Origin of the sequence: Streptomyces sp. MBT53 (assembly GCF_016654115.1) — a bacterium.
In the GTDB taxonomy this organism is placed as follows: Bacteria; Actinomycetota; Actinomycetes; order Streptomycetales; family Streptomycetaceae; genus Streptomyces.
Map to the genome: position 1 here is coordinate 1 of NZ_JAEQAZ010000159.1, position 40,831 is coordinate 40,831.

At 69.1% G+C, this 40,831-nt stretch carries 33 protein-coding genes and 1 pseudogene; 12 read left to right on the forward strand and 22 right to left on the reverse strand.

The features are described 5' to 3' along the window. Positions 1-77: 77 nt before the first annotated feature. The 9 genes from JHN45_RS38685 to JHN45_RS38725 all read right to left on the reverse strand — a co-directional run bounded on the left by JHN45_RS38685 (position 78) and on the right by JHN45_RS38725 (position 6,608). Positions 78-611, reverse strand: a complete 534-nt coding sequence (locus JHN45_RS38685; protein WP_201054238.1) for a hypothetical protein — start codon at positions 609-611, stop codon at positions 78-80. An 80-nt stretch (positions 612-691) separates the two neighbouring features. Beyond that, positions 692-1,219, reverse strand: coding sequence for a hypothetical protein (locus tag JHN45_RS38690; RefSeq protein ID WP_201054239.1), 528 nt, complete (start codon positions 1,217-1,219; stop codon positions 692-694). Positions 1,220-1,264: 45 nt separating this feature from the next. Further along, on the reverse strand, positions 1,265-1,669 hold the full coding sequence (locus tag JHN45_RS38695) for a hypothetical protein (protein ID WP_201054240.1): 405 nt from the start codon (positions 1,667-1,669) through the stop codon (positions 1,265-1,267). A 183-nt stretch (positions 1,670-1,852) separates the two neighbouring features. Next, the gene (locus tag JHN45_RS38700; RefSeq protein WP_201054241.1) at positions 1,853-2,080 is read right to left on the reverse strand and encodes a hypothetical protein; all 228 of its coding nucleotides are present in this window, start codon (positions 2,078-2,080) and stop codon (positions 1,853-1,855) included. Positions 2,081-2,197: 117 nt separating this feature from the next. Further along, complete coding sequence (locus JHN45_RS38705; RefSeq protein WP_201054242.1) at positions 2,198-3,217, reverse strand: TolB-like translocation protein; 1,020 nt, start codon at positions 3,215-3,217, stop codon at positions 2,198-2,200. Beyond that, a complete protein-coding gene (locus JHN45_RS38710) occupies positions 3,214-4,554 on the reverse strand; it encodes an MFS transporter (protein ID WP_201054243.1) in 1,341 nt (446 codons plus the stop codon). Before JHN45_RS38710 ends, JHN45_RS38705 begins: the two co-directional genes overlap by 4 nt. A 1-nt stretch (position 4,555) precedes the next feature. Continuing rightward, positions 4,556-5,431 carry an alkaline phosphatase family protein gene (locus JHN45_RS38715; protein ID WP_201054244.1) on the reverse strand — a complete coding sequence of 292 codons (876 nt, stop codon included), beginning with the start codon at positions 5,429-5,431 and terminating at the stop codon, positions 4,556-4,558. A 173-nt stretch (positions 5,432-5,604) separates the two neighbouring features. Continuing rightward, the gene (locus tag JHN45_RS38720) at positions 5,605-6,045 is read right to left on the reverse strand and encodes a VOC family protein (RefSeq protein WP_200711617.1); all 441 of its coding nucleotides are present in this window, start codon (positions 6,043-6,045) and stop codon (positions 5,605-5,607) included. 50 nt (positions 6,046-6,095) lie between these two features. Continuing rightward, positions 6,096-6,608, reverse strand: a complete 513-nt coding sequence (locus JHN45_RS38725) for a pyridoxamine 5'-phosphate oxidase family protein (RefSeq protein ID WP_201054245.1) — start codon at positions 6,606-6,608, stop codon at positions 6,096-6,098. Between the two features lie 190 nt (positions 6,609-6,798). Between JHN45_RS38725 and JHN45_RS38730 the strand changes: the two genes are divergently transcribed. After that, a complete protein-coding gene (locus JHN45_RS38730) occupies positions 6,799-9,798 on the forward strand; it encodes a bifunctional [glutamine synthetase] adenylyltransferase/[glutamine synthetase]-adenylyl-L-tyrosine phosphorylase (protein ID WP_201054246.1) in 3,000 nt (999 codons plus the stop codon). On the opposite strand, the gene JHN45_RS38735 is transcribed toward JHN45_RS38730, so the two are convergent. Then, a complete protein-coding gene (locus tag JHN45_RS38735; protein WP_201054247.1) occupies positions 9,786-10,727 on the reverse strand; it encodes a DMT family transporter in 942 nt (313 codons plus the stop codon). The genes JHN45_RS38730 and JHN45_RS38735 overlap by 13 nt on opposite strands. 72 nt (positions 10,728-10,799) lie before the next feature. Between JHN45_RS38735 and JHN45_RS38740 the strand changes: the two genes are divergently transcribed. Continuing rightward, positions 10,800-11,768, forward strand: coding sequence for a LysR family transcriptional regulator (locus JHN45_RS38740; RefSeq protein WP_236584590.1), 969 nt, complete (start codon positions 10,800-10,802; stop codon positions 11,766-11,768). Here JHN45_RS38740 and JHN45_RS38745 read toward each other — a convergent pair. After that, a complete protein-coding gene (locus JHN45_RS38745; protein ID WP_201054248.1) occupies positions 11,765-12,625 on the reverse strand; it encodes a phosphatase PAP2 family protein in 861 nt (286 codons plus the stop codon). The genes JHN45_RS38740 and JHN45_RS38745 overlap by 4 nt on opposite strands. A gap of 131 nt (positions 12,626-12,756) precedes the next feature. Next, positions 12,757-13,791, reverse strand: coding sequence for a LacI family DNA-binding transcriptional regulator (locus tag JHN45_RS38750; RefSeq protein WP_307783319.1), 1,035 nt, complete (start codon positions 13,789-13,791; stop codon positions 12,757-12,759). 350 nt (positions 13,792-14,141) lie between these two features. On the opposite strand from JHN45_RS38750, the gene JHN45_RS38755 reads away from it, so the two are divergent. The 6 genes from JHN45_RS38755 to JHN45_RS38780 all read left to right on the forward strand — a co-directional run bounded on the left by JHN45_RS38755 (position 14,142) and on the right by JHN45_RS38780 (position 21,819). After that, positions 14,142-15,416 carry an extracellular solute-binding protein gene (locus JHN45_RS38755; RefSeq protein ID WP_201054249.1) on the forward strand — a complete coding sequence of 425 codons (1,275 nt, stop codon included), beginning with the start codon at positions 14,142-14,144 and terminating at the stop codon, positions 15,414-15,416. A 118-nt stretch (positions 15,417-15,534) separates the two neighbouring features. Continuing rightward, a complete protein-coding gene (locus tag JHN45_RS38760; RefSeq protein ID WP_200711624.1) occupies positions 15,535-16,539 on the forward strand; it encodes a carbohydrate ABC transporter permease in 1,005 nt (334 codons plus the stop codon). 13 nt (positions 16,540-16,552) lie between these two features. Beyond that, a complete protein-coding gene (locus tag JHN45_RS38765) occupies positions 16,553-17,425 on the forward strand; it encodes a sugar ABC transporter permease (protein WP_234468265.1) in 873 nt (290 codons plus the stop codon). Between the two features lie 176 nt (positions 17,426-17,601). Next, the gene (locus JHN45_RS38770; protein ID WP_201054250.1) at positions 17,602-19,266 is read left to right on the forward strand and encodes a glycoside hydrolase family 13 protein; all 1,665 of its coding nucleotides are present in this window, start codon (positions 17,602-17,604) and stop codon (positions 19,264-19,266) included. 149 nt (positions 19,267-19,415) lie between these two features. Continuing rightward, positions 19,416-20,792, forward strand: coding sequence for an alpha-amylase family protein (locus tag JHN45_RS38775; RefSeq protein ID WP_200711627.1), 1,377 nt, complete (start codon positions 19,416-19,418; stop codon positions 20,790-20,792). Between the two features lie 70 nt (positions 20,793-20,862). Further along, complete coding sequence (locus JHN45_RS38780; RefSeq protein ID WP_201054251.1) at positions 20,863-21,819, forward strand: LD-carboxypeptidase; 957 nt, start codon at positions 20,863-20,865, stop codon at positions 21,817-21,819. A gap of 16 nt (positions 21,820-21,835) precedes the next feature. On the opposite strand, the gene JHN45_RS38785 is transcribed toward JHN45_RS38780, so the two are convergent. Both JHN45_RS38785 and JHN45_RS38790 read right to left on the reverse strand, forming a co-directional pair. Beyond that, positions 21,836-22,438, reverse strand: a complete 603-nt coding sequence (locus tag JHN45_RS38785) for a DUF4232 domain-containing protein (RefSeq protein WP_201054252.1) — start codon at positions 22,436-22,438, stop codon at positions 21,836-21,838. 137 nt (positions 22,439-22,575) lie between these two features. Further along, positions 22,576-24,648, reverse strand: a complete 2,073-nt coding sequence (locus JHN45_RS38790; RefSeq protein WP_201054253.1) for a carbohydrate-binding module family 20 domain-containing protein — start codon at positions 24,646-24,648, stop codon at positions 22,576-22,578. A 192-nt stretch (positions 24,649-24,840) separates the two neighbouring features. On the opposite strand from JHN45_RS38790, the gene pulA reads away from it, so the two are divergent. The 3 genes from pulA (at position 24,841) to JHN45_RS38805 (ending at position 32,350) form a co-directional block, all read left to right on the forward strand. Then, complete coding sequence (pulA, locus tag JHN45_RS38795) at positions 24,841-30,246, forward strand: pullulanase-type alpha-1,6-glucosidase (RefSeq protein WP_201054254.1); 5,406 nt, start codon at positions 24,841-24,843, stop codon at positions 30,244-30,246. A 76-nt stretch (positions 30,247-30,322) separates the two neighbouring features. Continuing rightward, on the forward strand, positions 30,323-31,954 hold the full coding sequence (locus JHN45_RS38800; protein WP_200711632.1) for a fused response regulator/phosphatase: 1,632 nt from the start codon (positions 30,323-30,325) through the stop codon (positions 31,952-31,954). A 39-nt stretch (positions 31,955-31,993) separates the two neighbouring features. After that, entirely contained in the window at positions 31,994-32,350 is a 357-nt protein-coding gene (locus tag JHN45_RS38805) for a 5-carboxymethyl-2-hydroxymuconate Delta-isomerase (RefSeq protein WP_019067327.1), read from the forward strand. Positions 32,351-32,371: 21 nt separating this feature from the next. On the opposite strand, the gene JHN45_RS38810 is transcribed toward JHN45_RS38805, so the two are convergent. From JHN45_RS38810 to JHN45_RS38830, 5 genes are all read right to left on the reverse strand, one after another. Further along, positions 32,372-33,061, reverse strand: coding sequence for a TetR/AcrR family transcriptional regulator (locus JHN45_RS38810; RefSeq protein WP_200711634.1), 690 nt, complete (start codon positions 33,059-33,061; stop codon positions 32,372-32,374). A gap of 69 nt (positions 33,062-33,130) precedes the next feature. Continuing rightward, positions 33,131-34,156 (reverse strand): PDR/VanB family oxidoreductase, encoded by a 1,026-nt coding sequence (locus JHN45_RS38815; RefSeq protein WP_201054255.1) that lies wholly within the window; start codon positions 34,154-34,156, stop codon positions 33,131-33,133. Then, on the reverse strand, positions 34,156-35,025 hold the full coding sequence (locus JHN45_RS38820) for a metal-dependent hydrolase (protein WP_201054256.1): 870 nt from the start codon (positions 35,023-35,025) through the stop codon (positions 34,156-34,158). Before JHN45_RS38820 ends, JHN45_RS38815 begins: the two co-directional genes overlap by 1 nt. Positions 35,026-35,104: 79 nt before the next feature. Beyond that, complete coding sequence (locus JHN45_RS38825; RefSeq protein WP_201054257.1) at positions 35,105-37,060, reverse strand: hypothetical protein; 1,956 nt, start codon at positions 37,058-37,060, stop codon at positions 35,105-35,107. Positions 37,061-37,109: 49 nt separating this feature from the next. Further along, positions 37,110-37,610, reverse strand: coding sequence for a tetratricopeptide repeat protein (locus JHN45_RS38830; RefSeq protein ID WP_200711638.1), 501 nt, complete (start codon positions 37,608-37,610; stop codon positions 37,110-37,112). 139 nt (positions 37,611-37,749) lie between these two features. On the opposite strand from JHN45_RS38830, the gene JHN45_RS38835 reads away from it, so the two are divergent. Then, complete coding sequence (locus JHN45_RS38835; protein ID WP_200711639.1) at positions 37,750-38,151, forward strand: hypothetical protein; 402 nt, start codon at positions 37,750-37,752, stop codon at positions 38,149-38,151. A gap of 132 nt (positions 38,152-38,283) precedes the next feature. Here the strand turns inward: JHN45_RS38835 and JHN45_RS38840 are convergent, their stop codons facing one another. The 3 genes and pseudogenes from JHN45_RS38840 to JHN45_RS53490 all read right to left on the reverse strand — a co-directional run. Further along, on the reverse strand, positions 38,284-39,849 hold the full coding sequence (locus JHN45_RS38840; protein ID WP_201054258.1) for a DUF1996 domain-containing protein: 1,566 nt from the start codon (positions 39,847-39,849) through the stop codon (positions 38,284-38,286). Positions 39,850-40,032: 183 nt separating this feature from the next. Next, positions 40,033-40,686 (reverse strand): response regulator transcription factor, encoded by a 654-nt coding sequence (locus JHN45_RS38845; RefSeq protein WP_200711641.1) that lies wholly within the window; start codon positions 40,684-40,686, stop codon positions 40,033-40,035. Next, positions 40,671-40,831, reverse strand: a pseudogene (locus tag JHN45_RS53490) (sensor histidine kinase); the annotation flags it as partial. The gene JHN45_RS38845 and the pseudogene JHN45_RS53490, both read right to left, overlap by 16 nt.

Here is a 40,831-nt window from a genome sequence, read left to right on the forward strand (position 1 = left end):
CGATGGGGTCCGACGGTCGCCGACCGTCGGACCCCATCGCGTTCTCCTGGATCCGGTCCGTCCTCGGATGTGGGCTGTCAGGCCACCGAGAACCTGTAGATCACGGCGGCGCCGTCCTGATAGCCGGTGTCCAGCAGGACCGTCTTGCCGTCACAGGCTTTCCAGGACCGTGAGTAGGTGCCGATCAGGATGGTGGCCGTGAGGCACTTGTTGTCCGTTGCCACCGTGTCCTGGATTTTTCCGTTGACCGCCCGCTGAGCGGACGTGGAGCACACGTTGGCCACGAGCCGACCGCCGGTGGGACTTTGTATCACCGAAGCGCAGGTGGCTTCGGGCTCATCCCATTCGAGAAGTTCGGTACCCTCCTCGTCGTCGTCCGCCGGGTCAGGGTCGGAGGAGATGACGTCGGGCGGGTTCTCCACCGAGGTGGAAAGCGGTTCGCTCGGTACCTGCGGGCCCGAGACCCCGTTGTCGTTCGGCCGGCCGTCGGAGAGAATCTCAGGCGCTTCCTGGGGTATGCCCGATGGGTCGATGCTGCCGTCCGACAGGACCCACGACGGCGGCGCGTCCGGCGGCGTCTCGTCCTCGTCCGCCGCGGTGGCGATGGTCATCACCGTTCCCGCGACGAGAGTGAGGGCGGCCAGTCCGCCGACGAAAAACGCTTTCGCTCTCTGCATGGATCATTCCCCCGTCACGAAATGGGCAGGTAGTGGTAGCCGGACCAGATCGCCCCGCCGTGCCAGCCGCCGTTGTACACATAGCCCTCGGCGACAGTCCCGTAGTAGCCCTTGCCGCAGCCCGGGCCGTTACCGTGGCCCTTGTACGTGACTCGAAGATCGATCTTGTGCTTGTTTCTCGTGTTGGAGTACCAGGGGGACGAGTAGCAGTGCGTCCACTTCTTCTTGGCGCTGTTCCACTTGTAGAGGTGCACCCTGGTCTTTATGTATCCGCCAGGACGGTAGCTGGGGAATGTGCACTGCGCGATGAGGCTCTTCTCCCAGGCCGCTACGTCTGACCGGCTGTATCCGTCGCCATAGCGGCCATGGCTTATCTCCGAGCGGTTCGCGGTGCAGTCGTAGTCGGTTCGGTACGTCCAACCGCCGTCGTACACGTAGTGAGCGGAAGCCGGTGCCGCCGACATCATCAGCGCGATAAGGGCGGCGCCGATCATGATGAGCCATCTGGATCTGGGCCGGGTGGGTCTTAAACGGTCTTTCACAACTCTCCTTTTTGCCCATGGTGCAGCTCGCATTGAGTGCAGTACTCAAATGCGCTGCGGCTGTAGTCGTGCTGGAGGCTGTGCTTGGTGGTGACGTACGAGCCACGCCGTGGACACCAGAGGTGCCACCCACAGCGCGACGAGAGTGAGCAGGTCAACCCATGGAACGGTTGAGATGTGTCCGCACCGCTCCTCGGCGATACCGCCGACGCCGATGACCGTGCTGCACTGCTTGGTCCAGAACGTGAACACGGCGGCGGGTGCGAATCCGCCAGGAACAAGGAACGTTCCGACAATCTTGTCGCGGGTGCGCCATTGACGGGATGTCCACAGCAGCAGGACTCCGGTCAGCCAGCCCACGGCGAACAAGAACGCGCCCACCTCCACGAGGAGGACGATGGCCAGGGGTTCCCACTGTTGCCGGCGGGTGCGCGATACGGGATCACTCACGAGGTGACGGTATAGCTGTGAAGATCCTGTGTGACAGTGACCTTCAAGCCACCCGAAAACGGAAGATTTCGTTCATGTCCGCGTCGACCCTGAAGCTAAAGGGAAAGGTGGAGTCTTGGGGGTAATTGTTGCCATTCTCGATCATGATCGGCAATTGCAGCAATGGCCGATTCCGCCCGGTCGCTACTTGTCTGCCTTGTAGAGCGTGATGTCCTTGTTGACGAACAGATGGACATAGCCGCATCGCCAGCAGATCAGGCCGGTGGCGTTCTCGTCGGCCCAGGCCAGCCTCATGAACTCCATGCCGGTGCTGTTGAGCAGGACACCCCGCTCCCGGAACAGATCCCCCCGACAGACCTGGCACTTGAGCCAGACGTCCCCCACCGCTGCGCGTACCGGCTTCTTCGCCATGGCTCGACCGCCCCCACCCTCGTCATATGGTCGGAACCGAGCGTAACGACCCTGCGCCGACGCCCATCGCGTGAGGTCGCTCCAACCGACGCACTTCCCGCGCCTGCCGCTTCCCTCCTACTTCACGAACGCGGGGGACACGGCCGCCGTGCTGATGCGCCGCGGCTTTCCCGTGCCGTCCGCCGGTACCGCGTACAGGTCCGCCCCGTAGTCGCCGGGCAGTGCGTAGACGATCGTGTGGTCGTCCCGCCACACCGCCTGGTCGTCCACGCTGCGGGGCTCGGCCAGCGAAGTCTCCCGCATCGTGCGGAGGTTGAGCACGTACAGGTGCCACGGGGCGTCCTTCGGGAGGCCCTTGACGCGTTTCTTGTAGGCGATGCGGGTGCCGTCGGGGGAGAGGGACGGGCATTCGACGTTCGTGTGGATCGTGGTGACCGTGTGCGCCTTCAGGTCGCCCCTGACCAGGTACGTGCTGCCCTTCGTCGCCAGCGTCGCGTAGAACGTGCGGTCGTCCGCCGCGAAGGTCACGCCCCAGAAGTTGACGTCGGCCGCGTGGTAGACGTGACCGTCCTTGAGGATGCGGAACGACTCCAGGGACGGGGTCAGCTTGCCTGTCCTGGTGTCGACGATCGCCGCTCGTGTCGAGAAGTTCGTGCCCGCGTAGGAGTCGCCGCCGACGAACGCCGTCCAGGCCGCGAAGTGGCCCGTGGGGGAGACGCGGGCCCGGGAGGGGATGCCGGGGACGTCGTAGCGGTCCTGCACCCTGAGGTGGGCGTCGAGGATCAGGGCGCGGTAGGTGTCCGTGACCGTGCCGTGGACCGCCTGGAGGCAGACTCCGGTGCCCGAACTGGCGTAGAAGCGCAGGCACTTGAGGCCGGAGGCGGTGCGTGGGCCGGAGGGGTCGGAGGCCGGGACCGTGGTGAGTTCGTCTCGGTGGGGGCCCCAGGCCATGTTGCGGAACACCATGCGGTCGGGGGTGGTCAGGGTGACCCGGCCCGCGGTGACCCGTGGGCCGCCGGGCTGGACCTGGTCCCGCTGTCCGGCACGCGCCGACGCGTGGAGCACCGAGGCGACGGCGATCCCCGCCAGCAGGACGATCGCCGTGGCGAGGATCAGGACGCGGTTGCGCAGGGTCATGGGGCGGGCTCCAGAACTGATGATCGGCCGGGGCGGAGTCTCAGGGCGAACACCGCGCAGACCGCCAGCGCCACCGCCGACGCCATGAGCGCCGTACGGTCGCCCCACAGCGTCCACGCCGCGCCGAAGCCGAGCGAGCACACGAACCGTGCCGCCGCCTGGCCCGTCTGCACCAACGCGAGCCCCGACGACCGCAGTTCCTCCGGCACGCTGTCCGAGGCCGCCGCCATCAGCACGCCGTCGGTCGCCGCGTAGAAGCCGCCGTGCAGGAGGAGGACGGCGTAGGGGAGGGCCGTGCCGTGCCAGGAGGTCAGCAGCAGGGCGTACGCCGTGAGGAGGGCGCCGTGGCCGGCCAGGAATATCCGCCAGCGGCCTACGCGGTCCGCGAGGCGGCCCAGGGGGACGGCGAGGAGCAGGAAAGCCGCCGCCGTGCCCAGCGGGAGCAGGGCGAACCAGCGGTCGGGGACGCCGAGGCGGCGCTGCAGGAGCAGGTACACGAAGGAGTCGCTGACCGTCGCCAGGCCCAGCAGCAGCGCGCAGAGGGTGATGCGGCGCAGGTCGCGCCGGGCGAGGAGGGCGAAGGCGGCGCGGAGGGTGGGGCGCGGGGGCCGGCCTACGGTGGTCCGCTCCCGTGGGCCGGTAGCCGAGCCCCTCCCTGCCGACCCGCTGTCACCTGGTCCTTTCTCGCCGGATCCCCGCCCGCCCGGCACGAAGAGCACCAGTACCAGCACCCCCACCACGGCCACGCAGAAACTCACCGTGAACACCGCGTCGTACCCGTCGACCGTCGCCCGCAGGATCAGGAACGCCACCAGCGGGCCGAGCAGCGCGCCCGCCGTGTCCATCGCGCGGTGTACGCCGAAGGCACGACCCCGGTTCTCCGGGGTGGAGGAGAGGGAGATCAGCGCGTCGCGCGGTGCCGTGCGCAGGCCCTTGCCCGTGCGGTCGGCGGCCAGGATCAGGCCGATGGGGGTGAGGGTGTGGGCCAGGAGGAGGAGCGGCTTGCAGGCCGCCGAGACGGCGTAGCCGATGCCCGCGACCCACTTGTGACGGCCGCCGCCCCGGTCGGCGAGGTGCCCGCCGGCCAGGCGGACGAGTGCCGAGAAGCCGTTGTAGATGCCGTCGAGGAGACCGAAGCCCAGCGGGGAGAGGCCGAGGCCCGTCACCAGGTACAGCGGCAGCACCGCGGTCACCATCTCGGACGACACGTCGGTGATCAGGCTGACCGCGCCGAGCGCGAAGACCGTGGGGGCGACCACGGCGGACACCCGCGCCGGAGTACCCGTAGTACCCGCGGTGGTGCTTTTGGCGTCGGCGCGGCTGTCCGCCACGTACATCTCAGGACGCCCAGATGCCGGTGATGTCCGCGGCCGAGGCCGCGTTGCCCGCGTGGGTGGACAGGCCCTGGGAGTCCTCCAGGGTCCGCAGCAGGTTGTAGTGGTTGTACGTGGTCGAGGACGTGGCGCCTGCGGTCACCGGCTGACCGTAGAAGACCGTCGGGATGCGGTTGCCGCTGAGCAGGTTGTCCTCGTCGAAGGTGACGACGAGCAGGCTGTTGTGCGTCTTGGCCCAAGTGGCGTATGCGCCGAGGTTGTTCTTCAGCCAGGTGTCACCGGTCGCCACAGAGCAGTCGTGCATGTCGCTGCACAGGTTGGGCGTCACGAAGGAGATGTCGGGGAGCGTCGTGTAGTCCGTGGGGAACTGCGCGAAGGTCTTCGCCGTCGACGTCGCGACGTTGGAGAAACCGAACCAGGGGTTGTGCTTGCGCGCGTAGGTGCCGCTGCTGCACGTCGTCGAACCCTGGCTGGGCAGCGTCTCGTTGTAGCTGGCCCAGGTGCCGCCCGCCGCCGTCACCTCGGAGGCGAGGTTCGCGGCCGAGGAGAAGCCCGCCGTGTAGCAGCTGTCGCTGGTGATGCCCTGGGTGGAGCCGGAGAACAGCGCGAAGTAGTTCGGCTGGCTCGGGTGGGTGATCCCGTACGACTGGGTGAGGGCGGCGCCGCCGGTCGCGAGCGAGTTGATGTAGGGGGCACTGGAGGAGCCGATGACCTGGCTGTAGGCGTGGTTCTCCATCACCACGACGACGACGTGGTCCGGGGTCGGCACCACGGTCGCGGCATGCGCGGTCGAGGCGGTGCCGAAACCGGTCCAGACCCCGACGGCGGCTGCCGAGAAGGCGAGCGCGGACGCCACGACGGCGCGACTGCGGCGGTACACGGAACCAGCGGGACCGCTGGAGCTGCCAGAACTGCCGGAATTGCCAGAACTGCCGGACACTTCAACCTCCGGGTGGGGGGGGGAGGACGGGGGTGACGGTGCGGACAGAGCATGCACACGCCAAAATGCCCGCATCCCACCACCCCCAACCCGCCGGATGAAGAAGTGGTGAACTACTGCTCTCCCGCCGCCAGTTGAGCCAGCACCTGATGCAGCGGCTCGGTGGCCCGCTTCCGGTACTCCTGGATCGCCCAGCCGTTCCCGTCCGGGTCCTTGAAGTACATGAACGTCGCCCCGTCCTGCGGCGCGAACTGCACCGGCTCGCTCACCTCGAGCCCGCGCGCGGTCAGCTCGTCGTAGGCCGCCTTCGCGTCCTGCACGCACAGCTGCATGCCGTGGTACGTCCCCGGCTGCGGCGTCCCGGTCGGCACCTGCAGGCCGTCGACCAGCGCGATCGAACAGCCGGACCCCGGCGGCGTGAGCTGCACGATCCGCACGCCCTCCATCACCTCGCCGTCGAGATCGACATGGAAACCGACCTTGTCCTGGTAGAACGCCTTGGCCCGGTCCACGTCGGAGACGGGGAGAAGGATCACTTCGAGGGTCATGTCCATGGCTTGACTCCTTTGTCAGGCACGTCTGTCGGGCGCGTTCGGCAGGCGCGTCACTCGAACCGCCACCGCGTCTGGCTGAACGGCTCCCCCTTACCGAAGCCGAAAACCGTGCGGGGCGCCACAGCGAAGACGAACGCGGATCCGCCACCGTGCTGGAAGGCCCCGTCCCGCACATCGAAGTGCCAGAAACTGCCGTACTTCGCCTCCCACGCGGCGGCCAGCTCCCGCAGCCGGTCCTCGTCCTCGACCCGCACCGCCGCACCCTCGACGACCAGGTCGTACCCCTCGTCCCAGGTGCTCGTGCCGGTCGTCAGCACGACGTGCGGGTTGTTGGCGAGATTGCGCGCCTTGCGCTCCTCGGGCCCGGTGCAGAAGTGCAGCGCGCCGTCCGCCCACACCCCGGGCAGGGGCGTCACGTGCGGGCGCCCGTCCGGGCGCACCGTCGAGATCCAGAACTGCCCGGCCGCCGAGAGCCGCGCCTCGGCCGTGGCCCAGTCGGTCGCGGTGGCCGCCGGGTCGCTGTAGCGGGGGTCGAGACGGGTGCGCGGTGCGTTGTCGGTCATCGGACACCCCTAGTCCCTGAGTCGTACGTCATCGGCTTCCCTCCAGGAGTCGTCGGTCGTCCCGTAGTGGAGACCCCGTACCCCTCCGGAACTCATCGCCGCACGCCCCGGCGCCCCCGCCCGCACCTGCGGTTAGGCTCGGGACGGTACGACCTAGATCCGCACGACCTAGATCCGAGGGAGGCCGAGGATGACGGCGCCGGGACGCAGAAGCAGTACCTTCACGCGGCTGCTGCGGCACGGCTTCACCGATCCTTCGGCCGCCGAGCGGCTCCTGGAGAGCGCGGAGCTGGCACCGATAAGGAACGACCCGGTCCTGCTGGAGGCCCTCGGCGCCACCGCCGACCCCGACCTCGCCCTTCAGGGTCTCGTACGACTCCTGGAGGCGCAGCCCGAGCCCACCGACCGGCGCGAGCTGACCGACACGCTGATCGCGGCGAAACCCCTACGGGACCGGCTGCTCGGTGTGCTCGGCGCCTCCGCCGCCCTCGGCGACCATCTCGCCCGGCACCCGCGCGACTGGCACGCCCTCGTCATGTACGAACCCCGCGACCTCCACCCCGGGGTGGAGGAGTTCGAACGCGGACTGGCAGAAGCCACCGACCCCGTCGCCCTCCGCGTCGCCTACCGTCGCTGCCTGCTGTCCATCGCCGCCCGTGACGTGTGCGGCACCACCGACCTCGCGCAGACCGCCGCCGAACTCGCCGACCTCGCCACCGCCACCCTGCGCGCCGCCCTCGCCATCGCGCGCGCCGCCGCGTCCGACGACGCCGCGCTGTGCCGGCTCGCGGTGATCGCGATGGGCAAGTGCGGCGGCCACGAGCTGAACTACGTCTCCGACGTCGACGTCATCTTCGTCGGCGAGGCCGTCGACGGCGCCGACGAGGGCAAGGCGCTGCGCGCCGCCACGAAGCTCGCAGCGCACATGATGCGGATCTGCTCCGAGACCACCGTCGAGGGCTCCATCTGGCCCGTCGACGCCAACCTCCGCCCCGAGGGCCGCAACGGCCCCCTGGTCCGCACCCTCGCCAGCCACCTCGCCTACTACCAGCGCTGGGCCAAGACCTGGGAGTTCCAGGCCCTGTTGAAGGCCCGCCCGGTGGCCGGCGACCTCGCGCTCGGCGCGGAGTACGTCGCCGCCCTCGAACCCCTCGTGTGGAAGGCCGCCGAGCGCGAGAACTTCGTCACCGACGTGCAGAAGATGCGCCGCCGGGTCGTCGAGAACATCCCCGCCACCGAGATCGACCGCGAACTCAAGCTCGCCCCCGGCGGCCTCCGTGACGTCGAATTCGCCGTCCAGCTCCTCCAGTTGGTGCACGGCCGCGCCGACCTCTCGCTGCGCAGCGGCACCACGCTCGTCGCGCTCCAGGCCCTCGCCGCCGGCGGCTACGTCGGCCGCGAGGACGCCGCCCGCCTCGACGACGCCTACCGCTTCCTGCGCACCATGGAACACCGCATCCAGCTCTACCGGTTGCGCCGCACCCACCTGGTCCCCGTCGAGGAGGCCGACCAGCGCCGCCTCGGCCGCTCGATGGGCCTGCGCACCGACCCGGTGGCCGAGCTGAACCGCGAGTGGAAGCGGCACGCGACGGTCGTACGACGTCTCCACGAGAAGCTCTTCTACCGCCCGCTGCTCGACGCGGTCGCCCAACTCGCCCCCGGCGAGACCAGGTTGAGCGCCCAGGCGGCCCGCGAACGCCTGGTGGCCCTCGGCTACGTCGACCCGGCCGCGGCCCTGCGGCACATCGAGGCCCTCGCCTCCGGCGTCACCCGCAAGGCCGCCATCCAACGCACCCTGCTGCCCGTCCTGTTGGGCTGGTTCGCCGACTCCGCCGACCCGGACGCGGGCCTGCTCAACTTCCGTAAGGTCTCCGACGCGCTCGGCAAAACCCCTTGGTATCTACGGCTGTTGAGGGACGAGGGTGCCGCCGCCGAGAACCTCGCCCGCGTCCTGTCGGCCGGCCGCCTCGCCCCCGACCTCCTGATGCGCGCCCCCGAAGCGGTCGCCCTGCTCGGCGACGGCGACGGCGGCAGCGGCCTCGAACCCCGCGAACGCGCCCATCTGGACCAGGAGATACTGGCCGCGGTCGGCCGCGCCGACGACGCCGTCCAGGCCGTCACCTTCGCCCGCGGCGTCCGCCGCCGCGAACTCTTCCGTACGGCCGCCTTCGACATCGTCGGCTCCTACGGCACCGAGACGCAGCCCGTCGAGGCCGACCAGGGCGCGCTCGTCGACCGGGTCGGCGGCGCCGTCTCCGACCTCACCGCGGCGACCCTCGCCGGCACGCTGCGCGCGGTGGTCCGCGAGGGCTGGGGCGACACCCTGCCCACCCGCTTCGCGGTCATCGGCATGGGCCGCTTCGGCGGTCACGAACTCGGCTACGGCTCCGACGCGGACGTCCTGTTCGTGCACGAACCCCGCGAGGGCGTACCGGAGCGCGAGGCCTCCGAGGCGGCCAACAAGGTCGTCTCCGAGATGCGCCGGCTGCTCCAGGTCGCCAGCTCGGACCCGCCGCTGCTGATCGACGCGGACCTGCGTCCCGAGGGCAAGTCGGGGCCGCTCGTACGGTCGTTGAACTCCTACGAGGCGTACTACCGCCGGTGGTCGCTGGTCTGGGAGTCGCAGGCGCTGCTGCGGGCCGAACCCGTCGCCGGGGACGAGGAGTTGGGGCGTCGGTTCATCGAACTGATCGATCCTCTGCGGTATCCGGCCGAGGGGCTCGGTGACGATGCCGTGCGGGAGATCCGGCGGCTCAAGGCCCGTATGGAGTCCGAGCGGTTGCCTCGTGGCGCGGACCCGACGTTGCACACCAAGCTCGGGCGTGGGGGACTGTCCGATGTCGAATGGACCGTGCAGCTCATGCAGTTGCGGCACGGGTGGGTCGAGCCCGGGCTGCGGACCACGCGGACGCGCGCGGCACTCGCCGCCGCGTGTGCCGCCGAGCTGATCTCTGCCGAGGACGCGGAGACGCTGGACGAGGCGTGGGTGTTGGCCACGCGGGTTCGTAACGCGGTGATGCTGGTGAGGGGGCGGGCGGGGGACACGTTTCCCTCTGATCCGCGTGAACTGGCCGCTGTGGGGCGGTACTTGGGGTACGGGCCGGGGCATGTGGGGGACATGCTGGACGACTATCGGCGCACTACTCGGCGGGCTCGGGGTGTGGTGGATCTGTTGTTCTACGGGGCCTGAGCGGGGTGTTCGTCGGCTGACAGCCGGTGGGGGCTGGGCGCGCGGTTCCCCGCGCCCCTAAAGGCCTTCGCCGAGCGGTGTCTTGTCAGGGCTACGCCCGCCAGTACCACCGCCATCCCCGCCACGACCCTCAACCCCACCCTCTCGTCCAGCAGCACCGCACCCAGCGTCACCGATACAACTGGCAGTAGATATCCGACCGTTGCGGCGCTCGTCGGGCCCTCGTCCGCTATCAGGCGGTAGTTGAGGTAGAAGGTCACGCCGGTGCCCAGGACGCCCAGAGCGGTCACCGCGAGGAGGGCCGTGAGGTCGGGGTGTACCGGGCCCGCGGCCGGTAGGGCGAGGGTCGTCCAAGCCGTCGCCGCCATCAACTGAGCCGCCGAGACCGCCAACGGCGCCTGGCCGCTGGTGAGTTTGCGGGCCATGTACGCGAAGGCCACGGCGTAGCTCGCGGCGGCGGCCAGCAGGGCGAGCGCGCCCCAACTGGCCAGGCCCGAGCGCTGCCACGGGGCGAAGATCAGGACCGTACCCGCGAAGCCGAGCAGAAGGCCGGTGAGGCGGGCCCGGCCGAGGCCGCGGTCGGTGCCCAGCGCGATGCCGATCAGCAGGGACCACAAGGGAGTTGTGGCGTTCAGGACGCCCGCGATCCCGGAGTCGACGGTCTGCTCGCCCACGCTGAACAGGGCGAACGGGACGGCGTTGCAGAAGAGGGCGGCCACCGCGAGCCGGCCCCAGGTGGCGCGGTCGCGGGGCAGGCGCTGGCCGGCCGCGCGGGCCAGGGCCAGCAGGACCAGTGTGCCCAGGGCGCAGCGGGTGATGGTGATCTGGGCGGGGGAGAGGCCGTGGTCCAGGGCGAGTTTGATCCACAGGAAGCCCGAACCCCACAGGAGGGCGAGCGCGGCCATGCGGAGTGTCGAGGCGGGCTGCATGGGTCCACGGTCGGACAGCCCAACCTTTCAGCACAAGCGAAGGATTCTACAGCCACTGTTAATCTCTCCTACATGCTTGATGTGCGACGCATGCAGGTGCTGCGGGCCGTGGTGGACAGCGGGTCGGTGACCGCTGCGGCGGCCCGGCTCGGCTACACGCCGTCCGCGGTGAGTCAGCAGGTCGGGGCGCTGGAGAAGGAGGCCGGGACCGCGCTGCTCGAGCGGGTGGGGCGCGGGGTGCGGCCCACGGCGGCCGGGCTGCTGCTCACCGGGTACGCGGACGCGATCGGCCGGCAGGTCGCCGAGGCGGAGACGGCGTTGGCGGACCTGGTGGCCGGGCGCACCGGACAGCTCACGGTCCGCTACTTCGCCACCGCAGGCGCCGCTCTGGTCGCCCCCGCCGTGGCCCGGCTCCGCGCCGAACACCCGGGAGTACGCCTGGAGTTGAGGCTGACCGACCCCGAGGATCCGCTGCCGGACGTGAAGGAGGGGCGGGCGGATGTCGCGCTGGTCGTGGGGGAGTCCCGTGCTCCCGACGGCGTACGGCTGGTGAAGCTGCTCGACGATCCGTATCTCGCCGTGCTGCCCAAGGGACACCGGCTGGCCGCGCGGCGGAGTGTGGAGCTGCGGGAGCTGGCCGAGGAGGCGTGGGTCGGGAGCGAGTGGCCGGGGCCGTGCCTCGACGCCCAGCTCGGCGCGTGCGCGGCGGCGGGGTTCCGGCCGGGGTTCGCGGTCCAGAGCGAGGACTACGTCACGGCTCAGGGTTTCGTGGCGGCGGGCCTCGGGGTGACCCTGATTCCCCGGCTGGGGCTCGGCAGCCGCCATCCGGACGTGGTCGTACGGGTGGTACGGGATCCGGAGCCGCTGCGGACCATCCACGCGGCCGTCCGCGAGACGGCACCGCCACAGCCGGCCCTGCGGGCGTTCCTACGGGCGCTGCGGGACGCGGCAAGGGACAGCCCTGCCTCGCTGCCGATGGACCAGGACCAGGACCAGGACCAGGACCAGGACCAGGACCGGGCTCCGGTACCTCGGGACTAGGCCTTAGTGGGGAGCCAGAGCCCGTCCGCTCCCCGTACCGTCACCGTACGAGGCAACGCGTACGGAAACGCGCCGTACCAGACGCGGGAGACGGCGAAGCCGAAGGCGAGGCAGAGCATGCCGCCGACCGCGTCGAGCCAGAAGTGGTTGGCGGTGGAGACGATGACCATGAGGGTGGCCGCCGGGTAGAGGAGGCCGAGGATGCGGACCCAGGGGAGTTTCGCCAGGGCGAAGATCGTCAGGCCGCACCACAGGGACCAGCCGATGTGCATGGACGGCATCGCGGCGTACTGGTTCGACATGTGCTTCAGGTCGCCGGAGGCCATCGAACCCCAGGTCTGGTGGACCATGACGGTGTCGACGAAGTGGCCGCCGTTCATCAGGCGGGGCGGGGCCAGCGGGAAGAAGTAGTAGCCGACGAGGGCCACGGCGGTGGTCGCGAAGAGGACCAGGCGGGTCGCCGCGTACCGGCCCGGATGACTGCGGTACAGCCACACCAGGACACCCAGCGTCACCACGAAGTGCAGTGTCGCGTAGTAGTAGTTCATGCCGACGATCAGCCAAGTCACCGAGTTCACCGCGTGGTTGACCGACTGCTCGACGGCGATGCCGAGGTCGTTCTCCACGCGCCAGATCCAGTCGGCGTTGCGCAGTGCCTGGCCCCGCTGCTCCGGAACCGCGTTGCGGATCTGTGAGTACGTCCAGTAACTCACCGCGATCAGCAGGATCTCGAACCACAGCCGGGGCCGGCGCGGAGTCCGCAACCGGCGCAGGAAACCCTGCCCCGCGGCGTCCGCGACGGGGCTCGGAACGGCTTCTTCACGGCCTTCCAATGTCGTCACGGTGGTCTCACCCATAGACACAAAGTCTGCCAGAAAAGGCTTCCGCGACCGATCATCCCTTGGTCGGGTCCGTCTCGCATGTTCTACGACGAGAAGAGTCCCCGTACTACTACCAGCGCACGGGAAGCCGCCGGGTTTTCTCCCCCTTAGGGACGATTCCGTTCCCCAGGCGCCGAAGCCGTTGAACCCCGTACCACCAGTTCCGGCATGAACACGAACTCACTGTGCGGCGCGGGCGTCCCGCCGATCTCCTCCAGCAACGTCCGCACCGCCGCCTGTCCCATCGCCGGCACCGGCTTGCGGATCGTGGTCAGGGGTGGATCGGTGAACGCGATCAGCGGGGAGTCGTCGAAGCCGACCACCGAGACCTCCCGGGGCACCGCCAGACCCCGCTGCCGGGCCGCCCGTATCGCGCCGAGCGCCATCATGTCGCTCGCGCACACGATCGCCGTGCAGTCGCGGTCGATCAGCGCGGCGGCGGCGGCCTGCCCGCCCTCCAGCGTGTACAGCGAGTGCTGGACCAGCCGCGTCTCCACGTCCTCGGCGGTCAGGGCCAGTTGGTCCTGCATCGCGCGGACGAAGCCCTCGATCTTGCGTTGTACGGGTACGAAGCGCTTGGGGCCCAGCGCCAGGCCGATGCGGGTGTGGCCGAGCGAGACGAGGTGGGTGACGGCGAGGGTCATCGCCGCGCGGTCGTCCGGGGAGATGAACGGCGCCTGCACCTTCGGCGAGAAGCCGTCCACGAGCACGAACGGCACGCCCTGCGCCCGCAGTTGCTCGTAACGCTGCATGTCCGCGGAGGTGTCCGCGTGCAGTCCGGAGACGAAGATGATGCCGGCCACCCCGCGGTCGACGAGCATCTCGGTCAGCTCGTCCTCCGTGGACCCGCCCGGGGTCTGGGTGGCGAGCACCGGAGTGTAGCCCTGCCGGGTCAGCGCCTGCCCTATGACCTGCGCCAGGGCGGGGAATATCGGGTTCTCCAGCTCCGGCGTTATGAGACCGACCAGGCCCTCGCTGCGCTGCCGCAGCCGTACCGGACGTTCGTAGCCGAGCACGTCGAGAGCGGCGAGGACGGACTGGCGGGTGGTGGCGGCGACGCCCGGCTTGCCGTTGAGGACGCGGCTGACGGTCGCTTCGCTCACCCCCGCCTGGGCGGCGATGTCGGCAAGCCGTGTGGTCACGGGAGTGGACTGTACCGGCCGTCGGCGCGCTGCGGGTTGCTGCGTCATCGCGATCCCTCGTGTTCTGCTCAACGTACGACATGCGGCAAGTGCTTGCAGAGTCTTGCACAAGTGTCCCATCGACCGCTCAGCCGCATCAATACTGGGTTGCGCGTGGGTCGAGGAGAGGTCACGGGCGAGTAACTCTCCAGCCGTCTTGCAGTTTTTTGCAGCAAGGACTTTCGCAACGCTTGCATCGCTGTTACGTTCGGCGACGCCCGGCGGCGGCGAAGGAGCGGTCGGCGAGTCACAGGGGCGGCGGACGGGCCCGCCCCCTGCGGCACACGGGCTTTCACCCTCAAGGAGAACTCATGCGGCGTGGCATAGCGGCCACCGCGCTGGTGGCGTCCCTCGCCCTCGCGGCGACGGCCTGCGGCGGCAGCGACAGTGACAGCGGCAAGTCGGACGGGCCGGTCACCATCACCTGGTGGGACACCTCCAACGCCACCAATGAGGCACCCACGTACAAGGCCCTGGTCGCCAAGTTCGAGGCCGCCAACAAGAACATCAAGGTCAAGTACGTCAACGTGCCCTTCGACCAGGCGCAGAACAAGTTCGACACCGCCGCCGGCTCCAAGGGCGCCCCGGACGTGCTGCGTTCGGAGGTCGGCTGGACCCCCGCCTTCGCGAAGAAGGGCTACTTCCTGCCGCTCGACGGCACCGAAGCCCTCGCCGACCAGGCCAAGTTCAAGCAGAACCTGATCACGCAGGCCCAGTACGACGGCAAGACGTACGGCGTGCCGCTGGTCACCGACACCCTCGCCCTCGTCTACAACAAGGCGCTCTTCGCCCAGGCCGGGATCACTCAGGCGCCCACCACCTGGGACGAGTTGAAGACCGACGCGGCGAAGATCAAGGCGAAGGCCAAGGTCGACGGCTACTGGGGCTCCACCCAGGCCTACTACGCGCAGACCTTCCTCTACGGCGAGGGCACCGACACCGTCGACGCCGCCGCCAAGAAGATCACCGTGGACTCCGCCGCGGCGAAGAAGGCCTACGGCACCTGGCTGAGCCTGTTCTCCGGCACCGGCCTGCACAAGGCCGACACCACCGCCGACGCCTACGCCCACATCCAGGACGCGTTCGTCAACGGCAAGGTCGCCGCGATCATCCAGGGCCCCTGGGAGATCACGAACTTCTACAAGGGCTCGGCCTTCAAGGACAAGTCCAACCTCGGCATCGCCCAGATCCCGGCCGGCTCCACCGGCAAGTCCGGTGCCCCGACCGGCGGTCACAACCTGTCGGTCTACGCAGGCTCGGACTCCGCGCACCAGAAGGCGTCGCTGAAGTTCCTCAACTTCATGACCTCCGCCGCCTCCCAGTCGACGATCGCGCTGAAGAACTCGACGCTGCCGACCCGCGACGACGCCTACACCGCCGCCGTCAAGGCCGACCCGGGCATCGCAGGCTTCCAGGGCGTCCTCGGCGTCGCCCAGCCGCGCCCGGCGCTCGCCGAGTACAGCTCGCTGTGGGGTCCGCTGGACACCGAGCTGCCCAAGGTCGCCGGCGGCAAGGAGTCCCTCGACAAGGGCCTGAGCAACGCCGAGCTGGCGATCGCCAAGCTGGTCCCGGACTTCAGCAAGTAGCCCCGTACGGCCGCCGGATCCGCAGAGAAGAACCTGGGGGACGGATCCGGCGGCCGTCGGCCTGCGCGCAGGCCCGACAGGACCAACTCCTGAACTTCCAGAAGGTGTCGAACGAACCATGACAGTCGCCATCGACCGCGCGACCGGCAAGCGCCACGGTGACCGCGCACCCCGCCCCGGGCCCGGCCAACGCCTCAAGTCCGGCTACCAGAAGCACTGGTACGCGTACGCGATGATCATCCCCGTGGTCGTCGTGCTCGGCGTCCTCGTGCTCTACCCCCTGGTGTACGGCCTGTACCTGACGCTCACCGACGCCAACAGCCTCAACACCGCGCGCACGATCGGCGTCAACCACATCGACGCCACCTACAAGTTCATCGGGTTCGACAACTACAAGGACATCCTGTTCGGCCCGACGTCCTACGACCGCTTCTGGTCGCACTTCATCTGGACGATCGTCTGGACCGCGGTCTGCGTCACCCTGCACTACACGATCGGCCTGGCCCTCGCCCTGCTGCTCAACCAGAAGCTGCGCGGACGCACCGTGTACCGCCTCCTGTTGATCCTGCCGTGGGCCGTCCCCACCTTCGTCACCGTGTTCGGCTGGCGCTTCATGCTCGCCGACGGCGGCATCATCAACACCGCGCTGCACACCCTGCACCTGCCCCAACCCGACTGGCTGGAAAGCACGTTCTGGCAGCGGTTCGCCGCGATCATGGTCAACACCTGGTGCGGGGTGCCGTTCATGATGGTCTCCATGCTCGGCGGACTGCAGTCCATCGACGCCTCGCTCTACGAGGCCTCCGAGATGGACGGCGCGGGCCCCTGGCAGCGTTTCCGCCACGTGACCCTCCCGGGCCTCAGGTCGGTCAGCTCCACCGTCGTACTCCTCGGCGTCATCTGGACGTTCAACCAGTTCGCCGTCATCTTCCTGCTGTTCGGCAACACGGCCCCCGACGCCTCGATCCTCGTCACCTGGTCGTACTACCTCGGCTTCGGCCAACAGCCGCGTGACTTCGCCCAGTCGGCCGCCTACGGCATCCTGCTGCTGGCCATCCTGATCGTCTTCACCTCCTTCTACCGCCGCTGGCTGAACCGCAATGACCAACAGCTCGCGATCTGAGACAGGAGCCCCCATGAGCAGCACGACCGACACCCAGCCCCGACGGGCGCGCCGCCGGGGCGAGTTGAGCCGCTCCGGCGCCCTCGCCTCGCACGGCATCCTGATCGTCGCGAGCCTGATCGCGCTCTTCCCGATCGCCTGGCTGGTCTTCCTCTCGCTGGGCCCGGACTCGGACGACTACCTCCACCCGGCCGGCATCTGGAAGAAGATGACGTTCGGCAACTACTCGTTCGTGCTCCAACACACTGAGTTCTTCGACTGGTTGAAGAGCTCGATGATCGTCTCGCTCGGCACGTCGTTCATCGGTGTGACGATCGCGGCCACCACCGGCTACGCCGTCTCGCGGATGCGTTTCCCCGGCTACCGGAAGTTCATGTGGGTCCTCCTGGTCACCCAGATGTTCCCGATCGCGGTACTCATCGTGCCGATGTACCAGATCCTGGCGGACCTGCAGCTGATCGACAGCTACCTTGGTCTCATCCTCGTCTACTGCTCGACCACGGTGCCCTACTGCGCATGGCTGCTGAAGGGCTACTTCGACACGATCCCGTTCGAGATCGACGAGGCCGGACGCGTCGACGGGCTGAACCCCTTCGGTACGTTCGCGCGACTGATCCTGCCGCTCGCCAAGCCGGGCCTGGCGGTCGCCGCGTTCTACAGCTTCCTCACGGCTTTCGGCGAGGTCGCCTTCGCCTCGACGTTCATGCTGTCCGACACGAAGTACACGTTCGCGGTGGGGTTGCAGACGTTCGTGAGCGAGCACGACGCGCAGCGGAACCTGATGGCTGCGACCGCGGTACTGATTGCGATACCTGTGGCCGCGTTCTTCTATCTCGTGCAGAAGAACTTGGTAACCGGCCTGACAGCAGGCGGAACCAAGGGCTGAACACCGGTGACTGGGGCGCCCCTTCAGGGGCGCGGGGAACTGCGCGACCAGCCCCCACTCAGCCGCACCCAAAAAGAGACCCGAGGCGGCCGTGTTGTCCATCCGACCCCGCTGACATCACGGCCGCCTCGCCCCAACTCCCCATGACCAGAACCCCGTTACGCACCAAGGACGCCATGACCCAGCGAAACTCGGCCATCGCCCCCGCACCGAACCCTGCCAAAGCCAAGCGTGGCGACTGGTGGCGGGACGCGGTCATCTACCAGGTCTATCCGCGCAGCTTCGCCGACAGCAACGGTGACGGCATGGGTGACCTGGAGGGCGTACGCTCCCGGCTCCCGTATCTGCGTGACCTCGGTGTCGACGCCGTCTGGCTCAGTCCGTTCTACGCCTCGCCGCAGGCGGACGCGGGCTACGACGTCGCCGACTACCGGGCCGTGGACCCGATGTTCGGCAATCTGCTCGACGCCGACGCGCTGATCCGTGACGCCCATGGTCTCGGTCTGCGGGTGATCGTCGACCTCGTTCCCAATCACTCCTCGGATCAGCACGAGTGGTTCAAGCGGGCGTTGCGGGAAGGCCCGGGCTCGCCGCTGCGGGAGCGCTATCACTTCCGCCCGGGCAAGGGCGAGCACGGCGAACTCCCTCCCAACGACTGGGAGTCCATCTTCGGCGGGCCGGCCTGGACCCGAGTCCCGGACGGGGAGTGGTACTTGCACCTCTTCGCTCCCGAGCAGCCCGACTTCAACTGGGAACACCCGGCGGTGGGCGACGAGTTCAGGTCCGTGCTCCGGTTCTGGCTCGACATCGGCGTCGACGGTTTCCGGATCGACGTGGCCCATGGGCTGGTGAAGGCGGAGGGGCTGCCCGACCTCGGCTCGCACGACCAGGTCAAGCTGCTGGGCAACGATGTCATGCCGTTCTTCGACCAGGACGGCGTGCACGACATCTACCGGCAGTGGCGTCTGGTCCTCGACGAGTACGCGGGCGAGCGCATCTTCGTCGCCGAGGCGTGGACCCCGACCGTGGAGCGGACCGCCAACTACGTCCGCCCGGACGAGCTCCACCAGGCCTTCAACTTCCAGTATCTGGCGACGGATTGGGACGCGGCGGAACTCCGTGTCGTCATCGACCGGACGTTGGAGGCCATGCGGCCGGTCGGTGCCCCGGCCACCTGGGTCCTCTCCAACCACGACGTCACCCGGCACGCCACCCGCTTCGCCAACCCGCCCGGCCTCGGCACCCAGATCCGTACGGCCGGGGACCGGGAACTGGGCCTGCGTCGGGCCCGCGCGGCGACGCTGCTGATGCTGGCGCTGCCCGGCTCGGCGTACATCTACCAGGGCGAGGAGCTCGGGCTGCCGGACGTCGTCGACCTGTCGGACGAAGTGCGCCAGGATCCCGCCTACTTCAGGGGCGCGGGCCAGGACGGCTTCCGCGACGGGTGCCGGGTGCCGATCCCGTGGACGCGCACCGGATCGTCGTACGGCTTCGGGAACGGCGGGAGCTGGCTGCCGCAGCCGGACGGCTGGGGCGAGTTGAGCATCGAGGCGCAGACGGGGACGGCCGGCTCGACGCTGGAGCTGTACCGGGACGCGCTCGCCGCCCGCCGCACGCAGCCCGACCTCGGCGCGGGCGACTCGGTGGAGTGGCTGCGGGCGCCCGAGGGTGTACTCGCCTTCCGGCGGGGGGAGTTCGTGTGTATCGCGAACACCAGCGGGGAGTCGGTGACGACGTCGGCGTACGGCCGGCTGCTGCTCGCCAGCGGTGAGGTGACCGAGGCGGACGGCGAGGCGAAGCTGCCCGCCGACACGACCGTCTGGTGGACCACCACCCCGTAACCACCGCTCCGCCACGGGAAGTTCTTGCAGCAACTTCACACGGCCCGCTGCCCTTTTGGGCGGCGGGCCTTTAACATCTGGCCACCGCAAGGTTTCCACGGTATTTCAGCAAGAACCTTCAAGTGCCTTCAACGGAGAAGGAACCCCACATGGCCAGCAGCAGATCACTTGCAGGCGCCTTCGCCCTCGCCGCCGCCACGGCGGTCCTGGTGCCCGGCACCGCACACGCCTCCCCACCCGGCACCAAGGACGTCACCGCCGTCCTCTTCGAGTGGAACTTCGCCTCCGTCGCCAAGGAGTGCACCAACACCCTCGGCCCGGCCGGCTACGGCTACGTGCAGGTCTCCCCGCCCGCCGAGCACATACAGGGCTCGCAGTGGTGGACTTCGTACCAGCCGGTGAGCTACAAGATCGCCGGGCGGCTCGGCGACGCGACCGCCTTCCAGAACATGATCAACACCTGCCACGCGGCGGGTGTGAAGGTCGTCGTCGACACCGTCATCAACCACATGTCGGCGGGCAGCGGCACCGGCACCGGCGGTTCGTCGTACACGAAGTACAACTACCCCGGCCTGTACTCCTCGTACGACATGGACGACTGCACGTCCCTGGTCAGCGACTACACCAACCGCGCCAACGTCCAGAACTGCGAACTGGTCGGCCTCGCCGACCTGGACACCGGCGAGGAGTACGTCCGCGCCACCATCGCCGGCTACATGAACAGCCTCCTCGGCTACGGCGCCGACGGCTTCCGCATCGACGCGGCCAAGCACATCCCGGCGACCGACCTCGCGAACATCAAGTCGCGCCTGTCGAACCCCTCCGTGTACTGGAAGCAGGAGGTCATCTACGGCGCCGGCGAGGCCGTCCAGCCCACCGAGTACACCGGCAACGGGGACGTCCAGGAGTTCCGCTACGCCTACGACCTCAAGCGCGTCTTCAACAACGAGAACCTCGCCTACCTGAAGAACTACGGCGAGGGCTGGGGCTACATGAGCAGCTCGGTGGCGGGAGTCTTCGTCGACAACCACGACACCGAGCGCAACGGCTCGACCCTGAACTACAAGGACGGCGCCAACTACACGCTGGCCAACGTCTTCATGCTCGCCTACCCCTACGGCGCGCCGGACATCAACTCCGGCTACGAATGGTCGGACACGGACGCCGGACCGCCCAACAACGGTGCGGTGACGGCCTGTTGGCAGGACGGCTGGAAGTGCCAGCACGCCTGGCCGGAGATCAAGTCCATGGTCGCCTTCCGCAACGCCACCAGCGGCCAGTCCCTCACCAACTGGTGGGACGACGGCAACGACGCGATCGGCTTCGGGCGGGGCAGCAAGGGCTACGTGGCCATCAACCACGAGTCGTACTCGCTGACCCAGACCTACCAGACGTCACTGGCCGCGGGCACGTACTGCAACGTCCAGAACAACACGTCGGTGACCGTGAACTCCAGCGGGCAGTTCACCGCCACCCTGGGCGCCAACACGGCCCTCGCGATCTACACGGGCAAGACGAGCTGCTGAGTGGGACGGGGCCGGAACTCCCGTGAGGGGTGGGGGAGTTCCGGCCCCGCGTACGGGGGAAGATCGCCGTATGGACACCTCCGGCAACCTCCCGAGCTCGAGAGCGCCGCGGTTGCGGCCGGGCGACCGGGTGCGGATCGTCGCCCCGGCCTGTCCGCCCGGACGCGAGCATGTCGCCCGTGGAGTCGAGGAGTTGACGTCATGGGGGCTGCGGCCCGAGGTGGGCGAGCACGTCTTCGACCAGTGGGGGTACATGGCCGGGCGGGACGAGGACCGGGTCTCCGATCTGAACTCCGCGTTCCGTGATCCGGGGGTCCGCGCGGTGTTCGCCGCGATGGGCGGCAAGGGCACCTACCGCATCGTCGACGACCTCGACACCGACGCGCTGCGCCGCGATCCGAAACCGGTGGTCGGCTTCAGCGACATCACCCACCTCCATCTCGCGCTGTGGGCCCGCTGCCGGCTGGCCTGTCTGCACGGGCCCTTCCCCAACGCGGGCGACGACCGGTGCGGGTCCGCGTCGGCCGACGCCGTCCGCCGTGCGTTGATGACCACCGAGCCCGTCGTCATCCGGCGGGACGCGGGCGAGGCCACGGCCGCGGTCACCGTCGAGGGCACCGCCACCGGTGTCCTGCTCGGCGGCAACCTCAGCGCGGTCCGCACCGAGACCGGCGCCGGGCTGCCGAGCCTCAAGGGGGCGATCCTCTTCCTCGAACACCAGCGGGGGACGGGGCTCGGGGAGGTCGACCGCGCGCTGACCCAGCTGACCCGGGCCGGGGCGCTGGAGGGGGTGCGCGGTGTGGCGCTCGGCCAGTTCATCGGCTTCGAGCGGGATGCCGGCGACGCGACCCTCGGGGGATGGGGCATCGCCGACATCCTGCGTGACCGGCTGACCCGCCTGGGCGTTCCCGTCCTCGGCGGGCTCCCGGCCGGCCACGGCCCGCATCCGCCGAGCATTCCGCTCGGCACGCGGGCCACCATCGACACGGCCGAAGGAACACTGACGGTGCAGCCGGCCGTCGTCTGACCGCCGTCGGCGCGGATCAGTCGTTGACGGTGATGTGCCTGGCCAGCGCGGTGACCGACAGGTCGCCGTGGTCGACCCACTGGGGGAAGGCCAGCGTCTTGTGCTGGGTGGAGCCGGGCGGGGTGATCTCCAGGAAGGAGGCGCGGACCGCGCCCGACGTGCCCGTGTTGGCGTGGGTCCAGGCGACGACGGCCTCGGCGCTCTGGCCGTCCTTGAGGGTGAGGGTCTTCTTGCCGGGGTTGTGCGCGTACCAGGTGTTGCCCCAGTGGGTGTGGGCCGTGAGCTTCTTGTGGGCGGAGTTCTCCAGGCCCAGGCCGGGGTAGCCGCGCAGCGCGCACGTCCTGCCGCTGAGGTTGCGCAGCGTGATGACGACACCCTGGTGGTTCATGCCGCCGGCGAGCCGGCGGCCGAACGTGGCCTTGAGCGCCCCGGCGGAGCAGGTCGGCGTCGCCTTCGCGGCGCTCGTGGTGGTCGCGGCGTTGGCGGTGGTCGCCCAGGCCGCGAGCCCCAGCCCGGCGACGGCGGCCAGACCGACCACCGTACGCCCGAAGCGGCGCTCGGCGCGGTGCCGGGGCTTGGCGGGACCGGCCTGGTCGGTGGTGTTCTGCTGCTCGTTCACGGTGATCGTGCTCCCACTCCTGCTCCGCGGCGCGGGCCGCTGTGTGCGTCCCGCGCCCTCTTTTGGTGTCGTGCACTGAGTCCGATGCGCGCCACCGCGGATTTGTTCGGAGAAATGAGCGGGAGTTCGAGAAAGAGCTACTTCCAGGTGTCGCTCGCCGTGTAGCCGGACGAGGTGCCCGTCGTGTACGAGCGGTTCGTGCCGGACTCCCAGGTCACGGTCCCGGAGCTGTCCTTCTTGATGTACTTGTACGCGAAGGTCGTGCTCTTGGGGACGATGACGAGCTTGCTCCAGGTCGGGTACGAGGCCGAGGACAGCGGGATCGCGTCGCTCGTGTTCCAGGAGCCGAGCGAGGCGATCGAGCCGACGACGTAGACGTTCGTGCCGAGGGTGGTGGTCGCCGTCTCGTTGAAGGTGACGTCGGTGGCGTCGGTGTCGGCCACGTTCCAGGAGTTGTTGAGCGAGACCGCCGAAGTGGTCGTCGTGGCGGCCCTGTTGGCGTTCGACTCCCAGGTGACGTTTCCGGACGAGTCCTTCTTGATGTACTTGAAGGCGAAGGACGTGCTGGTCGGCACGCTCACCGCCCCGGACCAGACCGGGTACCCGGACGAGGACAGCGCGACCGCCTTCGACGTGTCCCAGCCGCCCAGCGCGTCGATGGAGCCGACGACGTAGACGCTGGTGCCGGACGTGGTGGCCGCGTACTCGTTGAAGGTGGCGGTCACCGTGGAGCCGGACGAACCGCCGCCGGTGTCGTCGCAGCCGACCGTGCAGGTGTAGGAGGAGTTGTAGAAGGCGATGGCGCTCTTCGCCGGGATGGTGAGGGACGCGCTGCCGCCGGAGACGGTGACGGTGGACGCGCCGCCGTCGACGACGTTCGAGTACGTGCCGTCGGCCATGCCCGTGGTGAAGGTGTAAGTCGCCGCCGAGGAGCCGTTGTTGAGCGCGAAGAAGCCCGCTCCGCTACGGCCGAAGCCGATCACGCTCGACGACTTGGTCTGCCAGTTGGAGACGGCCGCCGTGTACACCGCGTTGTGCCAGGCGACCATGCCGACGACTCCGGTGTCCCGGTCGAGGCAGTACCAACTGCCGCTGGAACAGTCCGTGTTGGTCACGAAGCCGGACGAGTTCGGCGGTGCCTGGTCGCTCTGCGTCCACTCCCAACTGGCGTACACCGTCGGGGTGGACCACTTGTACGCGAGCTGGAAGAGGTTGGCGAGCTTGTAGGTGTCGCCGTCCTTGTAGCTCATGTGCAGGCCGTTGCGCTCGGTGTCGTGATTGGTCACGAAGGACACCGAGTTGGCGGCCGGGAGGATGCCGCTGCTCTCCAGGGAGGACAGATCGCTCACGTTGCCCTGGAAGGCCGACTTCATCTTGCTCGCGTAGGTGAAGTCGAGGACGTCACCGGACGCGTAGTAGTCGCTGGGCTGCGGGGTCGAGCCCGGATAGATCTCCTGGAAGACGTACGGCGCCGCACCCGCCGTCGTGTTCGTCAGCTTGCCCTCGATCGCCGCCAGGTCGGTCTCGGGGATGTGCTTGGCCGCGTCGACCCGGAATCCGTCGACACCGAGGGCGAGTTGCTTGTTCAGGAAATTCGCGATGCCCGCGCGGACCGAGTCCGAGCCGGTCTTCAGGTCGGGCAGGCCGAGGAGTTCGCAGTTCTGGACCTGGGTGAGGTTGGAGTAGTCCTGGATGGTCAGGTCGGAGGTGGGGCAGTCCGCGGAGGTGTGGTAGTCGCCGGGGTCCCAGTCCGGGGTGTCGTACTTGCTGGTGAGCGTGGTGCCGTTGTAGCCGGTGCCGGTCTGCGCGGCGGTGTGGTTGATCACCGCGTCCGTGTAGACCTTGACGCCCGCGGTGTGGCACGCGCTCACCATGCTCGCGAACTGGGCCGCCGTACCGAAACGGCTGTTCAGGTTGTACGAGTACGGCTGGTAGACGTCCCACCAGTAGTAGTTGGTCTGCTTGAGCGACTCGGCGGGTGGTGCCACCTGGACCGCGCCGTAGCCGGCCGGGCCCAGTACGTTCGTGCACTCCGAGGCGATGGAGTCCCAGTTCCATTCCCAGAGGTTGGCGATGACGTCACCCTTGGCGGAGGTGTCCGCGTGGGCGGTGGCGGCGGGGAGGGCGACCACGCCGGCCAGGGCGAGCGCCCCGGCGGCCACGGCACTGGCCGCGCGCCTGATGGTTCCCGGTGTTCGGTATCTGCTCATGAGCGGCTCCGAAAGGGGGGATTCGGGTTTCAACAACTGGTGAGCGTGGGCCAGTTGAGAAGGGCACGTCAAGGTTGCGGATGAAAGTTCTTTCTGTGACTTTCACATGTCTTGCTGCAACCCTTGCGTCAGCGATACCGTCTCGCCGGGGTCGGACCCGAACTGAGCCGTAATCGCAAGGAGTTCACGCCTGTGATACCGAGATGGCCGGCGGCCCGCACGCGCCGCACCGAGCGACGGAGAAGGGCCACGGGCGTCATCGTCGCCGCGCTCCTCGCCGCGTTCGTCCAACCCCTCGCCGCCCACGCCGCGACCCCGCCCGCACCCCCGTCCGACGCGAAGCTGGCGGCCACGCCCGCGCGGCACGACGACACCCGCGAGCAGTTCTACTTCGTGATGCCGGACCGCTTCGCCAACGGCGACACCTCCAACGACCAAGGAGGACTGACCGGTTCACGGCTCAGTACCGGCTACGACCCCACCGACAAGGGCTTCTACCAGGGCGGCGACCTCAAGGGCCTGACCGACCGGCTCGACTACATCAAGGGCCTCGGCACCACCGCCATCTGGATGGCCCCGATCTTCAAGAACCAGCCCGTGCAGGGGACCGGGAGCGACGCCTCCGCCGGCTACCACGGTTACTGGATAACGGACTTCACCAAGGTCGACCCGCACTTCGGCACCAACAAAGACCTCGCGACCCTCATCTCCAAGGCCCACGCCAAGGGCATGAAGGTCTTCTTCGACGTCATCACCAACCACACCGCAGACGTCGTCGACTACGAGGGCAAGTCCTACGACTACCTCTCCAAGGGCGCCTTCCCCTACCTCACCAAGGACGGGCAGCCCTTCGACGACGCCGACTACGCGGACGGCACCAAGACCTTCCCCGCCGTCTCCACCGCCTCCTTCCCGAAGACCCCCACCGTCCCCGCCGACAAGGCGAACGTGAAGGTCCCGGCCTGGCTCAACGACCCGACGATGTACCACAATCGCGGCGACTCGACCTACGTCGGCGAGAACGCCACCTACGGCGACTTCTCCGGCCTCGACGACCTGTGGACCGAACGGCCCGAGGTCGTCAGCGGTATGGAGAAGATCTACGAGAAGTGGGTCCGCGACTTCGATGTCGACGGCTTCCGCATCGACACCGTCAAACACGTCGACATGGACTTCTGGACCCAGTGGGCGACGGCCCTCGACAAGTACGCCGCCGCGCACGGCCGGAAGAACTTCTTCATGTTCGGCGAGGTCTACTCCGCCGACACGTCCGTCACTTCGCCCTACGTCACCCAGGGCCGCCTGGACGCCACGCTCGACTTCCCCTTCCAGGACGCGGCACGCACGTACGCCTCCCAGGGCGGCAGCGCGCAGAAGCTCGCGAGCGTCTTCGGCGACGACTACAAGTACACGACCGACAAGGCGAACGCGTACGAGCAGGTCACCTTCCTCGGCAACCACGACATGGGCCGCATCGGCTACTTCCTCGACCAGGACAACCCGAAGGCCACCGACGCGGAGTTGCTCGCCAAGGACAAGCTCGCCAACGAGCTGATGTTCCTCAGCCGCGGCAACCCCGTCGTCTACTACGGCGACGAACAGGGCTTCACCGGCTCCGGCGGCGACAAGGACGCCCGCCAGACGATGTTCGCCTCGAAGGTCGCCGACTATCTCGACGACGACGAGATCGGCACCGATCGCACGGCCGCGAGCGACGCCTACGACCCGACTGCCCCGCTGTACAAGGAGATCGCCGCCCTCTCCAAGCTGCGCAAGGACAACCCGGCGCTGACCGACGGCGTGCAGACCGAGCGTTACGCGGCCGACGGTGCCGGTGTCTACGCCTTCACGCGGACCAGCGGCAGCGCCGAGTACGTCGTCGCTCTCAACAATGCCGACACGGCCAGGACGGTGACCTTCGCGACCGGTTCGCCGGACATGAAGTACCGGGGGATCTACGGGAGTTCGGCCACCGCGACGAGCGGCGCCGACAACAAGGTGACGGTCACCGTCCCGGCCGGTTCCGCGATCGTGCTCAAGGCGGCCGGCTCCCTCGCTCGCCCGGTGAGCAAGCCGACGATCACCCTCAAGGCGCCGGACGCCGGAGCCACCGGCACGGTCGAGCTGAGCGCCGATGTCACGGGCGGCCAGCTCAACCGGGTCGTCTTCGCCGCCCAGACCGGCAACGGCAAGTGGCAGACGCTCGGTTCCGCCGACCACGCCCCGTACAAGGTCACCCAGACCGTCGGCAAGGACGTGGCGCCCGGAACGGCCCTGCGGTACAAGGCAGTTGTGGTCGACTCCAGCGGGCGCACGGCGAGCGCGACAGCCGCCTCCACGTCCGGTACCCCGCCCGCCGCCGAGGTCCCCACCGCCTCCTCGCGCGACTACGCGGTCGTCCACTACAAGCGCACCGACGGCGACTACGACAACTGGGGCCTGTACGCCTGGGGCGACCTCGCGGACGGCGAGGCGACCACCTGGCCGGCCAGTCACCCGTTCGTCGGGCGTGATGCCTACGGTGCCTTCTCCTACGTCAAGTTGAAGCCGGGCGCCTCGAACGTCAGCTTCCTGGTGATCGACAAGGACGGCAACAAGGATGTCGCCGCCGACCGTTCGATCGACGTCACCCAGACCGGTGAGGTGTGGATCGAGCAGGGCAAGGACGCCGTACAGACTCAGCGGCCGGACTATCCGGCGCAGGACACCGCCAAGGCCGTCATCCACTACCACCGCGCGGACGGCGACTACAGCGGCTGGGGCCTGCATGTCTGGACGGGTGCCGCGAACCCCACGGACTGGTCGAGCCCGCTCCAGCCGGTGAAGACCGATGCCTACGGCGCGGTCTTCGAGGTGCCGCTCAACTCCGGTGCCACCAGCCTCAGTTACATCATCCACAAGGGCGACGAGAAGGATCTCTCCGCCGATCAGTCGCTCGACCTCAAGTCCAACGGGTACGAGGTGTGGCTGTTGAACGGTCAGGAGAAGTACCTCCTGCCGCAGCCCGCCGGCAGCGCGGCGGCCCTTGACCTGACCACCTCCAAGGCGGTCTGGATCGACCGGGACACGGTCGCCTGGAACGGGTCCGACGCGGCTGCCTCGACCCAGCTCCTGTACTCCCACGACGGTTCCATCGCGGTGAAGGACGGGGCGCTGACGAGCGACGACGAGCGGTGGCTGCGGCTGTCGAAGACCACGCTCACCGACGCGCAGAAGGCCAAGTTCCCCTATCTGAAGGACTACACGGCCTGGTCCGTCGACCCGCGTGACCGGGGCCGGGTGCGGGAGGCCCTGACCGGTCAGCTCGTCGCCTCCCAACGGGCCGTCAACGGCGCCGTGTTGGCGGCGACCGGGGTACAGATCGCCGGTGTCCTCGACGACGTGTACGCCGCCGCGAGCAAGGCCGACCTCGGCCCGACCTTCCGCAAGGGCCGTCCCACGCTGGCCGTTTGGGCGCCGACGGCACAGAACGTGTCTCTCGATCTCGACGGCTCGCTGAAGAGGATGAGCCGTGACGCCACCACCGGCATCTGGTCCGTCACCGGCCCGGCCTCCTGGAAGAACAAGCCCTACCGGTACGTCGTCAAGGTGTGGGCGCCGACCGTCCGGAAGGTCGTCACCAACCAGGTCACCGACCCCTACTCGGTCGCCCTCACCGCCGACTCCGAGCGCAGCCTCGTCGTCGACCTCGACGACAAGTCCCTTGCCCCGAGCGGCTGGTCGACCCTGAAGAAACCCAAGGCGGTGGCGCTGAAGGACGCCGAGATCCAGGAGCTGCACGTCCGCGACTTCTCCGTCGCCGACAAGACCGTCCCCGCGAAGGACCAGGGGACGTATCTCGCCTTCACCGACAAGGGCAGCGACGGCTCCAAGCATCTGCGGGAGCTGGCCAAGTCCGGGACGTCGTACGTGCACTTGCTGCCCGTCTTCGACATCGCCACCATCCCGGAGAAGAAGTCTGAGCAGTCGACCACCGACTGCGACCTCGCCTCCTACGCCGCCGACTCGGAGCAGCAGCAGGCGTGCGTGGCGGCCGTCGCCGCGAAGGACGCCTACAACTGGGGTTACGACCCGTACCACTTCACGGTTCCCGAGGGTTCTTACGCGACCGACCCGGACGGCACCGGCCGTACCGTCGAGTTCCGCAAGATGGTCAAGTCCCTGAACGAGGACGGGCTGCGGGTCGTCATGGACGTGGTCTACAACCACACGGCGGCCAGTGGACAGGCGGACTACTCGGTCCTGGACAAGATCGTGCCCGGCTACTACCAGCGGCTGCTGGCCGACGGCAGCGTGGCCACCTCCACCTGCTGTGCCAACACGGCCACCGAGAACGCCATGATGGGCAAGCTCGTCGTCGACTCCGTGGTCACCTGGGCCAAGGAGTACAAGGTCGACGGCTTCCGCTTCGACCTCATGGGGCACCAGCCGAAGGCCAACATCCTCGCCGTGCGCAAGGCGTTGGACGCGCTGACGCTCGCGAAGGACGGCGTCGACGGCAAGAAGATCATCATGTACGGCGAGGGCTGGAACTTCGGCGAGGTCGCCGACGACGCCCGGTTCGTGCAGGCCACGCAGAAGAACATGGCCGGTACGGGCGTCGCCACCTTCTCCGACCGGGCCCGGGACGCGGTGCGCGGCGGCAGCCCCTTCGACGCGGACCCGGGAGTGCAGGGCTTCGCGTCGGGGCTGTATACCGACCCCAACTCCTCCACGGCGAACGGCACTTCGGCCGAGCAGAAGGCCCGCCTCCTGCACTACCAGGACCTCATCAAGGTCGGCCTGAGCGGCAACCTCGCCAAGTACCGCTTCACCGACACGGACGGGAAGGACGTCACCGGCGCCGAGGTCGACTACAACGGCGCTCCCGCCGGATACGCGGACGCGCCCGGCGACGCCCTCGCCTATGTCGACGCGCACGACAACGAGTCGCTGTTCGACGCGCTGACGTACAAGCTGCCCGCCGGGACGAGCGCGGCCGACCGGGCCAGGGCGCAGGTCCTCGCGATGGCCACCGCGACTCTCTCGCAGGGGCCGTCGCTGTCGCAGGCCGGTACCGATCTGCTGCGCTCGAAGTCCCTGGACCGCAACTCCTTCGACAGCGGCGACTGGTTCAACGCGATCCACTGGAACTGCGCGGACGGCAACGGCTTCGGGCGGGGGCTGCCGTTGGCGGCCGACAACGCGTCCAAGTGGCCGTACGCCCAAGGTCTGTTGACGTCGGTGAAGGTCGGCTGCGGGCAGATCGAGGGGGCCTCGGCCGCGTACCGGGATCTGCTGAGGATCCGTACGACGGAGGGTGTCTTCTCGCTCGACACGGCCGGGCAGGTGCAGGCGAAGCTGTCGTTCCCGTTGTCCGGGAAGGACGAGACGCCCGGGGTGATCACCATGGAACTCGGTGATCTTGTCGTCGTGTTCAACGCGACGCCGAGCGGGCAGGAGCAGAAGGTGGACGCGCTGGCCGGTACCGGCTACCGGCTGCACCCGGTGCAGGCGGCGGGTGCGGACGCCGTGGTGAAGTCCGCTTCGTACGACAAGGGGACCGGTACTTTCGTGGTTCCTGAACGCACAGTGGCGGTATTCACCCGGACATCCTGAAAGCGCATTATCGTGGTGGGGCGGGCTGTGGACATCGGCCTGCCCCACCGGTGTGTCAAAGGGCCAGGGCTGACAAATGGACGTCAATGGCAAGCTGACGCACGCGACCGTGCTGCTCGTGGACGACGAGCCCGCGAGCCGGTTCGCGGTCGAGAGTGTGCTGAGCAGGGCCGGTCATCGGGTTCTCGCGGTCGGCAGCGGCGGCGAGGCGCTCACGGAGCTCGATGTGCGGCTGCGCAAGGGGAACCTGCCCGACGTGGCGCTGATCGACGTGCACCTGCCGGACATGAGCGGGTTCGAACTGTGCCGGCTGCTCAAGGAACGGCCGCGCATGGCGGGCCTACCGGTCGTGCACGTCTCCGCCCTCGCCGTCCCGCCGAGCGACCGCTGCCCGGCGCTCGACGCGGGCGACGAGGCCTATCTGACGGTGCCCGCCGAGCCCGAGGAGATCGAGGCGGCCGTCCGGGCCGCGGTCCGGGCCGCCCGGCTGCGGGCCGACGACCAGGCGCTCGTCAAACGGCTGACCCTGCTGTCCGAGATGATCGTCACCATCCAGGCGGCGCGCTCCCTCCAGGAACTCGTCGAGGTCGCCGCCGACGGCACCGCGCGGCTCACCAACACCCCCGCCGCCGTGTTCGTCCTCGACCGGGACGACGAGCTGTACCGCGGCCTGCCCCGGGACCGCACCTCGGTCGCGCTGCCGGCTCCCGGCGCCGACCGGGCCGTGGCCCGGCTGCTGCGGCGGCTGTCCCAGGGGCAGTCGGGGGTGCAGATCACCACGGTGCCCGCGCCGCTGTGGCCCACCGGCTACTTCCGGCCCGGTGTCGAGCACGACGCCCGGCTGGCGGTGGTCCTCACCCAGGAGGGTCGGGCCCCGGTCTGTCTCGCCGCACCCACCCGCGGGCTGCGCCGCGTGGGCCCGGAGGCCGAGGCGCTGCTGGCGCAGCTTGCCCAGGCCACCGCGCTCGCCGCCGAGCCGCTCCTCATGTACCAGGTCGAGCGGCATGTCGCCCTCACCCTCCAGCGCAGCTTCCTGCCCAAACCGGACCAGCTGCCCGAACTCCCGGGCGTCGACGCCGCCGTCCGGTACGTGCCCGCCTCCCAGGACGCGGAGATCGGCGGCGACTTCTACGCCGTCCTGCGGGCCGGCGGGGGAGTGCTCTTCGCCGTCGGTGACGTCGTCGGGCACTCGCTGGAGGCGGCCACCGTCATGGTGGAGATACGGCACGCGCTGCGCGCCTACTGCGTCGACGAGAGCGACCCGAGCGTGCTCGCCGAGCGGCTGGACCGGATGCTGCGGCACTACCACCCCGAGACCACGGCCACCATGTGCCTGGCCCTCGTCGACCCCGGCACCGGGCGCACCCTGATCTCCAACTCGGGCCACATCCCGCCGCTGATCGTCCGGGACTCCGGCACCGCGGACTACGCCAAGGCGGCGGGCCCGCTGCTCGGCGTGGGCCTGTCCCACCCGCCGCCCACGGAGCTGTTCCTCGAACCCACCGACCGGCTCCTGATGATCACCGACGGCCTGATCGAGACCCGCGGCACGGACATCGCGGCCTCCATGGAACACCTCCGCGCCGCAGCCTCCGGCGCCCTGCCCGGCCTGGACGCCCTGTGCGACACCCTCCTCGACTGCTTCGGCGTCGACCGGGAGGACGACATCGCGATGCTGGCGCTGCGGCTGGGGCTGGACAGGCCCTAGGGTGAGCCCGTCATCGGCCGAGAACAACAGGGGAATCCCATGCCGCAGATCACCGTCGACCACTCCCACACGATCTCCTTCGACCAGGACGGTTTCGCCCGTGCGCTGCACGAGGCGGTGGTCGAGATCGCCGCGGCGAAGCCGGAGGCGTGCAAGACCCAGTTCCGTCCGGCCGAGTACACGGCCTTCGGGTACGAGGGTCTCGACGAGCTGGGACACACCGTCGTCCATGTCACCCTCGGCCTGCTCGCCGGCCGCACCGAGGAGACCAAGGCGAAGCTGACCGAGAAGGTCCTGGAACTCCTCCGCGAGTACATCGACGAGGACGGCTCGGTGCTGCACGCCTCCGCCGAGGTACGCGAACTCGACGCGTCCTACCGGAAGTTCGAGCGCTAGAGACTGTCCTCGGTGGCTGCCCTACGACGCCAGGGCGACGAGCCGGACGACCAGGTCGGTGAACGGCCCGTCGCCCGGCTCGTTCCTGAGGGATTCGCGCAGCAGCGCGGCCAGTTCGTCGTCGTACGCCGCGCTCACCGCCGCCAACGCCCCGAAGTCGTGCACGAGTTGGCGTTCCAGATCGGCGCGCGGGATACGCCGGCCGTCCAGCCAGATCAGTGCCGTCGACTCGACCAGCGAGATCCACGAGCGGATCATCAACTCCAGCCGGGCGGGCGGCTGTTCGACCTTCATATGGGAGAGGATCTGGAGGTACGCGGCATGCCGCACCCCGTCCACGAGCGCGTTGGTGGTGGACGAGCCGACCGCCGGACCACCGCGCATCAGCGCCGCGAATCCGGGCCCGTGGTCGTCCACGAAGTCGAAGAACCGGCCCATCACCCGCAGCAGCCGTCCCCCCAGCGAGCCCTCCTCGGGGACCTCGAACCGCCCGGCGAGATCGTCCGAGGCACGCTGCAACGCGGCCTCGTACAGGCTGAGTTTGCCGGGGAAGTAGTGGTAGACGAGCGGTCGCGAGATGCCCGCGGCGGCGGCTATCTCGTCGATGGAGACCTCGTCGGGCGAGCGATGGCTGAACAGGTCGAGAGCGACGCCGATCAACTGCTGCCGCCGTTCCTCGACTCCCATCCTGCGGCGAACCCCGGTACTCATGCGAACACCTTACCGATCTGATCCGGCCCCGAACGGACCGGACCGACCAGGGTTGCTCACATCACCCCATCACAGATCCAACACCAGACGCACACTTCGGGCCCGGGACACACAGATCAGCATCGAGTCGGCCCGCTCCGCATCCGTCAGCAACTCGTCCCGGTGCTCAACTTCCCCTTCCAGCACCCGCTGTTGACAGGTTCCGCAGAATCCCTGCTCGCAGGAGTAGAGGGTGTTCGGCAGCTCCGCGCGGACGGCGGCGAGCACGGTGGAGTCGGCGGGTACGGTCAACGTCCGTCCGCTGCGCCGGAGTTCGAGCTCGAAGGCTTCGCCCTCGGCTGAGGTCCGAGGAGCGAAGCGCTCCAGACGCACGTCCGGGAAGCGCTCCTCGACGGCCGCCATGAGCCCCTCCGGCCCACAGCAGTAGACGACCGCACCCTCCGGTACGTCGGCCAACTCCCGGTCCAGATCCGGCAGTCCGGCCACCACGGTCACCCGGTCCGCGCCGAACGCCTCGATCTCCGCCAGGAACGGCAGCGACTCCCGCGTCCGACCGGCGTACAGCAGCCGCCAGTCGGCACCCTCGGGCAACGCCCGCAGCATCGACAGGACGGGCGTGATCCCGATGCCGCCGGCCACGAAGACATACGCGGGCGCCGCGACGAGCGGGAACCTGTTGCGCGGCCCCCGCACCTCCAACTCCGCGCCCACCCACACCTGTTCGTGCACCTCGCGCGACCCGCCCCGCCCGTCCTCGACCAGCCGCGTCGCGACCGTGTACGTCGAGGTGTCCGCCGGATCCCCGCACAGCGAGTACTGCCGCACCAGCCCCGAAGGCAGCACCAGATCGATGTGCGCCCCCGGCTCCCAGCCCGGCAAGTCCCGCCCTTCCAGGCGCAGTTGTACGACGCCGTCGGCGACCGTCTCCTTCGCGGCGACCCGCAGCCGCAGTGCCCGGGTGCGCGGCCGGCCGGAGGTGGGCGGGTCCAGCGCGGGCAGCGGCCACAGCGGTGAGACCCGTACCCGGCGCCGCAGCGCGCGCCGGGTCAGCAGCGCGGCACCGGCCAGCACCGCGACCGTGAGCGGCTTGGGCACTACTCCGCCCTCTTCTCGGCGGCCAGTGCCGCGGGCGAGGAGGCCAGATAGGCGACGGCCTGCTCGGTGCTGCCCTCCTGGGAGGGGTGGTAGGCGCGGCTCAGATAGCGGGGTATGGACCTGAGCATGTCGCCGGTCGCGGGCAGGGTGCCGCGCCGGCCGGCGACGTAGAAGTCCTTGAAGCTCGCGCGGCGGTCGACGAGGGTCGGGTCGTTCGCCATGAAGAAGCGGGCGCCGCGCTGCCACAGGAACATCAGCGCGGTGAACGCGGTGGCCCAGGTGCGGGCGCGCCGCCGGTAGCTGCCGTCGACGTGCATGAAGAGGTCGAAGGCGACGGACCGGTGCTCGACCTCCTCGGCGCCGTGCCAGCGCAGCAGGTCCAGCATGGTCGGATCGGCGCCGCGCCGGTCCAGCTCCTCGGCGTTCAGCACCCAGTTGCCGAGGAACGCGGTGTAGTGCTCGATGGCCGCGATGGTGGCGACCCGCTCCAGCAGCCACCACTTCCGGGCCCGGCCCGGGGGCAGGGTGCGGTCGCCGAGCAGCTTCTCGAAGAACCAGTCGACCTGCGCGGTGTACGGGGTCGGGTCGAGGCCCAACTCCCTCAGATGCGGGAGGACTTCGTCGTGGGCCTGGGAGTGCATCGCCTCCTGGCCGATGAACCCGATCACGTCCTCGCGCAGCCGCTCGTCCCGGATGAGGGGCAGCACCTGCCTGTAGACGTGCACGAACCACCGCTCGCCGGCGGGCAGCAGCAGATGCAGCACGTTGATGGTGTGCGTGGTGAACGGATCGCCGGGCACCCAGTGCAGCGGGGTGCCCGCCCAGGAGAAGGACACCTTGCGGGCCTTGAGCGGCTGCTTGTTGGACATGGCGTCAATGTACTGACGGGTAAGTCTGGGGGGAACCCTTGCGCGGGGACTTGTTGACGCGAGTGTCAGCTAGCGGTGTCTAGCGGAGTCCGGTGATCGTCCTGCCGTCGGCCAGCGTGCCGTTCAGCTCGGCCTGGACACCCTGCTCGGTCTTCACGGCCAGCAGACCGCCCTGCGCCGAGCCGGTCACCCCGCCCGTCGCCCTGATCGACTTGGTGTCCTTGCCGCCGGCGGCCAGCAGATACCAGCTGCCCGCCGCCGACTTCCACAGCACTCCGGCCAGCACCTGCGGGTCGCGCGCCCCGCACGCCGCCACGTCCTGCGCCTTCGCGGCGACCGCGCCGTACGTACCGCCCGGGGTGTGGAACTGCGCCAGCACCCGCTCGCCGCCGCCCCGCCAGGTCTCGGCCCGGGTGCACACCCAGGCCGCCGTGCCGCTCGCGTCGGGCAGCGGCTGAGCGGCGTACTGCCAGGCGTTCACGGACCGTACGCCGAGCGAGCGCATCGCGCCGAGGGAGCAGGCGAAGGGCGCCCAGGCACGCTGGGTCTCCGCGCCGGACACCTCGTGGGCCGCGCCGGGCCGCCCGGCGGTGAGGTGCGCCGGGACCAGTTCGCCGAGGTCGCTCATCAGGCGGGTGCCGGTGTCGTCGGTCAGCTGGAGCACGTTCCACGACGTGCACGCGCCGGTCTGCTGGGCGGGGGAGGCGAGCGGCGAGGTGATGCCGTCGGTGAGGGTCATGGGCAGGGCGCCGGCGCTCGGCTTCAGCAGGTCCCGCTCGGCGACCTTCTTCACCCAAGGAGCCGTCAGATAACGGACGTTGCCGTCGGCCCGGTCCAGGACCACCGCGTTCGCCTCGGTGCCGGTCGCGGCGTCGACCCGCGCGAAGTCCAGCGCGGCGCCCTTGGTGCCGTCCTTCGGTTCGGCGTAGCGGGCGATGCGGAGACCGTCGTAGAGGATCACCACGCGGGCGTTGTCGACCGTTCCCGCGTACAGGAGTTGGGGCGGTCCCGCCGGGCCGCCGGAGGGGGTGCCGGGGGTCGCCGAGACCTGGACGGACTCGCCGGGGCGGGCCCAGACGGCGAGGGCGCGGCGCAGCAGGGCGGTGTTCTCGGTGAGGTCGCCGCGGGCGGGCCAGACGGAGAAGTCCTTGCGCGTGGAGAGCTCCCACGCGGTGGGCGCGATCCGGGTCAACTTGCCCGGATTCAGGGCGGCTTCGGCCGCCGGGTTCGCCGCGTACGCGGGTGCGGCGGCGCCGTCCGGGCCCCAGCCGCCGCCCGGCAGGGCGAGCAGCGCGCCGCACACGGCGACGGCCGCCGCGGCGGCGAGTGCGGCCTTGCCGTGCTGACGGCGGCGCATCAGATCGGTGGGCCGGGCGTGCAGCGAACAGGGGTCGAACTCGGGGGAGTCGAGCAACGGGTACTGCGCGGGCGCCTCGTCGGCCTCGCGCAGCGCCGCGTCCACCTCGTCGACTCCGGCCGCCGCCAGCACCCGGCGTACGTCGCCGTCGGGCAGCTTCTCCAGGCCGCGCAGCGCGTACACCGCGCGGGCCGGGCCCGACAGGGCCGACAGCCGCTGGTCCAGGGCGAGTTCGTCGGCGCCGCCCGAGCGCGGGAAGAGCCGCAGGCCCCACACCTGGGGGAGCAGCGGCGGGAGTTGGGAGCGCTTGGGCCACGCCCGGAACGACAGCGGGAGGCCCGCCTCCAGGGCCGTACGCACGACCTGGAGGCGGACGAAGGCGTAGCCGGGGTCGCCGTCCCGGCCCTCCCCCACCCTCGAACTCACTCGGGCGGGGGGACCCCCATTCTGGGCCGGGATCGCGGACGCGGAGACGCGGCCCCTGGGCAGGGCGCGCTGGGTGAGGGCGTGCGCGGTCAGGACGCGCCGGTTGCGGCCGAGGCTCGGGGGGAGCACCAGATAGGCGAGCCGGACGAGCCGTGGATAGTGCTCGACGAGCGCGGCCTCGGCCTGTTCGACATCGACGACCGGGGCGGTGGGTGAAGCTGCGGGGCGCTTGGCGACATCCTGTGACTGCACGTTCAGCAAAACGAGCGAATCGTGAGTTGGTCACCGCCACCCGGGCGACTCAGGCCTCGGGCTCCACCAAAGCCCTCGCGTAGTTCGCCATCGACCGCTGGTAGCGCGGCAGATGGGGCGCCAGCGCGCCCAGGACGAGGGACAGGCCCTCGCGGTCGCGGCCCAGGCTGGACAGACACAGGGCGAGGCATCCGCGTACCGCGTCGTCCAACTCGTCCGAGGGGCCGTCGAGTTCGGGTGTGAGCAGCTTGACGCCCTCCTCCGCCCGTCCGATGTTCCGCAGCGAGCTGGAGAGTTGGATCTTCGCGCGACGGCCCTTGTAACCGTCGAGCCCGCGTGCCAGTGCCTCCTGGTACAGCGGAACGGCCTGGTCCGAGTGGCCGGTCGAGTCCCAGGCGCAGGCCCGCTCGAACGGGCCCAGCGGGCTGCCGTCCGGGAGTTCGGCGACGAGTGCGTCGATCAGGGCACGGAAGTCGGCGGCCCGCTCCTCCGGATAGTCGTCGAAGGTCGCCCAGGCGGCGGTCGTACGGTCTTCCCAGTCTTTGTTCACGGGCGCCACCTTCGCAGACGGGTGCAGCCGAGGGCCATGGATTTGAGTGCGGGGCCCGTTGTGTCCGTATCGAAGGAGAAGGCCCCTCGTCGGGGCCGTCTGCGGCATGCTGCTGACCGGACTACCGGAGGAACGACAGATGAGGCTGACCCGACCGATGCTCGCGGTGGCCGGCGCCGCGGCGGCGCTGGCGCTGGTGGGCTGCGGCGCCGACACCAAGGCCGCGACCGTACCTCCGGCGGCCACCGGCAGCCTGGAGAGCCTGGCGGCCAAGGTGAAGTGCACGCCCGACATCCAGACCGACGCCGACGAACTCCGCCAGGCCATCTGCAAGATGAGCTACGGCAAGTTCGTCCTCGCCACCTTCGCCACCGACCGCGGCCAGCGCGAGTGGATCAACGACGCCAAGGACTACGGCGGTTTCTACCTCGTCGGCCGCAAGTGGGTCGCCGTCGGCACCGACAAGATCGTCAAGAAACTGCAGACGACGCTCGGCGGCGACGAGGAGATCGGCACCGACCACTCGAAGCACACCAGCTGAAAGCTGTGTCACCGGTTCACACCCCTCAAAGGGCTCACACCGGTTAGTCCAGGACACACACGAAAGCGGGCGGTGGGAGAAAATCCCACCGCCCGCTTCGTACTGCCGGGTGCTACCGGCTGGCTGCGCTCACTAGCACTTCTTGCCGGTGTTGATGCAGTTGGCGATCGTCGCCGCCAGGTTGTTCTTGGTGACGCTGATGAAGTCGTCGTGGTCGGTCGACGCCTTGTGCAGCTGCTCCGGGAAACCGTCCACCGCGTAGGCGTTCTTGACCACGCCGTTCTGGATGGTCGGCGGGGTGATCTTGTAGACGAGACGCATCGTCAGCTGCGGGATGGCCTTGAAGCCGTTCCCGCAGACACCGCTCGCCGGGTCCGCGAAGGCCACGTGCGTACGGTGGTTGGCGCTGTCGATGTTCACGCCGTCCCAGCAGCTCTGGAAGGCGAAGGTACGCACCACGTTGCTGCCCTGCGGGCAGATCGGGTACTGCTCCGTCAGCTGGACCTTGTTCTCGAAGCCGGTGCAGCTCCAGTGCGCGTTGGCATTGGCCAGACCGTTGGTGAGGGTCTTGGCGTCACCGGTGATGATGCGCAGGAACTGCGGCATCGCGACGACCTTGCTGGCCGGCGAGCCGACGTACTTGATCTGCGCCGACTGCGGGGTCAGGATCTTGCCGACGTTGCCTTCCTTGCCACCGCCGAGCGCGTTCGCGTCGAACTCCTGCGAGCCGTCCTGCACACGCACGACCGGCCAGTAGTAGGCCGAGAGGTCACTCTGGTTCTGGCAGCTGGAGGGGGCGGCCAGCAGCGAGTCGTTCGTGGAGAACGCGTTGACCTTCTGGTTGCCGACGTAGTCGTGCTCGTGGTGCGCGCCGTTGGTCACGCCGGGCGCCACGATGACGTTGTCGGTGTTGTGGTTCTTGTTGGCGTTGACACCGCACCTGGTGGTGAAGGAGCCCGTCGAGGCCTGGGCCTGCTTCTGCGGCTTGGCCAGGACGTTGTTCGCGACCTTCGTGATGTCCACGAAGTCCGCGGCCGTCGGGCCGTTGCCTGCCTGACCACCGTTGTTGGCGGCGGGCGCGGAAGCGCTGGCGCTGGCACTCGGAGCAGCGGTGTTGCCGTTGTTCTGGCCGCCGTTGTTGTTCTGACCACCGTTGTTGTTCTGACCACCGTTGTTGTTCTGGCCGCCGTTGTTGTTCTGGCCACCGGCGGTGGTGTTGTTGGCGGTCTGCGTCGTACAGGCGGCGAGTTGCTTCAGTGCAGCCGCATTAACACTGCCGCCCACTCGCTGGATGTCGATGCGGATACGGTCGATCGTCGCGGCCCGCTTCTCCTTGAGGGGGCCGACGATCGCGTTCTGCACGAAGCTCGGGTCGTTGGCCTGCGCCTGGCGCGTCGAGGCGAGCCGGGCATAGGCCTCGGTGATCTGCTTGTCGAGGTTCGCCAACTCGGTGGCGACGCCCTGACGAGCCTTCTGCGGCACGTTCGTCAGCTGCTGGCCGACGTCCGGGCAGGCGATCGTCGCGACAGCACTCGCCGCGGCGGCCTTCGTGGTGTTCTGGCCCGATGAGCTGGACTCATGCGCCGAAGCGTTCATCTGCGCCCAGATCAGCCCGGCCCCCCCGATGGCTAGGGCAGCCGAGGCAGCGATGGCCTTGGTGGCCATCGGCGTACGGCGTTTACGATCATTGCGTCCCATGGAACTCCTCTGACTTCCTTGCGGGGCAGCGAGGCGCCCGACAGGAGTGAAGCGGCTCCCTTTGATACGCAGGGGGTCCCAGGAGTGTTCAGCCGTCTCATAAATTTATGAGAGGTTCCTGGGTAAGTCCCCTATCAACTGGCCGTTAAACACCACCAGTTGTGATCGACTCACAGCTAGTGCTCAGCGTCCCTGGTCCAAATAGGCCAATACCGCCAGCACGCGGCGATTGTCGTCGTCCGAGACTTCCAGCCCCAGTTTCGCGAAAATATTGGACGTGTGCTTCCCGATCGCCCGTTCCGTCACGACGAGTTGCCCCGCGATCGCCGCGTTCGACCGCCCCTGCGCCATCAGTTCGAGCACCTCGACCTCCCGGGGCGTGAGCCGCCCCAGCGGCCGGTCGTCGGCCGCCCGCCGCGCCAGCAACTGCTGAATCACCTGCGGATCCATCACCGTCCCACCGCCGGCCACCCGCCGTACGGCGTCCACGAACTGCTCCGCGTCGAACACCCGGTCCTTCAGCAGATAGCCCACCCCGCCACTCCCGTCGGCGAGCAACTCCCGCGCGTACAACTGCTCCACGTGCTGCGACAGCACCAGCACCGGAAACCCGGGCCGCTCCCGCCGCGCCCGCAACGCGCACTGCAGCCCCTCGTCGGTGTGCGTGGGCGGCAGCCGTACGTCGACCACGGCCACGTCCGGCGCCAACTCGGCCAGCGCCCTGGTGAGTTCGGGCCCGCTCTCCACAGCGGCGGCGATCTCGAAGTCGTAGGCCTCCAACAGCCGCACCAGCCCGTCCCGCAGCAGGAACAGGTCTTCGGCTAGGACAACACGCACGGAATCTCCATGGTCACCACGGTGGGACCGCCCGCGGGGCTGCTGACGGCCAGGACGCCGTCGAATGTACCGAGTCGCCGCCCGACTCCGGAGAGTCCCGACCCCGCCCCGACCACGGCACCACCCCCACCGTTGTCGGTGACGG

Coding starts and splice junctions, on each gene's coding strand:
- JHN45_RS38685 (WP_201054238.1), bottom strand. CDS start 611: ATGACCATCGCCACCGCGGCGGACGAGGACGAGACGCCGCCGGACGCG.
- JHN45_RS38700 (WP_201054241.1), bottom strand. CDS start 2,080: ATGGCGAAGAAGCCGGTACGCGCAGCGGTGGGGGACGTCTGGCTCAAG.
- JHN45_RS38705 (WP_201054242.1), bottom strand. CDS start 3,217: ATGACCCTGCGCAACCGCGTCCTGATCCTCGCCACGGCGATCGTCCTG.
- JHN45_RS38710 (WP_201054243.1), bottom strand. CDS start 4,554: ATGTACGTGGCGGACAGCCGCGCCGACGCCAAAAGCACCACCGCGGGT.
- JHN45_RS38720 (WP_200711617.1), bottom strand. CDS start 6,045: ATGGACATGACCCTCGAAGTGATCCTTCTCCCCGTCTCCGACGTGGAC.
- JHN45_RS38725 (WP_201054245.1), bottom strand. CDS start 6,608: ATGACCGACAACGCACCGCGCACCCGTCTCGACCCCCGCTACAGCGAC.
- JHN45_RS38730 (WP_201054246.1), top strand. CDS start 6,799: ATGACGGCGCCGGGACGCAGAAGCAGTACCTTCACGCGGCTGCTGCGG.
- JHN45_RS38735 (WP_201054247.1), bottom strand. CDS start 10,727: ATGCAGCCCGCCTCGACACTCCGCATGGCCGCGCTCGCCCTCCTGTGG.
- JHN45_RS38740 (WP_236584590.1), top strand. CDS start 10,800: ATGCTTGATGTGCGACGCATGCAGGTGCTGCGGGCCGTGGTGGACAGC.
- JHN45_RS38745 (WP_201054248.1), bottom strand. CDS start 12,625: ATGGGTGAGACCACCGTGACGACATTGGAAGGCCGTGAAGAAGCCGTT.
- JHN45_RS38755 (WP_201054249.1), top strand. CDS start 14,142: ATGCGGCGTGGCATAGCGGCCACCGCGCTGGTGGCGTCCCTCGCCCTC.
- JHN45_RS38760 (WP_200711624.1), top strand. CDS start 15,535: ATGACAGTCGCCATCGACCGCGCGACCGGCAAGCGCCACGGTGACCGC.
- JHN45_RS38765 (WP_234468265.1), top strand. CDS start 16,553: ATGAGCAGCACGACCGACACCCAGCCCCGACGGGCGCGCCGCCGGGGC.
- JHN45_RS38770 (WP_201054250.1), top strand. CDS start 17,602: ATGACCCAGCGAAACTCGGCCATCGCCCCCGCACCGAACCCTGCCAAA.
- JHN45_RS38775 (WP_200711627.1), top strand. CDS start 19,416: ATGGCCAGCAGCAGATCACTTGCAGGCGCCTTCGCCCTCGCCGCCGCC.
- JHN45_RS38780 (WP_201054251.1), top strand. CDS start 20,863: ATGGACACCTCCGGCAACCTCCCGAGCTCGAGAGCGCCGCGGTTGCGG.
- JHN45_RS38790 (WP_201054253.1), bottom strand. CDS start 24,648: ATGAGCAGATACCGAACACCGGGAACCATCAGGCGCGCGGCCAGTGCC.
- JHN45_RS38800 (WP_200711632.1), top strand. CDS start 30,323: ATGGACGTCAATGGCAAGCTGACGCACGCGACCGTGCTGCTCGTGGAC.
- JHN45_RS38805 (WP_019067327.1), top strand. CDS start 31,994: ATGCCGCAGATCACCGTCGACCACTCCCACACGATCTCCTTCGACCAG.
- JHN45_RS38810 (WP_200711634.1), bottom strand. CDS start 33,061: ATGAGTACCGGGGTTCGCCGCAGGATGGGAGTCGAGGAACGGCGGCAG.
- JHN45_RS38820 (WP_201054256.1), bottom strand. CDS start 35,025: ATGTCCAACAAGCAGCCGCTCAAGGCCCGCAAGGTGTCCTTCTCCTGG.
- JHN45_RS38835 (WP_200711639.1), top strand. CDS start 37,750: ATGAGGCTGACCCGACCGATGCTCGCGGTGGCCGGCGCCGCGGCGGCG.
- JHN45_RS38840 (WP_201054258.1), bottom strand. CDS start 39,849: ATGGGACGCAATGATCGTAAACGCCGTACGCCGATGGCCACCAAGGCC.